The organism is Oceanobacillus rekensis (assembly GCF_002153375.1).
Lineage (GTDB): Bacteria > Bacillota > Bacilli > Bacillales > Amphibacillaceae > Oceanobacillus > Oceanobacillus rekensis.
In genome coordinates this window covers 346,028-403,698 of the sequence record NZ_MTBQ01000004.1, presented here as the reverse complement: position 1 = coordinate 403,698, position 57,671 = coordinate 346,028, and the positions used below count along the sequence as shown (strand labels likewise).

Sequence of the window (57,671 nt, the reverse complement as noted above, 5' to 3'; positions counted from 1 at the left end):
TGCCACTTTCAAGGTTTTCATTTCGATTGTAGTTGTAGAAGGTTATTCTTAAGGGTTGGTCTCCTATTTACACATAGGAACATAACAATTCTATTTTTGTCATCATTGAAGGTTTGGTCTTGTAGTTTATTTCATCACCATAACGCGTTATAACGGTTAAAGATAAGAAAACCTTATCAAGTGAATGATAAGGTTTTGATTACTATGTAGCCGTGCACCCACTGTCGATGCGACGTCCCTATGCGTTACTTAAGTTCATGGCTCGGCCTAGGCTTCCCTACGGCACACAGAAAATTCCACTTACTGCTGCTTCCTTCCGGACCTGACAGGGTTCATGGGTTCCTGTTGCGCAGGACCCGGGTGTCAACACCACTCCCTTAAGGCAGACCATAAAAACGCCGCACCTTGAGTGGGAATTCAACCTCGCTATAGCGGATTGCGAGTACAGGGCACCGCTACCTCCCCGCCTAGCACGGTATTTATTATTATAACGACATTCATAGGAAAATGCAATGGAAAATAACGGTTATTCTATTTCTTCCTTTTTCTTAATTCTCGGAAAAATTCTTTTAGTAGAGATGCACATTCATCTTTTAATATATCTTTTGTTACTTCTACTTGATGATTAAAGCGTGGTTCTTCAAGTAAGTTCATCAGTGTCCCTGCACAACCAGCCTTTGGATCTGGTGCACCATATACAACTCGCTTTATACGAGATTGAACAATAGCACCTGCACACATTGGGCATGGTTCAAGTGTCACATACAGTGTACAATCCTCCAGGCGCCAACTTCCTATTTTTGCATTGGCTTCCTGGATGGCAAACAGTTCTGCATGCGTTAATGTCGTTTGCAATGATTCACGCAGATTGAAGCCTCTAGCAATTATTTCATCTCCATGAACAATAACTGCGCCAATTGGCACTTCGTCAAGAATCCAGGCCCTTTTCGCCTCTTCTATCGCTGCTTGCATAAATTTTTCATCATTCACTCAAATCACAACACTTTTCTATAGTTTGAATTACCATTAAAAAGGTAATAAATATGCTAATGGAATTTATTTTTAAAAAAGGCATTTTAATTAATATTTTCTAAATTATAATCCTCTTAACCCGAGATAAAATACATCAGCATGAAGTGGCTCACCAGTCGCCTTAGGAAGCGCAAATTTTATTTCCCAGAGCGGTTGATGAAGAGGCTTATCTTACATCGCAGTTTATAGACTTTACGGCCATAGCATCAAATATTTTAGGTGGATGAGCAGTACCGATCCACTTTTTTTACAGTAAGATGAGAACCACAATCCCAATCTTTTAGAAAACAGCTTTTAGTAAAGGAGAATAGTAATGAATCAATCACTCTCAAATACAGCCGTTATATTTGTAGATATTATAAACGATTTTGATTTTGATGGCGGAAATGACCTATACCAGAATACGAAAGCCATCTTACCCAATCTCATCAAACTGAAAAACTATGCGAAGGAAAATGAACTTCCTATCATTTATGTTAATGATCATTATGGTTTATGGCAAGCTGACTTTCAGAAAATCATCGACAAGTGTAAAAACGAAAGAAGTAATGACATTATTGAAGCACTTGCACCTGATAATGATGATGACTACTTCCTAATTAAACCACAGCATTCTGCCTTTTTCCAGACACCTCTTCATTCATTGCTTATAGAATTGGGCAGAACTAATCTAATTATGGCAGGAATTGCAGGAGATATATGTATTCTTTTTTCTGCACAAGATGCCTATATGTACCAATTTAATCTTCATATTCCGGAAAATTGCATGGCATCTGAGCTAAAGGAAAATAATGATTATGCTCTACATTTGCTGCATTCAGTCATGGATGCAGATATTACACCAGTTTGAATCATATCTTACACTTCCTCCACATAAATTTGGTAAAAGAAACGAATAGAGGAGGAAGATTCTTTGCAAATTCATATTGTAAATCCGGCTGATACATTGTTTTCCATTGCAAATACATACAATACGAGTATTACCGCTATTGTTGATGCAAATGAACTAGAAGCTCCAGATTCCCTTGTCATCGGGCAAGCTCTAGTAATACCCATACTTGGCCAATTTTATTTTGTCCAACCAGGTGACAGTTTATATACGATCGCAAACCAATTTGGAATTTCGTATCAGGAATTAGCCCAAATTAATAATATCCCCATAGAATCAATACTCTCTGTGGGACAACGTCTTTATATTCCATCTTTACAAAAAAGTCCGATCACTTCCTATGCATATATAGAACCTTTTGGTGAGACCGTTTCAGAAACACTTGAAAATGCCGCCGCAAAAAATTCCCCCTATTTAACCTACCTTGCATTATTCAGCTACCAGGTCAATAGGGATGGGACATTAAATGAACCGCCAATGGGGAATCTTAGACAAATTGCAGATCGCAATAATACAGCACTTACCATGGTCGTAACCAATTTAGAAGAAGGTGGGTTCAGTGATGAGCTCGCACATATCATCCTTACTGTAAGGGCAGTTCAGAATACGTTATTGGATAACATCGTCAATACAGCTATTGCTGGAGATTTCAGAGATGTACATTTTGATTTTGAATTTCTCCTTTCAGAGGACAGAGAAGCGTATAATACTTTTCTTCGGAGAGTAAAAGAAAGATTATCACAGGAAAATATATTATTATCCACCGCTTTGGCTCCCAAGACAAGCGCAACACAGGCAGGACAATGGTATGAAGCACATGATTATGCTGCACACGGGGAAATTGTCGATTTTGTCGTATTAATGACTTATGAGTGGGGCTACAGTTACGGGCCCGCAATGGCTGTCTCACCTATTAATGAAGTAAGAAGGGTAATCGAATACGCTGTATCTGTCATCCCAACAAATAAAATATTAATGGGGCAAAATTTATACGGATATGATTGGACACTTCCCTTTGTTGAAGGTGGGCCCGCAGCACGTGCAGTAAGTCCACAGCAAGCAATTGAGATTGCATGGGAGAACAATGCCGAAATCAAGTATGACACAACGGCACAGGCACCATTCTTCATCTATACGGACGATGAAGGGTTACAGCATGAAGTATGGTTTGAAGATGCTAGATCAATTCAAGCTAAATTTGATTTGATTCGGGAATTTAACTTACTGGGAATCGCTTATTGGAAGCTCGGTCTAGCCTTTCCACAAAACTGGCTATTACTGAATGATCAATTTACAATTACAAAAATTGAGTAAATACACAAATACTAAGCAAAGCAAAAGGGACTCTCCAAGGAGTCCCTTTTCCTATTATTTATTTTAACAGATTTAATGATTCACGATTGAATGCTGGAATGTCATCTGGCTGTCGGCTTGTGACTAGCTGGTTCTGACAAACAACAACTTCCTTATCTACAACTTTTGCACCTGCATATTCCATATCCACCTGAATGGATTTATAACCTGTTGCATCACGGCCTTCCAATGCTTTTGCCGTAACTAACAGCTGTGGTCCATGGCAAATTGCGAATACTGGCTTTTTCTCATCCATGAAGTGTTTGGCAAATCGCACGAATCGATCATCTGCCCGCAGTTGATCCGGGGAAAATCCGCCCGGAATAAATAATGCATCGAAATCACTTGGATTAACATCATCGATTCCATAGTCAATAGTTACCGTTGCTTCTTTATTCTTGCCTGTAACCTCTTTACCCTTTTCCTTTTCGATGGTAACGATGTCATGGCCTGCTTCTTTGAATGCCTCTGCCGGACTCGTATATTCAACATCCTCAAACATATCCGTAATGACTGTTGCTATTTTCTTACCCATTTAAAATCCGCTCCTTTTCTGAGTTGATTCATAATGGGTCTTCCCATTTGGGACAAAACAAAACATTATTTATTCATGCCCATTAGCTCTCTTAATTCTTCTTCATTTTTAATTAAATCCTTGATTGTATATTCTTCCAACACCTTAAAAAAGGCATGTAACGCCTTATTTAAAGTATGTTTTAATGTACAAGCAGGTGATATTACACAATGATTGGTACCTTGATCAAAGCACTCCAATAAGGTGAAATCACTTTCCAAGCTTCGGACAAGCAAGCCAACATTAATTTCATCTGCTGGTTTAGCAAGACGGAGACCACCGTTTCTCCCTCTAATCGTTTCCACTAGCCCCATTTTATTTAACTCAAAAACGATTTTCCCCAGATGGTGCTGGGATATATGAAAGACTTCAGATATTTCTTTAATACTAGCAAGTTCATTATTCGGTTTGGTTCCCGTATATATTAAAACGCGCAGTGCGTAATCGGTATATTTTTTTAATTGCACATAATCACCTCAGAGGATAACTTCTTCACAATATTGTAACACAAAAGTTAGTTTTCGCTATTGATACAGTTCAAATAGATACTATATAATTAAACATGTATACAAAATACATCTTTAAATAATAATAGGGAGTGCTTGATATGGCAACGGAAACTACTATCGGTTTAAATCAGGATACAATTGAAATTATCAAAGCTACTGTACCAGTATTAGAAGAACATGGAACTGCAATAACAACTCGATTCTATCAACTTATGTTTAAAGATCACCCAGAATTGAAAAATATCTTCAACCAAACCAATCAACGAAAAGGCGACCAGCCAAAAGCACTGGCAAATACCGTGTATGCAGCTGCAGTGCATATTGAGAATTTGGAAGCGATTTTACCAGCAGTAAAGCAAATCTCACAAAAGCATAGAAGTTTGAATATCAAACCAGAACATTATCCAATCGTCGGAAAATATCTATTAATGGGGATAAAGGACGTTTTAGGTGATGCAGCAACAGATGATATTATTGACGCATGGGCAAAAGCATATGGAGTGATTGCTGATGTCTTCATTTCCCTCGAAAAAGAAATGTATGATGAAGTGAAAAATACTACTGGTGACTGGGTTGATTTCCGTGACTTTACGGTTGTTAAGAAAGAAGTGGAAAGTGATGTCATTACTTCATTCTATTTACAATCCGCAGATGGGAAAGCCTTTCCTTCCTACCAGCCTGGACAGTATATTACGGTGAAAGCTGAAATTCCTGGTGAATCGTATAATCACTTACGTCAATACAGCCTATCCTGTGCTCCTGGAGAAGAATATTATCGCCTCAGTGTTAAACGTGAAGATGCTACCTCAGAAAATCCAAAAGGAGTTGTATCCAGCTTCTTGCACCATCATATAGAGGAAGGTAGTGTTATACCAATCAGCGCACCATCTGGTGACTTCTATCTCGATCAAAGTGACACAAGACCGTTAATATTAATTAGTGGTGGTGTCGGGTTAACACCGATGATGAGTATGCTTGAAACAGTGACACAGAATCAACCAGAACGAGAGATTATTTATATCCATGCAGCAAGATCAGGGAAATTCCATGCCATGAAAGACCGTGTGGATGAAATTGCTTCTGCTGCAAAAAATGTTACAAGCTTAACCGTATATGATAGTCCTACTGAAGGAGAAACGTATGATAAAAAGGGTTATATTGATCAGGAGTGGCTATCAACTGTTCTTCCAACGAGTGACGCAGCATTTTATTTCTGTGGACCAAAAGGGTTCATGCGTGCAGCATACAAGCATTTGAAAGCATTAAATGTCGCAGATTCTGACATACACTTTGAAATCTTTGGACCTCCTGAAGATATTACACAATAAGATAGAAAAAGGAGCCGATCTCTATGATGGACTCCTTTTAATTCTCTTATTTGCCATTTCTGATATTGTTTGCCTCTGAAATAACTCCTTTAATTAACGCGTTAACCGTTTGTCTTTTAGCTAATCTTGGACTTTGCCCCGACCAAAGCGACATATAATCTCGATTATTTTGCGAAGAAGAGGCTTTTCTAATTCCCTTTGTTAATATGTTTTGTACGGGAAAATCTGGGAGAGATGCTTCATTTTGCAGCATCTCTGAAATGAATTTATTTTTGACTCCTCTTGCGTATTTTCCTGAGAATGAACGTGTTAAAACAGTTTGATCTTCGTGAGCATTGAGAATTTCCTCTTTATGTAGCTCATTAGCACCACTCTCCACACAAGTTAAAAAGGCTGTTCCCATCTGAACCCCCTTCGCACCTAAGCATATAGAGGCCGTTAATCCTCTTCCATCCATTATTCCTCCAGCGGAAACAACAGGAATACTTACATTGTCGGCAACTTGTGGAATCAGTGACATTAAACCAACCAAACTCTCTTGATACCCTTGGGTAAAATTGCCTCGATGTCCACCAGCCTCACTGCCTTGCACAACAATAATATCCATTCCTGCCTTTTCATTTTCCAATGCCTCTCTAACCGTAGTAGCCGTTCCCATTAGAATAATATGATGTTGTTTTAACTCATGAATCACTTCTCTTGGAGGAATACCAAATGTAAAGGAGCAAATCGGAACTTTTTCTTCAATTACCGTCTTAATTTGCTCATTAAATTCCTCTAATAGATGATTAAATGTCGGAATTTCCAAGCTATCAATTGGGTGCAAATTCAATTGCTCACGAATTGGCCGTAATATCTGATTAACGGATTTGACTTCTTGGTCAGTAACATCGAATTCATTTGGTACAAATAGGTTGATACCAAATGAATTTGATGTTAACTGTTTTATTTCTCTAATTTGTGTACGTATTTGAATTGGAGTCATATATCCTGCTCCAATCATTCCCAGACCTCCATAATTTGAGACTTCGGAAACTAGCTCTGTTGTAGTAATCCCACCTGCCATAGGCGCCTGTATAATCGGATACTTTATCTTTAAGAGTTCTGTAATTTCATTATTCAGCATAAATTACACCTCAGTTAATTAATAAATTAGTGTCTATTTTTTCTCCCATTGCCATATCCCTCTAATCTTCCCTTATCTAATACCTACGAAAATCATAATCAAACATACCGATTTTTTCCAAACTACGATAAATCTGCGCGGGCTTAATATATCTCTTTAAAGTTTGATGCAATGTTCTGCTAGTAAGGTCTTTCTTTCCACCACTTCCAAAATAAAAGGCCTGCCAAACATATTTAGAGCAATAATTTTTTTCGACATCTTGAAGGTCTCTTGTATAAGAATATGTGCTTGCGCTATCGATATTATCCTTGGCCCATTTTGCTGCATTTCTTGCCTCATCTGAATTATTTCCTCGTAAAATGGTTAATTTTTCGCCAATCTTATGCCTGCTTAAATAAGTTGGTATTCGATCTGCATGTCCCTTACTCCCCAATTTATTTACGTGGTATATTCGATAATCCTCACCAACAATCCCGGAGTGTCCAACGACTAATGAAGACAATGCAGTCTTGTGAGAATAGAGGACATCACCTGGAATCATTCGAATGGATGTACCCGGATAATAATGTGTACGATTGTTTAATTCTCTCATACTGGAATTCTCCTCTTCCTATTAATGCTACTAAGTATAAATAGAAAACTTAGTTGTCGCCAAGCTTTAAGTGACGACCTTAGTTCCACTTCTTAACTGCCAAAGAAAAAAACTTTGGCCCTGCCGCATGAGGGCAAAAACCAAAGTTCTATTGATTACTCTTCTAATGTTGAAGTATCCCCTGTTGGAAGTCCAAGTTCCCATGACTTCAAGAGACGGCGCATGATTTTACCGCTTCTCGTCTTCGGAATACTATCTTTTACTTCTATTTCACGTGGTGCTGCATGCGCACTGAGACCTGTTTTGACAAACTTGCGAATATCTTCTAGAAGCTCTTCTGTATTGTCATAGCCATCATTTAGTGTAATAAATGCCTTAATTATCTCTCCACGCTCTGGATCTGGTTTACCAATAACACCCGCTTCAGCAACTGCTGGATGTTCAATCAACTTACTCTCCACTTCAAATGGTCCTACACGTTCACCGGAAGTGTTAATCACATCATCCAACCGTCCCTGGAACCAGAAATAGCCATCCTCATCGCGATATGCACTGTCACCAGATACATACCAGCCATTGATAAAGTAACTATCATATTTACCCGGGTTATTCCATACTTGGCGCATCATTGCGGGCCATCCTTCTTTTATTGCCAGATTCCCCATTTGATTCGCTGGAATTTCATTTCCCTCATTATCCACGATGGATGCTTCCACACCTGGAATTGGTTTTCCCATTGATCCCGGACGAATTTCTAATGATGGAAGATTAACGATAAGCTGTGCGCCAGTTTCCGTCATCCACCATGTGTCGTGAATTCTTAAGTCAAATGCCTTTAATCCCCATGTAATAACCTCAGGGTTAAGTGGCTCACCAACACTTAAAAGATGTCTTAGTGAGGATAAATCATACTTCTTCACTGCATTATCTCCATGACTTACAAGCATCCTTAATGCAGTTGGAGCAGTATACCATACGGAAACCTTATTATTTTCCAATGTTTTATACCAATCATCTGGTGTAAACCTGCCACCACGGATGACATTCGTAACACCATGCAACCACGGAGCAAAAATACCATAACTTGTACCGGTCACCCAACCTGGATCGGCCGTACACCAATAGACGTCATCTTCCTTTAAATCCAATACCCATTCACCTGTTGCATAGTGCTGAATCATTGCATTATGCACATGCAAGATACCTTTTGGCTTTCCAGTGGAACCAGAGGTATAATGCAGGAGCATCCCATCTTCCAAATCTACCCATTCAATGGAAAAATCTGTCGATGCTGCTTTCATTTCTTTATCATAATCAATAAATTTCTCTGCATCCTTATCATTGTTCCCAACGAGAATAATCTTCTCCAGATTTGGCAATTCATCCTGTGGTATGCGATACAGTAAATCAGGTGTTGTAATCAGGAATTTGGCTTCACTATCCAACAGACGGTCCCTGACTGCCTGCTCCATAAATGCCTCAAATAACGGACCTGCTATGGCACCAGTTTTTAAAATACCAAAAAATGCCGCATAGAATTCTGGGCTTCTAGGCATAAAAAGAAATACACGGTCACCCTTATTTACTTCATACTTCTTAAGTATATTAGCAAACTTATTGCTCTCTATGCTTAATTGACCAAATGTGACGACTTCTTCTCGTTCAGGAGAAGAATACAGTAACGCAGCTTTATCCTTCTTTGCTGGATCAGCTGCATGCCGATCAACCGCCTCATAAGCCATATTTACCTTACCCGTTTTATTCCAGGTAAAGTTCTCCTTCACATCTTCCCATGAAAATTTCTCACGCATCTTTTCATAGTTTTGTAAATTATAATTGCCTTTACGAGCAGGTACTACTTGCATATCCATTTCATCACCTCACACCAAATTTGTAAACGATTACATTCTAATTACATGAAATTATTGAAACATTCGGTAACTACTTTTTATTTTAGAACATTCTGTGACATTTTGAAAGTATTTCGATCGATAATTATTTTTTGTTTTTTTAAATGGGGTAGATTGGCCGATTAGAATAGCTGTAAATTAGATGCGCTGTGACTACGATTCCAAAAAGAAAAACCATCCACTAGAGTATGAATGGTTTTCTCATTTATAATTGTTTTGCTTTTAATTCCTTACGTTTTTCCTGCTCAGAAATGATAAAGGCACATGTTGCATCTCCGGTTATATTTAAGGAAGTACGTAGCATGTCTAATAAACGATCAATACCAACAATCAGTGCGATCCCCTCTACAGGTAGTCCCACTTGTGCAAGTACCATTGCAAGCATAATTAAGCCAACCGATGGTACACCTGCCGTGCCAATACTTGCAAGCGTTGCTGTTAGTACGACCATTAGCATGTCCGTGAATTCTAATGGAATGGCATATACTTGGGATATGAATACTGTTGCAACAGCTTGCATAATGGCTGTCCCATCCATATTAATAGTTGCCCCAAGTGGCTGAACAAAGCTGCTGATTTCTTTCTTGACACCAAGGTTTTCTTGAGCGGTTTTCATGGAAAATGGTAATGTCGCATTAGAACTGGATGTACTAAAACCAACTGACATCGCAGGGAAAAAACCTTTATAAAACTTAAATGGGTTTGCCCTTCCAATCCACCAAATCGCTAAACTATAAATAACCAATCCGTGCACAATTAATCCAAGCACAACAGTAACCATGTACATCGCCATGGAACCTACTGCATCTAAACCTGCATCCCCAATAGCAGATGCAACAAGCGCGAATGCTCCATATGGTGCTGCTTTCATAACAAAGTTTACAATCCAATTAAATATTTCATTTGCTTGTTCGAAGAGCCGATAAATTCCTGCTGTTTTTTCTCCAAGTAAAGCCAAGGCAATCCCAATAAATATTGCAAATGCGATGATTTGAAGCATTTCTCCATCTGCCATGGACGCTATTGGATTTTCAGGAATAATATTCACAATTGTTTCCATAATTGGTGGTGCTTCACCTGGTTCAAATTCTTCCGTTGTTTCAAATACGCCTTCTTTTCCAGGCTCTAATAAATACCCGAGTCCTAGTCCGATTACAAGCGCACATGAAGTTGTAACAAGGAAAAATCCAACAGTATAGATACCAATTTTACCAAGTTTCGCTGGTTCTCCTAAACCGGCCGTACCTAGAGTAATCGATACGAATACAAGTGGAACAACAAGCATCATAATTAAGTTAAGAAATATTTGCCCAACTGGGTCTAATATATATGTATTAATCGTTGTAAATAGTTCTTGGGGAACAAAGGTGAAACCTATTCCAAAAATGACCCCCAATACAAGCGCAATTAAAATCTTTTTTGTTAGACTCATATAGTTTGTCCTCTCTGATGTCAATATTTGAATATGGTAAATCAAAGTGAATTTGTTGGAAGGAGATTAGTAATATATTGTGGTGACCCCGGCAGGATTCGAACCTGCGACACATGGTTTAGGAAACCAATGCTCTATCCCCTGAGCTACGGAGCCATATTTTTAGAGAGTACAAAGTTTATTATACTAAATTACTATTGATTTGGAAAGGAATTTCTTCTGTTCATATAGTAGATGGGACCATTCTGTGATAAAATAAAAGACATCTGTCCATTGACAGTGATTGGAGGAATAGCGATGAAAGAAGTACCCTTCATTGCAATTGAAGGTCCAATTGGCATTGGCAAAACATCCCTCGCAAAGAAGCTGTCCAGTCATTTTGATTTTCACTTATTAAAAGAAATCGTTGAGGAAAATCCATTTCTCGGAAAGTTTTATGATGATATTAATGAATGGAGTTTCCAAACTGAAATGTTTTTTCTGTGTAACAGATACAAACAATTGGAAGATATTGAGAAGGTATACCTGAAATCAAATAAAGCAGTAATTGCTGATTACCATATATCAAAGAATATGATTTTCGCAAAACGAACATTGCAGGCAGATAAGTTCGAAAAATACGAGCAAATATATCAAATACTTACAAAGGATATGCCTCTTCCTAACATGTTGATTTATTTAAATGCAAGTTTAGATACTATTTTGGAGCGAATTCGCATGCGTGGCAGGGACATTGAGCAGAACATTAAGTCTTCCTATCTGGAACAGCTTGCAAGCGATTATGAGGACTTTATGAATGCATTTGAAATTTTACACCCAGAAATACCTGTCATCCGGATTAATGGTGATACAACAGATTTTGTGAATTACCAGGATGATCTTGATCAAATTATTAAAACGGTAAATACCCATTTAACCAATATCACACTTAAATGATACAGCAGGAGGAGCACTACACATGAATCTAAGAGAAAAGTATCATATCCCAAACGACAGTGTAATAACAATCGCTGGTACTGTCGGGGTTGGGAAATCAACAATGACAAAGGCATTAGCAAATGCTTTAAACTTTAAAACATCATTTGAGAAAGTAGATAAAAATCCATATCTTGAAAACTTTTATGAAGACTTTGAACGTTGGAGCTTCCATCTTCAAGTCTATTTTCTTGCTGAACGCTTCAAGGAACAAAAGAAAATTTTCGAATATGGTGGAGGTTTTATTCAAGACAGGTCTATTTATGAAGATACAGGAATATTTGCAAAAATGCATTATGATAATGGGACAATGTCACCCACAGATTATGAAACCTATACAAGTTTATTTGATGCAATGGTTATGACACCATATTTCCCACATCCGGACCTGCTCATTTATCTGGAAGGGTCTTTTGACGAAATCATCAACAGAATCCAACAACGTGGTCGTGATATGGAAAAAAGTACTCCTATAACTTATTGGGAAGAAATGTATAAGCGTTATACAAACTGGATTGATAACTTCAATGCATGTCCAATATTACGGGTTAATATTTCTGACTATGATTTAATCAAAGAGGAAAACTCCATCCCGTTAATTTTGGAAAAAGTCGGCCACTCTTTACAACATTCCAGACGTTATACAAGGAAACAACTGACAAAATAATTTAAAACAGCATAACGGTAAAAGGAAAATGATGTTCTATTAAATAAACTGGAACATCATTTTCCTTTATTCACTTTTTTAACCTTCGTACGAAGCGGGAATAACAGGAAATGAATTAGGATGAGCACGAGAGAAATCCCGATAAGCCAGCCTGAGGGCAGATTGAGAAAAGCACCAATAATAATTATAGCGGGTGCAACTAATAAAGTTAACAGACTGTTCTTACCAGTCGATTCATAGTAGTTCTCCTTACCACAATAAGCACAGCTCATTTTTGGCCGAAATAAGTTTTTTAATGTGGAAAAGTAGCTCCACTGTTTATGACAGTACGCACAAGTTGGTGTTCCCATCTCAAAATCCCCTTCATTTACTTTTTCCAATTTCAATAGAGCGCTCACGTGCCCGATTGATACAAGATGTAACAATTCGCTGAAAATCATGGCTGGCCAACTCTATAAGTCCTGCCTCGGTTGTTCCTCCAGTACTTGTAATATTTTCCCTAAGCACTGCGGGTGTTTCCCCTGATTGCTGCAACATCTTTCCAGCACCGATGACCGTTTGCGCGATCAATACTGATGCCGTTTCTGCATCCAATCCCATTTCTATTGCCGCTTCCTCCATCGCCTCAACCATATAATAAATAAAAGCAGGTCCACTACCCGAAATCGCTGTAACGGTATGCATATCGCCTTCAGGGACAATTTTTGTCAGTCCAACGGTTTGAAACAATTGATTTGTTTCTTTTATATGCTCATCGGTCACGTACTTCCCAGGAGTTAGTGCTGTTGCAGAATGGCCAATCATAGCTGAAGTATTCGGCATCACACGCATAACTGGAATGTCTATTCCTACCGCTCGCTCAATTTCATCGGTAGATAAACCTGCAATTACGGAAATAATTAATTGATTATTGGTTAAATAGGGTCTTATGGATTCGATTGAAGGGATTGCATCCTTTGGTTTCATAGCTAATACAATGAGATCTGCCACTTTAGCAAGCTCTTCTTTATTCGTTCTGCATTGAACTTGATAACCTGCCTCCAAGTATTTCAGGCGGTCCAAATTACTTTTGTTAGTAACATAAATTTTTTCTTTTGAAATTAGTCCTGATTTGATAATTCCTGAAATCAACGCCTCAGCAAGAGAACCGGCTCCTAGAAAAGCTATTTTTTTATTCATATACTTCCTCCTAAACATAAAAAAACCAATGTCTCATCCTTTTAAAAGGACGGAATTAGTTTCCGCGGTGCCCCTATTTTGGCAAATGAGAATTATAATAATACTTTCTTAATTACATAAGTTAACGAAGACATTTGCCAAGTTACATCTATGCAGATAGAGGGGATGTTTTATACCTTTTTATCAATTAAGCATTGTTTACTAGCCTATCACGGTCATCTATGTATTCATTTGATTGACTGTACTATAAGCGTTTAGCTAATGTTTGTCAAGAAAGTATATAAGTGCAAAATCATTTGTTATACTAAATTATATCCTGCATGATGGAAGGGAAATAGAATAATGGAATCAAAAGAAATTCAGGCATTGAAGCAAGTCCGCAATGAACTAACCCGTTTTATGGCAACCAATAAGTTTGGGTTGGACGAGATGAATACAAAGCTAAATATTTTAAAAGAAGAATTTCAATATATTCATGAATATAATCCAATCGAGCATTTGAAGTCACGCATTAAATCTCCCGAAAGCATTCTTAAAAAAATGGCAAGAAAAAACTTGGATATCTCCATAGATTCCATTAGGCAAAATATTAAAGATATAGTTGGAATACGCGTTGTCTGTTCATTCATTTCCGATATTTATAAAATAAGCGATATGATACAAAAGCAAAAGGACATTAAAGTTATCGAAGTAAAGGACTACATAGCAAATCCAAAACCAAATGGTTATAAAAGTCTGCATCTTATTTTGTCTATTCCGGTATTTTTGTCCGATCGGGAAGATGAAGTATTTGTAGAGATTCAAATACGAACTATAGCAATGGATTTCTGGGCAAGCCTCGAGCATAAAATTTACTATAAATACAACGGGAAAATACCTGATAGTCTAACAATGGAAATAACGGAAGCAGCAACAGTAGCCAATAAATTGGATCTTAAAATGGAGAAATTAAATAAAGAAGTAAATCATATAAAAATAGAAAGTAGTATAGAAGATGAAGACTTTTTTTACTTGCAGGTTAATGAGGATAAAATCCATCTACCTAACAGCTTTTTGAAATCCTTTTTACATGAGAAGTGGGAGAGTGGGAGAAATAAATAACAAAAAAACCGCTTTAGCTCAGCGGTTTTTATTTATCTTCAATTGTTATATTTTAAGTTAAAAATGGAGGAGGTAGAGGGATTCGAACCCCCGCGCGGTTTGACCCGCCTGTTGGTTTTCAAGACCAATCCCTTCAGCCGGACTTGGGTATACCTCCGTTATAACGACAAGAGTAAATATAACATGACCCATTGTCGATTGTCAATTATTTTCCGACCTTTTTCGTCATTTTTTTATCTGGTAAAGAGTTGTAAAAGAGGAGATAAGATTGCCTCCTCTTTTACAATTTATTTTATAACTTCTTTCCCACCCATATAGCCACGAAGCACTTCAGGCACAATAACCGTACCATCTGCTTGCTGATAGTTTTCAAGGATGGCTGCAACGGTACGTCCAATTGCAAGGCCAGAACCATTCAATGTATGAACAAATTCTGGTTTCCCATTTGTATCTCTGCGGAAACGGATTCCCGCACGACGCGCCTGGAAATCCTCAAAATTAGAGCAAGAAGATATCTCGCGATATGTATCTTGACTTGGAATCCATACCTCGATATCATATTTTTTTGCTGCCGTAAATCCTAAGTCACCTGTACACATACTCATAACGCGATATGGCAGTTGTAACAGCTGCAATACTTTTTCTGCATTTCCTGTCAATGTTTCTAAAGCCTCATAAGATTCTTCAGGTTTTACAAAATTGACAAGTTCAACTTTGTTAAATTGATGCTGGCGAATTAATCCGCGTGTATCACGACCCGCAGATCCCGCTTCAGAACGGAAGCTAGCACTGTAGGCAACATACTTTTTCGGAAGTGCGTCACCAGTTAAAATTTCATCACGATGGTAATTCGTCACAGGAACTTCAGCTGTCGGCGCCATGAAATAGTCCCATTCTTCGAGTTTAAAGGCATCCTCTTCAAATTTTGGCAGTTGGCCGGTACCTGTCATGCTTGTGCGATTAACAATTGCTGGTGGAAGCATTTCTACATAACCATGCTCCTCCGCGTGAAGGTCCATCATAAAGTTTAATAATGCACGTTCTAATCTTGCCCCCAGTCCTTTATAAAAGACAAAGCGGCTTCCCGTTACCTTACCGGCACGTTCAAAGTCCAAAATATCAAGATTCGTGGCTATATCCCAGTGCGGCTGAATTTCAAAGGCAAATCCTGGTACATTTCCCCATTTACGCGCTTCGATATTATCATCTTCGTCTTCACCAACGGGAACACTTTCATGTGGAATATTCGGGATGGAAAGCATTATTTGTTGCAACTCTCCTTCAATATCTTTCAGCTCTTTATCAAGAACAGATATTTCATCACCTACTTGACGCATTTCCTTAATTGCCGGCTCAGCATCCTTTTTTTCCTTCTTTAATATAGATATTTGCTTCGTTGCTTCATTCCGTTTTGCCTTTAATTTCTCTGTTTCTGCAATCAGCTCCCGGCGTCTTTCATCAAGGCTACCAAATTTGTCCAAATCAGATAGGTCCTCACCACGATGCGCCAATTTCTCTTGCACTTCTTTAAGATTATTTCGTAAATACTTCATGTCCAGCATGAGAATTCCTCCTTTATTTTTACTTTTAGAAAACTCTGGCTTAACGCCGAACTTTAGTAGCGAAATCCTTAGTTGCACCTATACGGGTTTCCTAAAAATGGTTATACTTTCTTATCTGTACAAAAATAAAAAACCCCCGTCCCTAAAAAATAGGGACGAGAGTATATTTCCCGCGTTGCCACCCTTGTTGAAGATAAAAAATCTTCCGGCTCAAAGTTGGTAACGGTACATGGACCGGGTCTGCTTACTTTAGGGTTTTATCCCTTTTCCGCAAACCAGTTCAAGGATGGATTCACAAAACTCCCATACCGATTTCCACCAACCATCGGCTCTCTAGAAAAAGAAGAACTGTTACTGCTTCCTATCAATACTTTTACTTTTAATGTGTGTTCAAAGGTCCGGTAAAAATGACACATCGAGTTTTGCGCGAATCCTTTCTTTTCCGTTCCTTGGAAAAGAAAAACATTTTTCCCGCGTGCTAGATCGTTTTGCTCACGTATTAATTTTATACGTTCCGCTACTCAGGAGCTACGCCGCCTCGACTTCGACGCACAGGACGTTGCGAACTTAGCCGACCTCGGCCCTTTTGAACAACCTTTTTTAATTATTGTTATCATAATCAATTTGGTGTGAAGATGCAAGTATTCTTAACTGAATAGTCCCTTTATCCAATCTACGACAGTTGTGAATAGGTTAGCAAAGAAGTCTCCAATAGCGCCTAATGTAAGCATAAACCAATTTGACTTTTCAACTGCTTCATTCGTTACAAGATCCACCTGGCTTGAAGTGTCTCCGAAGATGTATCCATATTCTGCTTCGCCATCATAGACAAGTTCGGCCGTACCGATCACTTCACCTTTTTCGATTGGAGCAACAAGTTCACCATCTTCATTTAATTTATCTTCATCAATATGGTATTGTATGCTGTACATTTCTGCTTCATCTGCTTTAATCGGAATGTTAATAGCTTCATTTATAGAAACATTAATAGCAGATTCCTTACCTTTAGCTACAGGAATCGTTTCTTCTCCTTCAAGCTGGAAACCTGCAGGAAAAAGCTCTTCTGCTTGGAAATTGGAAAAACCATAATCTAGCAGCTTTTTTGTTTCCTCGAAACGTTCTTCTATTGTAGAAGTTTTCATCACAACAGAAATTAACCGGGTGTTATCCCTTTTCGCCGTTCCCGTAAAAGTGTAGCCTGCTAAATCTGTGTTTCCTGTTTTCAGACCATCCACACCTTCATAGTAAAATTGTTCTAAGTTGGCACCTTCATGTGGGAGCATGTAGTTCCAATTATTAATAGTTTGTCCATCAAATTGCGTTTGGGGAATCTTAGATATTTCCAATGCTTCCGGATAATCTGTTACAAGATGGTATGCAAGTAAGGCTGAAGATCTTGCAGATAATAGGTTAGTTGCCAGTGGATCTGTTCCTTCTGGGTAATTATCTCCCAAGTCCTTATTGTCAAGTCCGGTTGAATTAACAAATTTGAAATCTGTTAAGCCCATTTCCTCACCCTTTTGATTCATCAGCTTAACAAATTCACCTTCTGAACCGGCAATGAGCTCAGCTAACGCAATACTTGTTGCATTATCGGAATTTATCGCCATTGCATCATATAATTCTTGAACCGTATAATCCTTTTGCTGCCTTAAGCCAACTCCAGAAAAATCATTATTCGATGAGATACTATATGCATAATCACTAATCTGTGTTGTCGTATCCCAACCGATTTGCCCATTTTCAACTGCTTCCCACACTAGATACTCTGTCATCATCTTTGTCATACTTGCTGGTGGGAGTGCTTGATCTGGATTTTTTGCGTATAAAACTTTCCCTGTACCTGCATCGACCAATATTGCTGACTCAGCCTTTAATTCAAGTTCACCTGAAGCTTGTGCGGTGAATGGCTGTGTTATGAGTGACGTCATTAATACGAATGCTGTAAGTACCAATGAAACGACTTTTTTAAAATTATTATTCAACTTTATGTACCTCCAGAAGCTACTCTAGCTTTATCATTTATTTTTATTTTTCATGATGCCTAAATAGGCACCATATTATTTTACCATAGAAAAAAACAAAAAAACAGACGAGGATAGTCCCTCATCCATTTTTTTAACTGAGTAATTTGATTTATATTTATTGTACAGAGTAATTTGGTGCTTCCTTTGTAATTTGGACATCATGTGGATGGCTTTCGCGAAGTCCCGCTCCTGTGATACGGATGAAGCGAGAATCGTTGCGCAGCTTCTCAATTGTTTCTGCTCCACAATAACCCATTCCAGAACGCAGACCTCCAATAAGCTGGTGGAATGTATCAGCAAGTACGCCTTTATAGGCTACACGTCCTTCTATACCTTCTGGTACAAGCTTCCTATTATCGGAATCACTTTGGAAGTAGCGATCTTTGGACCCTGCCTTCATTGCACCAACAGATCCCATTCCACGGTAAACTTTATATTTCCTTCCCTGAAAGATTTCTGTTTCTCCAGGGCTTTCGGTTGTACCAGCAAACATACTACCAATCATGACAGCATGTGCTCCTGCTGCTAGTGCTTTTACAATGTCACCGGAATATTTTATTCCACCATCTGCAATGACCGGAACACCATATTCAGCTGCTGCTACTGCACAGTCATAAACAGCTGTAATTTGTGGTACACCAACTCCTGCAACGACACGCGTTGTACAAATTGATCCCGGGCCAATTCCGACCTTCACGACGGATGCTCCAGCTTCAATTAACGCTTTTGTTCCTTCAGCAGTAGCGACATTACCCGCGATAATTTCCAGGTCAGGAAAAGCATCTCGAATTGCTTTTAACTGCGTAAGCACACCTTTGGAGTGACCATGTGCCGTATCAATAACAATGGCATCGACTCCTGCTTCAACAAGTTTTTGAATTCGATTCATTGCATCACCCGTTATGCCAACTGCAGCTGCAACAAGTAATCGCCCTTGATCATCTTTAGCTGAATTCGGAAACTCAATTACTTTCTCAATATCTTTGATTGTAATAAGTCCTTTTAAAATATTACTTTCATCCACAAGTGGTAATTTCTCTATCTTGTATTGTTGGAGGAGTTTTTCAGCTTCCTCCAATGTCGTGCCAACTGGAGCTGTTACGAGATTATCACTTGTCATAACTTCTGAAATTAAGATTGAATAATCCTGAATAAAACGAAGATCACGATTGGTCAGAATACCAACGAGTTTTTGCTCCTCCGTATTATTAACAATCGGTACTCCTGAAATTCGGAATTTCCCCATCAGATGCTCTGCATCATATACTTGATGCTCTGGAGTAAGGAAAAATGGATTCGTTATAACACCACTTTCAGAGCGTTTCACACGATCTACTTGCTCCGCCTGTTCTTCAATCTTCATGTTTTTGTGAATAACCCCAAATCCACCTTGACGAGCCATTGCGATAGCCATTTCTGCTTCTGTAACGGTATCCATACCAGCACTGATAAATGGTGAATTTAACTTTAACTTTGCTGTTAACTGTGTACCCAGATTCACTGTGTTTGGTAACACCTCTGACTCAGCTGGAATTAATAATACATCATCAAACGTTAATCCTTCTTTGGCAAACTTATCTTCTCTCATTCCTTACTCCTCCTCCTTTTAAGCTATATAGCGTTATGTTTCCCTTAATAATTGCGATAGATTAAAATCTACAACTACCGTTACATGCCCGTTCTGAATAACTAGCGTGTTTTAGTTAAGTTGCAAACAACTATGAATGAAGTTAGACATTATCGTTCAAACTATATACGTATATCTATTTTTATATACATTACTCCAAACCCACTGCTTTTTCAACCCAATTTAGGGGAAAATGAAAAGAATCTAGATTCTAAATATTAAAACAGTTATGAGGTTAGAAAATTAATGGAGATAAAAGATTTTTATACGTATTTAAACGCTCAGCAAACAGCCCAAGAATTTTTGAATATCTGTTATGAACGAATGGAAGATGCTGCATCAAAAAGCTATCAGAATTGTCATACATTTATGTACTATTTAGATCATGGACTCCGTTTCTATGAAAATGGAAGAAGGGCTGATCAATTGGTACAACCTGTTTTGTATTTTTACGGCATGGTACATCTGTTGAAGGCATATCTATTAACCGAACGCCCCGACTATCCTGAGTCCACAACTTTACTTGCACATGGTGTGACAACAAGAAAGCGTAAGAAAAAAAATTATACTTTTATGAACGATGAGGTAAAAATTCAGCAACATGGGCTATTTCCTTACTTCTCCGAACATCTCTTTTCCTTTAAAAAATTTTCTTTTGAAAAAATTAGTATGGAAATGCTCTTTAGTACAATACCCGAAATGAATGACTTCTTCTCCCTTCAAAAGAATGAAAAGATGATGGATATTGGTAGAGCGGACTCAAGCATACTGCGATTTCCACTCCAATTACTAGATAACTATCATTTAACTGAACAGGCATTTATCAAGCGAATCGAAGGTTTCCTACCAACAATTAAAGATATAGAAATAGATAGTAACAGGATATCAATTCACCTGGAGGAATTAATCCCATCTTCTCCTGGGCCCTTTTTTATCCATATGTATAACAAAAAAATATATTTCCCTGCACATAGGAATGATTTTCTTCCAATTTCCGAAGTAATAACCCATTTTTTGATTTTATTCAATCTGAGCATGTTATGTCGTTATGAAGCAGAATGGTGGGGGGATTTGTTAGTATCAAGGCCTGACATAGACTATCCGTTTATTAATCATTTCCTAAAAATAACTTCAGAGAAAATTCCCGATATGATTGGAAAAAAACTCATGGATAAATACGGGGGAATATCTTAACACAAGCTGTTTTTTCCAGAAGTTTTCGAATGTGATTACTCGCCCCACTGAAAAAAATTATTATGTTAGTGAGAGATTCCACAGCGTAAGATAAGCTTCGGCAACCGCTCTGGGAAATACACTTCGCTTTCCACGGGCGGCTGCTGAGCCCCTTCATGCTGACCATTTCAGTGTCTCACCTATGCCTCTCTTCCCGTAGGAGTCTCCGTGTATTTCCCAGAGCTGGATAGAAGGTTGCTTTCAATTACTATCCTCGTAAATAGCAAAAATAGCATCTTACAGCTTTAACAGTCCGGGATGGCTCAGGGCGGTGACTCCTGCGGGAACAGCACGTGTCCGAAGACCAGAAGAGTGGTTTTCTCTTCGGGGCTGAGGCCGTGCCCTAAGGTCTGCATCCGCCCTGAGCTATCCCGGACGGTAGCAATCGCATATGTTTTCGGATATCAGCCAGCAGTTGCTACTATTTATGATTTTGTAGATAGGATCTAACAAACATATAACTTCGCTGCTTTATCTCAATTACGAAGATATAAAGGTTTAAATATAAAACAGGGAGCTCCTATAATGGCTAGCTCCCTGTTATTTCCTCGATATATAATTCAGGTATCTGTTCCAGTGCAATAACTTCCTCACTACCATGGATACGGATCAATGGTCTGGTAGGTTTATCCGGATCGATAAATACAATTTCCCCGCTTCTTTTATCAGACAAAATTACGTTTGCGCCAAACGCCAAGTTTGTGAAAAGTCCCAGGAAGCATTTTACAACTTTAGCATCAAATTTTAAATACTGCTCTTTCTGTATTTCCTCGAGCACTTTAAATGGTGACTGTTTTGCTTTGTACAGTCGTTCACTTGTCATCGCATGATACATGTCGGCAACAGCGATTACTTGAGCATATGTGTGAATTTTCTCCTTGGTGATACCAAGTGGGTAGCCATTACCATCCACGCGTTCATGATGCTGCAAGATAGCTAATTTCACTCCAGAAGTTATGGTAGGTAGATTTTCCACCATTCGATAGGAATAGGTTGGATGGTTTTTAATATCCTTCCAGTCGCTGGGTGTTAAGGGCTTAGCGCTAGTAATTATCTTTGAATCAATACGGGCCATTCCGCAATCACTCAGTAATCCAGCCAGTCCGATTTGCAACCATTCGCCTTTGGAAAACCCCAGTTTTTCCCCTAAAAGCGCTGAAATAAGAGAAACTGCCACACCATGATAAAAAATATAATCATTCTTCTCAACATGCTTATGAAGGGAATAGATTTCTTTTGAATTAATATTCCCTATACGTTCCAACAATGGAATAATAAACTTTCGAATGGATGCAATATCAATCGGCATACTATTTTTCCATTGTTTATAGTTTTTCTTATAAGAGGCTGTTGCCTCTAAGTAATGCTCTATAAATGAAAGTTCACTCGTACTCGCTGGACCAGGTTGTTTTACAGCCTGGTCTTTTTCATCTTTATGTACCTGTTCAGGTTTGAATTCATTGTCATCGGATAGTTTCGTCGATACTTCCACAGATTCAATCAGGAATTTTTTTAAAATTATTATATGTTTTTCATTCAAAATTGTATTTTTTGACATGATTAGACGATTGGACTTTCCCTTTACCTCATCAATCAACACACAGCCTGGGACCAATTGTGATGGTTTTACACGCATGTAATTCCCCCCATTGTTAAATAAGATAAGAAGATGACTCAGGAGTTGGGTGCATATCCGAAGTCATCTTCAAAAGTTGATCCTTAAACGAGCCAGCACCCATTAAGGATTTACTTATTCATCTTCTTCATCTGTAGGGCTATCTTCTGTAATCTCAGTCTCTTCAGCTGTACCCTGTTCAGTTTCTTGCTCATTCACTTTCTCTTCTAAGGACTGTTCCTCAATTTCTGCTTCTACTTCTTCTTCGTCCACTTTAGCAACGGTTGCTACTTCTTCCCCATCTTGTAGACGAATCAAATGTACACCTTTCGTATTACGGCCTGTTACGGAAATCCCCGATACTTGGATACGAATCAATACACCAGCTATTGTAATCAACATGAGGTCTTCATTACCCTTAACGGCTTTAACAGCGACAACATCACCGGTTTTTTCGTCGAGTTTACAAGTGAAAACACCTTTTCCTCCACGATTAATTCGACGGTATTCTGATTCATTTGTTTGTTTACCGAATCCTCTTTCAGTCACATGAAGGATTTTCGAATCTTCTTCAATAATTTCCATGGAAACAACGATGTCATCATCTCTCAATGAAATACCTTTCACACCAGCAGCAGTTCGGCCCATTGCACGAATTTGTGTTTCTTCAAAACGGATAAGATAGCCATTTTTTGTAGCAAGCATCATATCTTTATTTCCATCGGTTAACCGGACAGAAATAAGCTCATCATCTTCACGAAGTCCGACCGCAATTAATCCACCTTTACGGATGTTTGCAAACTTATCCAGTGACGTACGCTTAGTAATTCCATATTTCGTCGTGAAGAATAAGAATGAATCTTCATCATAATTACTTACAGAGATAACTGCATTGACCCATTCCCCTTTTTCAACTTGAAGCATATTAATAATTGGGATTCCTTTTGCAGTACGGCTAAATTCAGGAACTTCATATCCTTTAGCTTTATATACCTTTCCTTTGTTCGTAAAGAAAAGCATCGTATCATGGGTGGACGTCGATACAAGATGTTCCACAAAATCATCTTCATTTGTCCCCATACCTTGAATACCGCGGCCACCACGTTTTTGTGTGCGATAGGTTGATGCAGGTAGACGTTTAATATAACCCTGATGTGTCAGCGTTATAACGATGTTTTCTACAGGGATTAAATCCTCATCCTCAAAGAATCCTGCACCACCGGCAACAATCTCTGTACGGCGATCATCATTAAAGCGTTCTTTAACTTCTGTCAGTTCCTCGCGGATAATTTCCAATACTTTTTCATCATTGGCCAGAATCGCTTTTAGTTCGCTAATAAGTTGCATGAGCTCATTATATTCATTTTCAATTTTTTCACGCTCTAAACCTGTTAATCGTTGCAATCGCATATCTAAAATAGCTTGTGATTGTTTTTCTGAAAGGTTAAAACGTTCCATCAAGCCATTACGCGCAACATCTGTTGTTTCCGAATTACGGATCAGCGATATGACCTCATCCAAGTGATCTAAGGCGATACGTAACCCTTCTAAAATATGTGCACGTGCTTCTGCCTTCTTTAATTCAAAGGCAGTACGTCGTCTTATAACTACTTTTTGATGTTCTAAATAATGCTCTAAACATTGCTTAATCGTTAATACCTTTGGCTCTCCATTTACAAGTGCTAACGTATTAACACCGAAAGTAGTTTGCAAAGAAGTGAATTTATACAGGTTATTTAAAATGACATTGGCATTCGCATCGCGGCGGACTTCCATGACAATACGCATCCCAACACGGGACGATTCATCCCGTAAATCTGTAATTCCCTCGATTCTTTTGTCACGAACAAGCTCCGCTATTTTCTCAACTAATCTAGCTTTGTTTACCTGATAAGGCAATTCTGTAACAAGAATGGTCGACTTTCCATTTGCATGTTCCTCAATATCTACTTTTGCACGCATTGTAATGGAACCTTTTCCTGTTTCATATGCTTTGCGGATACCGCTTCTGCCTATAATGATTCCTGCTGTCGGAAAATCTGGCCCGGGAATATATTCTTCCATCAGTTCATCAATTGTTATTTCTGGGTCTCTACTAATCGCTAAAACAGCATCAATTGTTTCTCCTAAGTTATGTGGTGGGATATTGGTAGCCATCCCAACCGCAATTCCAGAAGTTCCGTTTACAAGTAGATTAGGGAACCTGGCAGGAAAAACTACGGGCTCCCGTTCAGAACCATCATAGTTATCCCTAAAGTCAACGGTATCTTTATTAAGGTCACGCACGAGCTCCATCGCGATTTTAGACATTCTAGCTTCCGTATAACGCATGGCTGCTGCTTGGTCGCCATCGACAGATCCGAAGTTTCCGTGACCATCTACAAGCATTTTTCGATAACTAAAATCTTGTGCCATTCGCACCATCGTTTCATAAACTGCTGAATCACCATGCGGATGATACTTACCTATAACTTCACCAACAATACGGGCAGATTTCTTATGTGCCTTATCCGAATGCATACCTAAATCATTCATCGCATATAAAATTCTTCGGTGTACCGGTTTCATACCGTCACGTACATCTGGTAAAGCTCTTGAAACGATAACACTCATAGAATAATCTAGAAAGGACGTACGCATCTCATTACTTATATTTACTTCTTGAACGTTTCGACGATTTTCCTCCGCCATTTTTATTTACCTCCCATTAGGAAAACAACTCAGGTGCTTCCCTAGAAGTAAGAGATTTACGAAAGAGTATAACCGCAAGCAATATGCTTATTAGATTTATAATCTTAAACGTTTACTTCTTACCTCTTACATCATTGTTCTGACTTTTATTATTAACTGGTCCAATCACTATACAGACACACTTATTTTGATGATTTGCTTTAAATATCTAAGTTTTTTACATACTTTGCATTTGCTTCAATATAGTTCCTTCTAGGTTCTACCTTGTCTCCCATTAACATATCAAACACCTGGTCAGCTTCAATTGCGTCCGATAATTCAACTTGGAGCAATGTACGACTTCCGGGATCCATTGTGGTTTCCCATAGTTGCTCCGCATCCATTTCACCAAGTCCTTTATAACGTTGAATTCCTGGCTTTGGAGTAGGTGGTAATCCCTCTAAAATTTTGTTTAATTCTTTTTCATCGTAAACATATTGCACTGTCTTGCCTTGTTTTACTTGGAATAATGGTGGCTGTGCAATATAAATGTAGCCATAATCAATTAAAGGACGCATATAACGGAAGAAAAATGTCAATAGTAATGTACGAATATGTGCACCATCAACATCCGCATCTGTCATAATAACCACTTTGTGATAACGGGCTTTTGTTATATCAAATTCTTCACCAATACCTGTACCAAGTGCAGTAATCATAGAACGAATTTCAACGTTCGATAATATTCGGTCAAGTCGCGCCTTCTCTACGTTTAAAATTTTACCACGTAATGGAAGAATGGCTTGGAAATGCCTGTCACGTCCTGATTTTGCAGATCCACCTGCAGAGTTACCCTCAACGATATATAATTCACTAATCGTTGCATCTTTAGATGAACAGTCAGCTAATTTCCCCGGTAAGTTAGAAATTTCCAAGGCGCTCTTTCTTCGTGTTAACTCCCTCGCTTTTTTAGCAGCAAGGCGTGCACGGGATGCCATTAAACCTTTTTCGACAATAATTTTGGCGATAGATGGATTTTCATAGAGAAACTTAGAAAATGTCTCACTGAATACGGAGTCAGTTATTGTTCTGACTTCACTATTTCCAAGTTTTGTTTTTGTTTGCCCTTCAAATTGTGGATCAGGATGTTTTATTGACACGATAGCGGTCATGCCCTCACGAACATCATCACCTGAAAGATTTGTATCATTTTCTTTGATCAAATTATTTTTCCGGGCATAATCGTTAATTACACGGGTAAGCCCACTTCTGAATCCAACTTCATGTGCTCCACCTTCGTAGGTGTGGATATTGTTTGCAAAGGAATATAAATTGCTCGCAAATCCATCGTTATATTGAATCGCAACTTCTACAGCTATTTCTTGCTCTTCTCCCTCTGCATAGAAAGGTTCATGTAATACTTCTTTGGTTTTATTTATATACTCAACGTATGAACTAATCCCACCTTCATAGTAGTAAGAGATTGGCTCTTTATCTTCACGTTTATCTTCAATCGTGATAGTCAAGCCTTTATTTAAGAAGGCTAACTCACGTACACGCTGCTCTAATGTATCAAAGTCGTACTCAATCGTTTCTGTGAAGATTTCCGTGTCTGGTTTAAAGTGTACAACCGTTCCAGTAGTATCTGTTTCACCAACCACTTCGATTTCTCCAAGTGGTACCCCTTTAGCAAAGCCTAGAAAGTGAATTTTATTATCAAGGTGCACATGTACTTCCAGATTACTTGATAATGCGTTAACGACAGATGACCCTACACCATGTAATCCACCAGAAACTTTATAACCACCACCACCAAACTTACCACCGGCATGGAGAACTGTCATAATGACTTCGAGCGCAGGACGTCCTGTTTTTTTCTGAATACCAACAGGGATTCCACGTCCATTATCTTTTACGGTAATACTATTATCTTTTTCGATGATTAATTGGATATGATCACAATATCCTGCAAGTGCTTCATCAATACTGTTATCTACAATTTCCCATACAAGATGGTGTAATCCCCTTGCACTAGTAGAACCGATATACATCCCCGGTCTTTTCCGTACTGCTTCTAAGCCTTCCAGCACTTGAATCTGGTCGGCACCATATGCTTGATTTTCTGTTGTTTTGTCTTCCATTGACATATTCTCACACTCATTTCTTCTGAATTACAGGTATATTAACTATTGCTGATTTCTTCCGAATAATCATCCAATCTATCAATTGTTGACATCATGCTTGATCTCTTCTTTAGTGTGGAAACAGATAATGTACTGTAATAAATAAAGTCGTTTGTTAACACGACTGCTTTTGCATCTTTTTTCGGACCGATCACTTTCTTTTCCCGTTTCGATGCTGTCATCATTTCATCATTGATTACTGAGGAAGAAACCAGGTTACAATCAATGATTGCAATAATCTGTTCCGAATGAATCACATTTTCATTTCCAATATGAATAAACATTATGTCACTCCTAGTTATGAGTTTAACTGTCAACTTTTCCATTGGTAATTCGGAACAGTTCTGCATGTTTTAATGTAGCGTGATTAATTCCATCCACACTCGTTGTGGAGACAAACGTTTGTACACGTCCTTGAATGGTGTTCAATAAGTGGGATTGTCTAAAATCATCCAATTCACTTAGAACATCGTCCAAAAGCAGGATTGGATATTCACCTACTTCCTGATTTATAAGTTCAATTTCAGCCAATTTAATCGATAATGCTGTTGTTCGCTGTTGCCCTTGAGAACCATATGTCTGAACATCCTTGCCATTTACCAAGAAGAGGAGATCGTCTCTATGTGGACCAATCAATGTTGTTCCACGCTCTACTTCTTTTTCTTTAATCTCATGGAATTTATCTTTATATATATTTCCTATTTTTTCCTTGTTTTCCAATTCTGATACTTCTATTGTTGAATGATAGCGAATTTCTAGTTCTTCCAGTTCTCTGCTGATACCATGATGTACAGGACGGGCCCATTTACGTAGCAATTCCAAAAAAATAAATCGTCTTTCAAGTAATGTTGCGGCGTGTTCCGTTAATTGCTCTGTGAGTACATCGAGCATCGTGAAATCTGGATGATCCTTTCGCTGCATTTGTTTTAGCAAAAAATTTCGCTGTTTTAACACTTTTTGATATTGTGCCAAATGATAAATATAACGTGGTTGAATTTGGCCGAGCTCCATATCTATAAAGCGTCTTCTAATTTGAGGCGGTCCTTTTACAAGAGTTAAATCTTCAGGAGCGAACATGACAACATTAATAGCCCCTATATAATCACTTAACCGCCTTTGCTCAAGTCTATTTAGCTTGGCCTTTTTCCCTTTAGAAGAAATGGTGATCTCAAGTGGAATAGATTGCTTTCGCCTGCTTATTCTACCTTCTATTTTAGCATAATCTTTGTCCCATTGGATAAGTTCCTTTTCCCTTGTTGTTCGATGGGATTTCGTAAAGCCCAGTACATAAATAGCCTCCATTAAATTGGTTTTCCCCTGGGCATTTTCGCCGATAATTACATTCACTTTATCATCAAAGGTCATATCCAACGTTTCATAGTTGCGGTAATTTTTTAACCTAAGCTGTTCAATGTGCATGCAAACTAATCCTCTTTAATTACAATATAAGAACCAGTGCCTTCAACCTCAACCACGTCTTTTGGATAAAGTTTCCTACCGCGCCGATGCTCCAATTGGCCATTTACTAATACTCCTACATCCGTAAGAAAGGCTTTGACCATTCCACCAGACTCCAGTATATTAAGTAATTTTATAAATTGGCCCAATGTAATATACTCCGTATTTATTTCTACTTGTTCATACATATTATCACCAAATTCTTTATTATTTTATATCAACGTTCTTTAAATGCCCTATATAGCTATTTTACTAAAGATTTCGATGAAAGGGAAGGTAAGACCCTCAATTCATCTAAAAACGCTTAAATTACCCCTTATTTTAAGTATATAAAGAAAAAAAGCCCTAAATAGAGCTTTTTTTCATTCAGATTGTAAAAGGTTTGACAGTAATTAATTCACCGGCATAAGCAGACTCGTTCAGCCATCAGTAAGTTCTGACCGGGAGAATTAATTGTAAAATTGAATTCTCGTTAAGTGGGCGAATAATGAATGGACGCATTGCCCCTGTAAATTCGATTATTACGTCATCGTATTCGATGGCTTTTAGTGCATCAATCATATATTTGGAGCTGAATGATATTTTCAGTTCCTCACCTTCTATAACATCAACAGCAATTTCTTCTACTACATTTCCAACCTCTGGAGAATTACTGGAAATTTCGATAATGGTATCACCTTGCGTAGTTAGTTTAACGACATTATTACGTTCTTCCTTAGCAAGAAGGGATGCACGATCAATTGTATGAAGCAATTCCTTTGTCTTTACTTGGATTTTCGTTTTACTTTGTTCAGGAATAAGACGGGATGTTTCTGGATAATTCCCATCAAGTAAACGAGAAAGGAAATTCAGATATTTAGTGCGGAACAAGATCTGATTGTTCGTAACACTAATCTCCACCTTTTCTTCCGTATCATCGAGAATTTTATATAGCTCATTTAAACTTTTTCCTGGAACAACGACCTGCTGAAATTCGATAGTTGCATCTGCTATAGGGATTTCTCTTTTAGCTAAACGATGGCTGTCTGTTGCAGTAAAAGATAATACATTAGTTGCTAGTTTTAAATTAACCCCTGTTAGGATAGGGCGTGTTTCCATCGTTGAAACGGCAAATACGGTTTGCTTAATCATGTTTTTTAACAAGTCAATTGGCATTTCGAAACTATTTTCGGTTTGCAAGTCGGGCAGATGTGGATATTCATCAGCATCCAGACCATTTAAATTAAATTCTGCTTTCCCCGACCGAATCGTTACTTTCAGATTGGAATCGACCTCAATCTCCACCGTCTTTTCCGGTAATTTACGAACAATGTCAGGAAAATACTTTGCCTGTAGGACGATTGTTCCTTCTTCAATTTGCTCGACATGTATATTACCGTCTTCTTCTGCAGGTATATAGGATTCGATGGAAATATCAGAATCACTTCCTGTCAATGTTATTCCATGTTGTTTTGCTTCGATTTTCATTCCTGTAAGTATTGGAATAACAGTTCTGGACGATATTGCTTTCATAACATCCTGTACACCTGCAATTAAACGATCTCGTTGAATTATAAATTTCATCAAAATATCCTCCTAATGGAAGTTCTTTTTATTAATTATATTTATAAATATATAGTAATAGTAGTAATAGGCACTGTGATTATGTGGATAAGTGGAAAATCTTTATATGAGCCTAAGTTTTCCACATGTGCATAATTTGTTCATAACTATGTAAAGTTATGAACACTATTAACATGTGGAAAACTAAATAAAAGATTTAATTGATTCAAAAAGGATTAGGATAATTACGTAAATAGATTAGAATGACTTCAATGTTTCCTTAATATCTTCTATATCACGATTTAAATCGGAATCTTGCTCCAATAATTTAGAAATTTTTTCATGTGCATGTATAACCGTTGTATGATCACGGCCACCAAATTCCTCACCAATTTTAGGTAATGATAGGTCTGTTAGCTCTCTAGATAAGTACATGGCGATTTGTCTAGGGTATGCAATTGATTTTGTACGTTTTTTCGCTACAAAATCTTCCAATCGAATATTATATCTTTCCCCGATAATTTCCTGGATACCCTGAATCGTAATAACCTTAGGTTTGCTGCTTGGAATAATATCCTTTAATGCATCGGCAGCAAGTGATGCATCAATATCCTGATTGACAAGTGAAGAATATGCAACAACGCGAATCAATGCACCTTCAAGCTCGCGAATATTTGTATTAATTTGATTTGCTATATAAAGCATGACTTCATTCGGAATATCAAGTCCCTCAGCCTTTGCCTTTTTATTTAAAATAGCAATTCTAGTTTCTAAATCAGGCGGTGTAATATCGGTAATCAGTCCCCATTCAAAACGTGAACGCAGACGATCCTCCAATGTAGGGATTTCCTTTGGTGGGCGATCACTGGAGATGATAATTTGCTTACTTTCCTCATGTAAAGCATTAAAGGTATGGAAAAATTCTTCCTGAGTTGATTCTTTTCCAGCAATAAATTGAATATCATCAATTAATAGGACATCAATAGTTCGATATTTATTTCTAAAATTATTTGATTTATTTTCCATAATGGCATTAATAAATTCATTGGTGAATTTTTCGGAAGTGATATAAACCACTTTTGCTTTTGGATTATGATCCCGTACATAATGGCCAATAGCGTGCATGAGATGTGTTTTACCGAGCCCGACACCACCATAGATAAAGAGTGGATTATAGGCCTTAGCTGGTGCTTCAGCTACAGCCAATGATGCAGCATGGGCGAATCGATTCCCTGCACCAATGACAAAAGTATCAAATGTATATTTGGAATTTAACATGGATTTCGGTATATCTGCTGAACCCATACCCACTTTTGACTTTGTTACCGGTTTAAGATCTTCCACTTCTATTGTGGAATCAGGAATAATAAATTTTGTTTTTAATTTGGAGCCTGTTACTTCATCAAGAATTTCAGAAATGAGTTCGGTATACTGATTTTCGAGCCAATCTCTGGCAAATTCATTTGGAGCAGAAATGATTAACTGATCCTTCTCAAGAGATTCTGCCTTCGTATTTTTTAACCAAGTATCAAAGCTGGGCTTGCTGATTCTTTCTTCAATTTTCTCCAATGTAGCAACCCATAGTTCTTCGATGTTTTCCAAATCGATATCACTCCTTTCAGGGATATTACTTAATAATAAGGACATGCCGTTTATAGTCAGCTTCTCCGTTTTATAATCATGAAAAAGCCTCTCTCAATCTTAAATAAGATGGAAAGGCATATCCTATATATGCTCCTATACAATATGAAATATCTATCTTTGTATCTTTTTGTAGAAACATGGCTGTGGATAGATAAAGACAATTCATAAAAGAGATGAAAGATGTTATAAACCTTATCAACAAATCTGTGGATAAGGTTATTAGGAGCTATGTGAACAAATATCCACACCTTATCCACAGATTGTGAATAAGTGTTTTGTTCTTTTTGGATTTCCACAGGTTAAAACATTAATATAGTATCAAATAAAACGTAATAAAGCAACGTTTTTAAGATGGTTATCCACATATCCCACTGCTTGTGCATTGAAAGTATCCACACCACTATATTTTGTGATTAACCTGTAATACCAACTTGTGGATAGAAAAAATATTAACATTTTTAATTAACTGGGTATGTGGATAATTTGTTTTTAAAACAGTGTTGACAGATGGTAGTAATTTTTCGTATAATATCAAGGACTGTCTATGGATTAGTTATTATTTAAAATTTAGATATCGAAAAGGGTTCCCTTGGGGAGGTGCAAGATACATGAAAAGAACGTTTCAACCAAATAATCGTAAACGTAAAAAAGTACACGGTTTCCGTAAGCGTATGAGTACTAAAAATGGACGTAATGTTTTAGCACGTCGTCGTCGTAAAGGAAGAAAAGTATTATCTGCATAGACCACTGAAATATCAGTGGTTTTTTTCTGCAATTTAAGAATATGGAAATAATAGAAGCAGTAAATTTTCTGCTTCTTTACATAGATACAGTTACAGGTCCTGCAGGTGAAAAGAAGTAATAAAGGTGATAGAGATGAAAAAAGAATTTCGTATTAAAAAGAATGAAGAGTTTCAATCCACATTTAAACATGGGAAATCTTTTGCTAACCGGCAGCTTGTTATTTATTATTTAAAGAAGGAAGATCAAGAGCATTTTCGTATAGGCCTATCTGTCGGGAAAAAGATTGGAAATGCGGTAACAAGAAATAGAATTAAACGATATTTGCGCCAGGCTTTTCAGGATCTGGAAGACCGTATCCGGTATCCGTATGATATTGTCATCATTGCCAGGAATCCAACAAAGGATATGGGATATGAAGAATTCAAAAAGAGTTTGATACATTTATTATATAAAGAAAAATTACTAAAGAAATAAAGGAAATCTTAGTTTAAAATAGAATCTTAGTTATAAGTACGGTAAACTATCCTATATAGTATGAATGGGTTTGTTAGGAGGAAATAATTTGCGTAAAAAGTATTTATTGCTTATAACCTTAATTGGTTTGCTGGCAATACTTTCTGGTTGTACAGAGATTGACCAACCGATTACACCAGAAAGTGAAGGAATATGGAACACGATATTTGTTTACCCGCTATCATGGCTAATTATAAAAATAGCTGAGTTCTTTAATAATAGTTACGGGTTATCCATTATTATTGTGACGATTCTTGCTCGATTAATATTAATGCCATTGAATATTAAACAAATAAAAAGTTCAAAAGCAATGCAAGAGATTCAACCTAAACTTAAGGAAGTTCAGAATAAATATAGTTCAAAAGATGCGAATACACAGCAGAAGCTGCAACAAGAAACAATGGAATTATTCCAAAAAAATGGTGTGAATCCGCTTGCGGGCTGTTTGCCAATATTTGTTCAGATGCCAATATTGATAGCGATGTACCATGCGATTATGCGTACAGATGAAATTAATTCATACAGTTTTCTTTGGTTTGAACTTGGTTCACCGGATCCATACTTTATTTTACCGATATTGACTGCTACATTTACATTCCTGCAGCAGAAATTGATGATGTCAACGAATACTTCAATGAAAAATAATCCGCAAATGGCAATTCAGATGCAGGTTATGTTATATGTAATGCCGATTATGATTGGTGTATTTGCCTTATTCTTCCCGGCTGCATTGGCATTATATTGGGTAACAGGGAACATCTTTATGGTTGTTCAGACACTACTCATTAATAAACCAATGATGACGAACAAGTAATGGAGGAGACAATCGTGAAAGAAATAACTGCTAGTGGACAAACAGTTGAAGAAGCGGTTCAATCAGCATTAGAGCAGTTAAACACCAAGAAGGACCAAGTAGAGATCGATGTGATAGATGAAGGTAAAAAGGGTTTCTTTGGTATATTTGGTTCAAAACGTGCCATTGTTAAAGTAGTACTCGCAAAAAACCCTATTAAAGAAGCGGAAAAATTCATTAAAGATGTAACAAGTAACATGAATTTGACTGTTGAAATTGCTACTTCTGTTACTGGAAATCATGTGACTTATGAATTGGATGGGGAGAATATTGCAATCATTATTGGTAAACGTGGACAAACCTTAAATGCTCTGCAATATTTAACACATTTGGCAATTAATAAGGATAATAAGGAGTATTATACGGTAACATTGGATGCGGAAGGTTACCGGGGCCGTAGAAAAGAGACACTTGAATCGCTGGCACTTAAAATGGCTGACAAAGCGAAACGGATGAATAAGAAAGTTGCGTTAGAGCCTATGCCTGCATTTGAGCGTAAGATTATTCATAGTACGCTACAGAAAAAAGGCGATATTTCGACTTATTCTGATGGTGTTGAACCACATCGCCACATTGTTATTAAACCTTAAAATCTTAGTTAGATATAATAATATTGAGATCCTAGGCATTCCTAGGGTCTTTTTTTCTTTGGTTTTTTTAGAAAATTAGGGCTTCGGTTATCTAAGTTACTTGTTCCGGTACATCAGTGTTCTCTAACACTTAACATTAATTAAAGAGTATTGTATGAAAAATGGCCAATATGCACATATTATGATTAAATCCTTTAATTCAAATTCAAAAAAGGGGTTAAAATGTGCGAAATTTCTCAGGAAATATCTTTAGTGGAGAGGTAGATGAATTTAAGGATTCATTTTACCTTACTCAAGTTAAAAACCTCCAAACAGCATCTAATTTGTCGGAAAGTAAATTAATGCAGCTCAATCATTATTTAACCAATCAAAAAGATTCCTGTATGATAACGGTTAATGACCAAATTCCAATACTCTTACAGGAACAAGAAATAGCAGAATTACTTGTTGATCTTGCAGGTATTATGGATACTTTAAAAAAATCATAATGAAAGGAGGTATGTTCCTTGGATAAGAAAATAGATGAAAAAGCAAAGACTGTTGCTGATAAAACATATCAGTACTCTGATTACTACAGCAATGACCAACTCTCTAAAGGGATGGCTATATCACATGAACAAGTATCAGATACGTATATGGAAGGTACGATTGATCGGATGGAAGGTAAAAATGACCGTGATGATCATGCAAATAGTGAAGAAATTCCAAGAAAGCTATAAAAAATTACCTCAGGAAAAGCGTGGATATCCACGCTTTTTTGCTTGCTTTAAGATTGGGACTACGGTTACTCGCTCCATCGAGAGAATTGTTTCTATTGCACAAAATTTTTAAACTACGACGTAAGATAAACTTCGGTGACCGCTTTGGTTAACACACTGCGCGCATCCTAAGGCATAGGTGAGCCCCTTCAAGCTTACGAATTTCAGGGGCTCACCTATGCCTCTCTTCCTGTAGGAGTTATCAATTATTTCCCAGAGCTAATTAGAAGTTTACTAACTATTAACTACAAAAAATCTCATGACACAGCCAGTCCGGATGAGGCCGTTCCCTAAGGTGCGCATCCACCCAGAGCGATCCCAGGACGGTGGCAAAAGCACACGTATCTGTAAATCAGACAGCAGTTATGTCACTTTTTATGATTTTGTGGATAGAATCTAAATACATAGTGGTTAGTTCGCAGTTTATCTCAACTACGAGGATTATAAAGCAAAGAAAATTTTAAAAAAATAGCCAAATGAAAATAATTATCCACATGTTGATAATTATTAAAAAAGGTTTATAATAAAAAAGTCGTGTGGATAAGTATATTTTTGCTTAAAAATATGTTATTCTATTTTGTTAGTGAGATTAAAATTATAATAATGTTAATTTATATAGATGAAGTAATAAAAATGTTGGAGGTGACGGAGATGGAGACAGATACAATTACTGCGATATCAACCCCGATTGGTGAAGGTGCAATAGCCATCGTGAGGTTGAGTGGTCCACAGGCAATTTCTCTAACAACTGAGATATTTAAAGGCAAGAACTTAAACGATGTTGATTCACATACCATTCATTACGGAAAGATTATTGAACCGGAGACAAAGGAAATTGCTGAGGAAGTAATGGTTTCCGTAATGCGTGCGCCAAAAACATTTACTCGTGAAGATGTTGTCGAAATAAATTGCCATGGCGGAATGGTTGCAGTAAATAGAGTACTTGAAATTATTTTAGCTAAAGGGGCACGTTTGGCTGAACCAGGTGAATTTACAAAACGTGCATTTTTACATGGGCGAATCGATTTATCACAAGCCGAAGCTGTTATGGATTTAATTCGGGCTAAGTCAGATAAAGCAATGTCAGTTGCATTAAAACAGATGGATGGACGTTTGTCTGGTCTGATCCAGAAATTAAGACAGGAATTACTGGAAACAGTTGCACATGTAGAGGTTAATATTGATTATCCAGAATATGATGATGTGGAAGAGATGTCACATAATATGATGCGGGAGAAAACAAAAGAAGTTCATGCAGAAATCATTGAACTGCTAGGTGTTGCCAAACAAGGGAAAATTTTACGTGAAGGACTTGCCACAGCAATTATAGGAAGACCGAATGTAGGGAAATCTTCGTTAATGAATACACTCGTACAGGAAAATAAAGCAATTGTTACTGAAATTCCTGGAACGACACGCGATATTATTGAAGAATACGTGAATGTTCGAGGTGTTCCACTTCGGTTGGTTGATACAGCAGGGATTCGTGAGACGGAGGATATTGTCGAACGAATTGGTGTAGAGCGCTCTAGAAAAGTATTGAAGGAATCCGACTTGATATTATTTGTGTTAAACTATAATGATGAACTTATTGATGAAGATATAATGCTTTTTGATGCAATCGATGGACTTGAATATATCGTCATCATCAATAAAACCGATTTGGATCAAAAGCTTGATATGGATAAAGTGCGGAAACTTGCAGGAAATAAACCAATCGTTACTACATCCTTAATAGAAGAAGAAGGCATAGACGAACTGGAAAAGGCAATTGCTGACACATTTTTTGCAGGAGAGATTGATACAGGCGATATGACATATGTCTCCAATATTAGACATATTCAATTACTGAAACAAGCAAAACAGGGACTTGAAGATGCGATGGAAGGAATCGAACTTGGAATGCCGTTAGATATCGTTCAAATAGATGTAACCCGAACATGGGAATTTTTAGGTGAAATTATAGGAGATACTGCGAGTGACAGTTTAATTGATCAGTTGTTCTCACAGTTCTGTCTAGGAAAATAAATTATTTTAATGCGTGTTCAAAAAGCTGCTGATTAGAAATAAGCATGATTGTGATATAAGTTGCTTATGATTTGGTTACTATTTTGAATAACCTCTTAAAAAAGAAAGGATGAAAAATAATGACATTTGATGCTGGTAAATATGATGTAATTGTTATTGGTGCCGGTCATGCTGGTGTAGAGGCTGGTTTTGCTGCTGCACGAATGGGTGCTAAAACACTAATGCTTACACTAAATCTAGATATGATTGCTTTTATGCCATGTAATCCATCAATTGGCGGTCCTGCAAAGGGAATCGTTGTACGTGAAATTGATGCCCTAGGTGGGATAATGGGTAAAGTAATCGATAAAAGTTATATACAAATGAGGATGTTAAATACAGGGAAGGGCCCAGCTGTACAAGCATTGCGTGCCCAAGCTGATAAACCGGTATATATGAAAGAAATGAAAAGGTTAATGGAAAACGAAGAAAATTTGACTATCCGTCAAGGGATGGTTGATGAACTAATCATTGAAGATGGTATATGTAAAGGTGTTGTAACGGAATCTAAAGCAGCTTACTATGCTGATGCGGTTATCGTAACAACTGGTACATTTATGCGTGGTAAAGTATTGATGGGTCATTTGGAATATGAAAGTGGCCCAAATAATCAACGTGTATCGGTCAATCTTTCCAAAAATCTAGAGGATTTAGGTTTTGAAATAACGCGTTTTAAAACAGGAACACCGCCACGTGTGAACAGTCATTCTGTTGACTATTCAAAAACAGAAATACAACCTGGAGATGAGAATCCCAAGTATTTTTCCCATGATACAGCAGAACAAATGGTTGAACAGCTACCATGTTGGTTAACTTATACAAATGAATTTACACATGGGGTTATTAATAATAATTTAGGACTTTCCGCGATGTATTCTGGTGCAAAACGTGGCACGGGTGCACGTTATTGTCCATCCATTGAGGATAAAATTGTTCGTTTTAACGACAAGCCTCGTCATCAAATATTCCTTGAACCAGAAGGAAGAGACACGGAAGAAGTATATGTTCAAGGCTTATCAACATCACTACCTGAGTCTGTTCAGCATGAGATGCTTAAAACAATTCCAGGTCTGGAAAATGCACAAATTATGCGTCCAGGATATGCGATTGAATATGATGTTATCGTTCCGACTCAACTTTGGCCAACATTAGAAACGAAAAAAATCCCTGGTCTATATACAGCTGGGCAAATCAACGGAACTTCGGGTTATGAAGAAGCTGCAGGCCAAGGAATGATGGCAGGAATCAATGCTGCTGCTAAAATTATTGGAAAAGATCCAGTTATTCTAGATCGATCTCAAGCTTATATCGGCGTTATGATTGATGACCTTGTAACAAAAGGTACAAATGATCCATATCGCTTGTTGACTTCACGTGCAGAATATAGACTGCTATTGCGTCATGACAACGCCGATATGCGTCTCACTGAGTTGGGGTACGACCTTGGAATTGTTTCAGATGACCGTTATAATAAATTTGTTGAGAAAAAACAATTTGTAGAAGGAGAGAAAAAACGTCTGCGCAAAATTGTTATCAAACCAACAGATGAGGTAAATGAAGTAATGGAAGAGGCCGGAGCTACACGTTTAAAAGAAGCGATTAAAGCCTATGATTTATTAAAACGTCCTGAACTTAGCTATGATATAGTTGATCGGATGATTGAAAGCAATTCTGAAATTGATTCTGAAGTGAAAGAACAAGTAGGAATTCAGATTAAATATGAAGGGTATATTAAAAAGGCTAACGAACAAGTGGATCGTATGTTGAAAATGGAAGATAAAAAAGTACCTGCAGATATTGATTACGACGATATACACGGTCTTGCAACAGAAGCAGTGGAAAAACTGAAGAAAGTTCGTCCGTTGTCAGTGGGGCAGGCTTCTAGAATCTCCGGTGTTAACCCCGCGGATATATCTATATTGCTTGTTTACATTCAACATGGGAGCATTGCCCGGATCGCTAATTAAAAAATAAACGTTAAAATTTGAGATAGCGGCGTATTTATATATGATACGCCGCTATATTTCAATTATTAAAGAAGGAGACATTAATCAATGAATCCAGAACAATTTATATCCGCATTAAAAGAATATGGGATTGAATTAAATGATACACAACGCGAACAATTTTCCATTTACTTCAAGACGTTAGTTGAGTGGAATGAGAAAATTAATTTAACTGCAATTACTGAAGAAAAAGAAGTTTATTTAAAACACTTTTTTGACTGTATTACCGCATCCTTTTACTATGATATGAATAAGGAACTCCAAATTTGTGATATTGGGGCTGGTGCAGGATTTCCGAGCATTCCTTTAAAAATATGCTTTCCACAATTAAAAGTAACAATTGTCGATTCCCTTCAAAAACGTATTGGTTTTCTCAATCATTTAGCAGAACAACTTAAACTGACAAATGTGGCTTTTTATCATGATCGCGCAGAGAACTTTGGAAAAAATAGCCAGTTCCGAGAGACATTTGATATTGTAACAGCAAGAGCTGTAGCCCGAATGTCGGTACTTAGTGAGTTATGTCTTCCGCTTGTTAAGAAAGACGGGGTCTTCATTGCGATGAAAGGAGCCCAGGCAAAGGAAGAGCTGAATGATGGTGAAAATGCGATTGAATTAATGGGTGGCGAAACTTCTGCTGTTCACACATTTCAACTTCCACAAGAAGAAAGTGAGCGTTCCATTATTATTATAAATAAAAAAAGAAAAACACCTAAAAAGTATCCAAGAAAAGCAGGACTACCAAATAAGGAGCCTATTATATAAAAAAATTGTCTTGCAATAAATAAATAGCAAAGGGAAAAACTATTCTTTTCTTTTTCATGCTCAAATATGGTAAAATAGATATACTCATATACTTTCTACGCACAGCAGCAATGCTGTGGCGTTTTTCTTAGGAAACTCTTTTTACTTCTATATTATTAAACTGACAAACATTTCAAATTGTTTCACGTGAAACAATTTTTATACATAGATAGAAAGCAATATTATGCTGTTAAATAAAGAAGGTGGTGTCAAGTAGTGGTACATCCTTTTAATCGGTTATTTGGTATGGGAGACAAGGGGAATGCTGCACCGGAGGAAGTAGGTTATACCCCGGATGAAGTGATTCAACTTGAAGTAGATAAAATCCAACCAAACCGTTTTCAGCCAAGAACGATTTTTAATGAAGATAAAATTAAGGAATTGGCTCAAACAATAAATACACATGGTATGATTCAACCTATAGTGGTTAGGAAAATTGATGAAGAAAACTTTGAGCTGATTGCTGGTGAACGCAGGTGGCGGGCTGTTCAATTCTTGGAATGGGATAAGATATCTGCAATTATACGAGATATGTCTGATTCGGAGACTGCTTCTGTTGCATTGATTGAAAACTTACAACGTGAAGAATTAACGGTCATTGAAGAAGCAATGGCATATGCTAAACTTCTGGAATTGCATTCATTGACACAGGAGGCTCTAGCACAAAGGTTAGGTAAAAACCAGTCAACAATTGCTAACAAACTTCGGTTATTGAAACTACCTGAGGAAGTACAGTCAGCCTTATTAAATAAGCTGATCACGGAACGACATGCACGAGCATTAATTAAATTAAAGGACACCGAAAAGCAACTATTGGTCTTGCAAGCAATTTTGGATAATGATCTTAATGTAAAACAGACTGAAGAACGAATTGCAAACATAAATGAGCCGAAAGAGCCAAAAAGAAAAAGCCCTAAATTAAAGGGAGTAAATAAAGATATTCGTATCGCTATGAATACAATTCGACAGTCTCTTAGTATGGTATCAGATACCGGTGTAGCGGTGGAGTCCGATGAAAAAGAACATGATGATTATTATCAAATTACGATAAAAATACCAAAAAAGAAATAATATTAATTATACATTTTGTCGCTTACCCATCTTTGATCGAGATGGGTATTTCTATATAATCAGAATTATAGTAGGGCGTTACATTAGTTATTAAGTGATTTAAATGAAAATTCTACAAATCTAGTAAAATTAATAGTCTCTTTAGTGAAAAAAATGATAGTATAGTATTTATATATTGTATGTTCTAAAGAGGATAAAAAGGATCGAGAAGTTTGAAACAACTAAAATTCCCGGCATCGGAACGTTTTGCAATTAATACGTGAGAAACGGGTTTGCACATGTTGTAATTACTTCTACGTTACCTACAAATACTTTCGGTGGGACTGCCGTTTTAGTAGGAGATCTACTTTCGCTAACTAGAACATCGTCGTGTATTCTTTATCGAACTTTTTGAACATCCTTTTATATAGTTAGGTAGGTGTCAACATGGGAAAAATAATGTCCATCGCAAATCAAAAAGGTGGTGTAGGAAAAACAACTTCATCTGTAAATCTCAGTGCATGTCTTTCGACTTTAGGAAATCGAGTGTTGCTCGTTGATACAGATCCACAGGGTAATGCTACTAGTGGGGTTGGGGTTAACAAAGCAGATGTCAGTAACTGTATTTATAATGTACTGGTAGAGGATTTACCTGCTGAAGAGGTTGTAGTTCCGACAAATGTAAACAACCTAGATATCATACCTGCAACCATCCAACTAGCTGGTGCTGAAATCGAGTTAGTACCAATTATTTCAAGAGAAATACGACTAAAAAAAGCACTTGAAAGTTTAAAAGAACAGTATGATTATATTATTATAGATTGCCCACCATCACTAGGATTATTAACAATTAATGCGCTTACTGCGTCCGACACGGTAATGATCCCTGTCCAATGTGAATATTATGCATTGGAAGGACTTAGTCAATTACTAAATACGATTCGACTCGTTCAAAAACATTTAAACAAAGATCTTATGATTGAAGGCGTACTGTTAACAATGCTGGACGCAAGAACTAATTTGGGAATTCAAGTAATAGAGGAAGTTAAAAAATATTTTCAAGATAAAGTCTATAAAACAATCATACCAAGGAATGTACGATTGGGAGAGGCGCCAAGTCATGGATTACCTATTATTGTTTATGATTCGAAGTCCAGAGGTGCAGAAGTTTATCTTGAATTAGCGAAGGAAGTGATAGCTAATGGCGAAAGGGTTAGGTAAAGGGTTGAATGCTTTTTTTCCTGATATTGAAAAACAAGAGGAAGATGTATCCGTTCAAGAAATTGCTATCACAGAATGTAGACCAAACCCATATCAACCAAGAAAAACGTTTCATGCGGATGCTATAGAGGAATTGAAAGAGTCAATATTGGAATATGGTATCATTCAACCATTAATCGCAAGGAAAAGTATTAAAGGATACGAAATAGTAGTTGGTGAAAGACGATTCCGTGCAGCTAAGGAAGCTGGGCTAAAAACAATTCCAGTCGTAGTTAAAGATTTAACTGATGAAAGAATGATGGAAATTGCACTATTGGAAAACCTGCAACGAGAAGATTTAACACCGATTGAAGAAGCGCATGCATATGCTAATTTAATGAGTGAATTAAAAATTACTCAGGAGGAATTGTCCAAACGACTAGGGAAAAGTAGGTCACATATTGCTAATATCGTTCGTTTACTTTCCCTCCCAGAACAAGTTGTAGCCTATATTAATAATGGAGAATTATCGATGGGGCATGGACGTGCATTACTAGGTTTAAAGGATAAGGATAAAATAATACCAATGGTTCATAAAATTCGTCAGGAAAAACTCAATGTACGACAAGTAGAAAAGCTAATCATTGAACTAAATGAGAGGCCAGTCAAGAAAAAAGAAAAACCAAAAAAAGATGTTTTTATTACAGAAAGAGAGTCAGCTTTAAGGGAACGATTAGGTACAGCAGTTAATATTCACCAAGGGAAACGAAAAGGTAAAATTGAAATTGAGTTTTATAATGAAGATGATCTTAACAGGATCATTGAGTTTTTAGATAAATAACCATCTAATCCTAGGGACTGACAAAACATTAGTCAGTCTTTTGCTTTATTTTATGTTTTTTTAACGGTGACTCCTACGGGAAAAGCACGTGTCCGAAGTCCCCGCAGAGTGGTTTTCTCTTCGGAGGGCTGAGGCCGTACCCTAACTGCGCATCAGCCCAGAGTGATCTCGGACGGCGGGAACACATAGCTTTTTTGAAGGCAACCAACAGTTACTTCGCAGTTTATATCAAATGCGAATTTAATAATGCAAAAAAATGAATCAAAAATATTTTTGTAAAGGTAATTGTTTAATAATTTAGGAACAAAAGCTGAGGTTACTAAGCACCTTATGAAAATGTTCCACGTGAAACATTTTTAACGAATACATATGCTGGAGAGATAGCGATGATTTTATTTGGAACATTAATTAATGGACTTTTAATAATTATAGGTAGTATCCTTGGGGTTTTTTTTACAAAGATTCCTGAAAGATATAAAGAAACGGTTATGCAAGGGATTGGTCTAGCGGTTATCTTGATTGGTTTGCAAATGGCGTTTGCGACAGAGCATATTATTGTAGTTCTCCTAAGTCTGTTATCAGGTGCGATTATTGGGGAATTGATTCATTTGGAAGAGGGATTGAATAGACTGGGGCAATGGATAGGGAGTAAGTTTACTTCTTCATCCAGTGACTTTAGTATTGCACAAGGATTTATAACAGCAACACTCATTTTCTGTATTGGTGCAATGGCCATCATTGGTGCTTTAGATAGTGGTATACGGGGTGATCATGAAGTATTGATAACAAAAGGGGTTATAGATGGTTTCACTGCACTTGTTCTTACAACCACTTTAGGTTTTGGTGTGATTTTATCGGTTATACCCGTAGTTCTATACCAAGGTTTGATTGCTTTATTGGCTACACAAATTGAAAAGTGGATTCCAGAGGCTTTTTTGAATGGGATGATTGTCGAGGTTACTGCGGTTGGAGGATTGCTCATTGTTGCCATTGGTCTAAATTTGTTGAAAATAACACAGATAAGAGTCGGCAATCTATTACCGGCTATCGTCACGGTTGGATTCGTTTATTATTTTTATCAGCTGATTGTCTAAAGGATTCACACGAAATACACCTGTTGCTTTCTAAAAAAAACAACGGGTGTATTTTTGTATGTAAAGGTGTATCAAACAGTCCGCTTATTTTCTTGGCCTTTCTTTGAAATAATTACAGAAGGGGATAACGGATAGGTTAAACGCTGATCAATTGTATCTAAAATGTCAGAAATTTGTTTTGCCATATCGATGACAATGGACAACCTGGTGTTCTGCAAAATAGAATGTTCCATAAACCCACTAATATTAACTACACCAGTAATACTGATATCACCTATTGCAGGTAGGGACTTATTTAAGGCTGACCCTGGCTGTAACGCACCTTTTTCAATGATGATATGTCCAATGGAAGTGTTGCGTCCGAGACAGGCATCTATTGCGATAATAAAAGGGTTTCTATGATTGTCTTTTATCGTATGGATTGCTTCATGTAAGTTTACTGCATGCACTGGTTCACTAAGTGTTCCATATATATGCATATGTTTTGGTTTTGTTTCTTGAAAGAAAGTGCCGGCCAATGGACCAAGAGCATCTCCTGTAGAACGGTCAGTTCCTATACAGAGTATGACATATTCACGAGGGATGTCAGGGAACCAGGATAGGACCCTTTCACACATGGATGCAGAAAGGTCGGAGTCCGTATAGGGCATTCGAAAATAATCAGTAGATTTATCAAATCGTTTATTTAGATTCATAGCTTATCCTCCAGAAACATATTGGTATAGTATACGGTTTTTTCAAACGAACTATACATGCGAATATTGAAAATATTGGGGGAAACAGAATGTGGGGATCCGGTTTTAAGTGGATGTTTCTAATAATTGGTACAACGATTGGTGCTGGATATGCTTCAGGTAGAGAACTATGGCAATTTTTTGGACATGAAAGTGGACTGGCTATATTATTATTTGCTTTATTTTTCTCGATTTGCTGTACGGTAATCATGAATATAGGGTATAAGTTAAAAACACCAAATTATTTACCAGTACTTGAAGAAATTGTGGGGAAAAAATTAACCGGCGTGTTTGATATTATGATTTTATTGTATTTGTTTACGACCACTATTATAATGATCGCAGGCAGTGGGGCGACAGGCCAGGCGTTTAATTTTCCCTATTGGTGGGGAATAGGTATTATAGTAGTAGCACTGGTTTTACTATTTAGTAATGGAGTCGATGGGCTATTAAGTATTAACCAATTCATTCTGCCAATCTTACTTGGGGGGTTAGTATATATTCTGATAATGTTTACTATTGATCAGGAATTGGCCTTATTTTCCCATTGGCATGAGCAAAGAAACTGGTTGGCAGCATTCCCATTTACAGCATTAAATATATTGCCACTTGTAGCTGTTCTTGGGGCGGTTGGAAACAAAATTGAATCCCAAAAGGAAATTATGATTGCCTGCTGGGGAAGTGGTATTTGTCTTGGTGTTATTTCTTATATATATAATAATAGTCTGATCCAAATTGCAGATGAAATCCTTGTATATGAGATTCCTTTATTCGCGATTTTAAAGCATTATCCATTTGAGATTCTTGTCTTTATGTCTATTCTCTTGTGGTTCGCTATTTTCACTACAGCAGCTTCTGGGATGCTTGGAATTGTGACAAGGTTACAGGAATACTTTCAAAAACCAATGTATGTTTTGGTAATTGTAATTTTGATATTAATGATTCCTTTAACAACATTTGGATTCTCAACATTGGTTAGCTTTATTTATCCTATCTATGGGATACTTAATTTGTATATATTGGCCAGATTATTATTATTTCCACTATGGAATAAGCTGGACAAATGGAAATAATAGAATTCTGGAGGATTGAAATGGAAGTAATAAATAAACAACTATCAGCATTATGGACATATATAACAGGTCCAGATCTTTGGATAAGTATATTACTTGGATTGTTTAGAATTATTGTTATTATTTTGCTTGCAATGATTATTGTTAAGGTCATAAGAACACTTATCGATAAAACATTTACGGAAAGGACGAAAGGTCCCATCCGAATTTCACAACGACGGGAGAAAACACTTAAAAAGCTAATTAAAAGTGTTGTTGCCTATGTTGTATACTTTATGGCCATTGTCATGGTCTTAGGCGTGTTTAACTTTGATATCGCTCCATTACTTGCTGGTGCAGGGGTATTAGGTTTAGCCATCGGTTTTGGTGCACAGAACCTAGTTAGGGATGTCATATCTGGATTCTTTATCATTTTTGAAGACCAATTCTCTGTTGGAGACTATGTGGCTGTTGCTGGTGTGGAAGGAACGGTAGAAGAGATCGGACTCAGGACAACTCAAGTGTTAAGCTGGACAGGTGAAATGAATATCATTCCGAATGGCAATGTGACACAAGTAACCAATTATTCACTTCACAATGGGCTATCGATCGTTGATATTAATATTCCATATGAAAGTAACGTTGCAGATGCAGAAAAGGTTATTAATGAAGTAGCAGCAACATTACCAGAAAAATACGAATTTATTGTAGGTGTTCCAGAGATAATCGGTGTACAGAACTTAGAAGTATCACATTTTGTAATCCGTGTTATTGCGGATACATTACCAGGTTTCCAATGGGCGGGGGAAAGAAATATTCGAAAAGAAATGCAAGATAAACTATACAAATCGGGCATTCAGATCCCAGCACCACGGCTTGTTATGTATTCCAATGATGAAAAAGAAAAACTAATGAATGAAAATAGAGACCGCGGGCTTTAATTTTTGCTATAATTGAAATAAAAAAGGAGAGCCCGAAATGGAGAAAGAATTTGGATTGAATGATGTTGTACTAATGAAAAAACCCCATCCATGTGGGGAGAATCGCTGGAAGATTATTCGCATGGGTATGGATATTCGTATAAAATGCCTAGGCTGTGGACATAGTGTCATGATTCCACGTAGAGACTTCACAAAAAAAATCAAAAAGATTATAGAAAAAGCAGAGGAATAAAATTAAGGTAGCAACCGGATTATCTTTGTCTAGTAAGGCTTATAAAAAAACTTTTAAATTAGTTAAAATTGGCTATAATACCTTTAAAATAGTATTATAGAAACATAAGAAATATTAAAAATGAAAATTAATTGGGTTACAAGCAAAAATAGGCATCTTATATATGCCTATTTTTGCTTTTTACTTGCTTGTCTTTTTACTTACGACTATCTATAATTGAAGTAACGATCGCGTTCATATGAATGGAATCCTTAAGGAGTGAAAGTTAAATGGCATTAACAGCAGGAATCGTTGGACTTCCAAATGTGGGGAAATCTACATTATTTAATGCAATTACACAGGCTGGAGCAGAGGCAGCGAACTATCCGTTTGCGACAATCGATCCGAATGTAGGAATTGTGGAAGTTCCTGACGAACGCTTAAATAAATTAACAGAATTAGTAAAACCGAAAAAAACAGTACCAACGGCTTTTGAGTTTACGGATATTGCTGGTATTGTAAAGGGCGCTAGTAAAGGAGAAGGTTTGGGAAATCAATTCCTTTCACATATCCGCCAGGTGGATGCAATATGTCAAGTGGTCCGTTGTTTTGTGGATGAGAATATTACCCATGTTTCTGGCAAGGTCGATCCAATTGATGATATTGAAATTATTAACTTAGAGTTGATTTTGGCAGATTTAGAAACGGTAAATAAACGGATCGTACGGATTGAAAAACTTGCAAGGCAAAAAGATAAAGATGCAGTAGCTGAACATGATATACTTGTGAAAATCAAAGACGGACTTGAAGCAGAAAAACCAGTACGAGCTTTGGAATTTACAGATGACCAGCAGAAGGTTGTTAAGGGACTTCACTTATTAACAAGTAAACCAATGTTATACGTTGCGAATGTTAGTGAAGATGAAGTTGCAGACCCCGATTCGAATGAAAATGTGCAAAAGGTAAAAGATTTTGCTGCGAAAGAAAATGCAGAAGTAATTGTTATTTGTGCAAAGATTGAAGAAGAAATTTCCGAACTCGACCCAGAGGAAAAAGAAATGTTTCTTGAAGACTTAGGTATTACTGAAGCTGGTCTTGATAAGCTAATTAAAGCTTCTTATAGTCTGTTAGGTTTGGCAACATATTTTACTGCAGGAGTTCAGGAAGTGCGAGCTTGGACATTTCGTGAAGGAATTAAAGCACCACAGGCAGCTGCAATAATTCACACGGACTTTGAAAGAGGATTTATCCGCGCAGAAACAGTGTCCTATACGGATCTTGTTGAAGGAGGATCCATGATGCATGCACGGGAAAAAGGGAAAGTTCGGCTGGAAGGAAAGGAATATATCGTTCAGGATGGGGACGTCATTCATTTCCGATTTAATGTATAAATATTAGTAAAAGACTGCAGAATGGTTAGTCGGAGTAGTAAAAAGTATAATAACGTATAATTAGGATCTCTCGAATACTTGTCAAATGAAATGAAATTTGGTATAATTCATCATTGTGAGTAATTAAATTATGATTATTCCTTGCTTCTGCTTAATATAACTTATAAAGTTTGTTGACAGGTAGGAGCCGCTAAGACCAAAAGGAGGTGTAACGGATGAGAAAATACGAAATTATGTATATCGTCCGCCCAGACATTGAAGAAGAGGCTCTAACTGCTTTAGTAGAGCGTTTCAACAAGATCTTAACAGATAATGGAGCGGAGATTGCAAAAGTAGATGAAAAAGGCAAGAAACGCCTTGCATATGAAATCAATGACTATCGTGATGGATATTATATTCTAATAAACTTCAGCAGTGGTGATGAAGCAATCAATGAATTTGATCGCCTAGCTAAGTTCTCTGATGATATAATTCGTCATATTGTAATTCGAGATGAACAATAATAAGGAGTGGTTCTGATGTTAAATCGTGTCGTATTGGTAGGCAGGTTAACGAAGGATCCCGATTTACGTTATACACCAAATGGCGTTGCCGTTGCTAACTTTACTATTGCAGTGAACAGACCTTTTACAAATCAGCAGGGTGAGCGTGAAACAGACTTCATTAATGGTGTTGTTTGGCGCAGACAGGCTGAAAATCTTGCTAACTATATGAAAAAGGGAAGCTTGATTGGCGTTGATGGTCGTATTCAAACGCGTAGATATGAAGGACAAGATGGTAAGACAGTATTTGTGACCGAAGTTCTTGCCGAAAGCATACAATTTTTGGAAACAAAAGGTTCTTCTTCTGGTGGACAGGATCCATCCGGATTCCAGCAAAACAAAAATCAGAACCAATTTCAGAATCAAAATCAGAATCAGAATCAGAACCAGCAAAACCAGAACCAGCAAAACCAGAACCAAAATCAAGACGATCCATTTAAAAATAATGGAGAGCCTATCGATATATCAGATGATGATTTACCATTCTAGAATTAAAAAGGAGGGGTATTAATGGCAGCTCGTCGCGGACGCGCAAAGCGTCGTAAAGTGTGTTATTTCACTGCAAATGGAATTACACATATCGATTATAAAGATGTAGATTTGCTTAGACGTTTCATTTCTGAACGCGGAAAAATTCTTCCACGTCGTGTAACTGGAACTTCTGCAAAATACCAACGTAAACTTACAATTGCAATTAAACGTGCTCGTTTAATGGCATTACTTCCATTTGTATCTGAGTAATAAAAAAACCTCAAAATCTTGATTAGATTTTGAGGTTTTTCATTTGTTAAAAGATAACTTGCTAATCATTATCTCGCTCTGCGTTTTGGATAAATGGAGATCATCTTTATTAGCATTCCAATAGTATATAAAAAAGCAATGAAGAGAAAAATATCGCTCATATCAATGATTAATGTAATGATTGTATAAAGTAAGAGTGGAATCGTCGTCGTAAATGCGCTTAATTTCCATAGTGTGGGGAAGCGTAATTTACGTTGCATCAGAGAAGCAATCGTCTTTCCAATATATGCAATAAGAGAGAGACTGATTAAAGCTATAATAGTCAATGGAAGATAATAAAACATAAAGAAGTATATGAGTTGAAAAATAATATTAAGTTCTGCTCCAAATCCGCTCGTCGCAGTTAACCTATCTATTAATTCAGGAATACAGACGATAGCCAAGAGAATGAACATATAGATGAGAGCAACATCCATCCCGATCCGATTCAAGCGAAACATAGCTTCTTTATTTGGTAGTTTGATACTATTTAGAAAAACTTGTAGATGTGTCATGATTTTCATCCTTATTTATGTGTGATTACTTTCATTATAATAGAAAAGCTAAAAGAATGCGTCTATCGTCGTTAAGGCTTTTTCTAAAAGGTTGAAACTATGGTTACTCGCACCACCATAATTTATTGTCGCAAATATTATTTAAAGACTCGTCGTAGAGTTGAATCCATCTGTCAATTTATGACAGCTTTTTACAAAAAGGAGCTTCATTAATCCGTTTCAACTGGCGAGATTCTTGACTTTTTATTACCCGGGAAATAAATAATACAACATTATTCGACAAGCCTTTCTGTAAAAATCATGTTATCATATGATAATACGTAAAAAGTAATCTTATTTTCTATTCGTAGCTTAGATGGGGTGCAATAAATGAATCAATCAAAAAAAATAACTGATGGAGCGGTATCGTTGGCAATATTTATGGGATTAATGCTTATTGCTATTTTTGTTCCTATAATATCGATAGTCGGCTTAATCTTATTGCCGGTTCCATTTGTTTTCTTTACTTCCCGATATGGGTTTAAGTCATCATTGTTAATGTTCGCAGTAGCATTGTTGTTAACTACACTGTTTGCTGTCTTTTTATTACCGTTCACAATATTAATGGGATTGGGTGGTTTGGCCGTCGGGAGTGCCATCCATAAAGGATTATCAGCTTATGAAACATGGGCAAGAGGAACACTGGGATTTGTAATTGGTCTTTTATTTGTTTTTGTTTTTAGTCAATTACTATTTTCCATCAATTTGGTTGAAGAATTTGAAATGATTGTGTCAGAATCCATGGAAATGAGTTCATCGTTTATGGAACAATTCGGGGTTGCTGAGCAAACGGAAGGACTAGAGGAACTGCTGCAGTTGCAAATAGACCTTTTAATTGATCTGTTACCTGTGGGCGTGGCTCTAACTGCTATCGTGCTTGCATTTCTTTCGCAATGGATTGGGTATAAATTTATAAATCGCATCGAAAAGAAACAGCTCAGGTTCCCACCATTTCGTAATTTGAGATTCCCATCATCATTGATATGGGTTTACTTCTTTGCATTGCTTTTGTCATTCTTTAATCTTGATCCATCAGGTATTTACTTCATGGCAGTACAGAATATTCTTGTACTTACTGGTCTACTAATGGCGCTACAAGGATTTTCATTTATATTCTTTTACGCCCATCATAAGAAGATATCAAAGTTTATTCCGATTCTAATTATTGTCCTTACAATACTATTTCCGACATTTTTACTTTATTTCGTTAGAATCTTAGGTATAATTGATATAGGCTTTAGGCTAAGAGATCGCCTGGGAAGTGAAAAGAAATAGATAGGTGACAAGAGATTATAGGAGCTGAACGCAATGCCAGACATACAAAAGAAACCAACACTAAGTAGTCATTTGTGGGTAATTTATTTATTATCCCTTATTTTGCTTGGTGTTATATGGTACTTTCAATGGATATTGGGCCTGATTATGACTGTCGTCTTGGCTGTTTCCTTTTATTACAGTATTAGGACAGAAAGAGCACTTCTTCAGGAAGCAGAGCAATATATATCCACGATTTCCCATCGAATTAAGAAGGTTGGGGAAGAAGCATTATTGGAAATGCCATTTGGAATTATTCTGTATAATGAAGATTATAATATTGAGTGGGCTAATCCATATATGAATAAATTCAATGAGGAAAATGAATCGCTTGTCGGGAATTCACTTAATAAGCTATCTGAGAATCTGATTCCGATGATTAAAGAGAATAAGGACAATGTCTGGTTTGAATTGGATGATTATAAGTTTCAAACAGTTGTTCGAAAAGAAGAACGATTGCTTTATTTAATGGACAGAACCGATCAGGAAGAATTGCAACAAATGTATTATAATGAACAAACGGTTTTGGCAATTATTTTCTTAGATAATTATGAAGAAATCACTCAAAACATGGATGATACTGTAAAGAGCCAATTGAACTCAAAAGTTACTACAGTTCTAAATCAATGGTCCAGTCACTATGGTCTATATTTGAAACGGACATCACAAGAAAGATTCTTGGCTGTTGGAACGAAGGAAATCCTTCAAAAGCTCGAAAAAGTTAAATTTGATATTTTAGATGAAGTACGCGAGATGAATGGTGTAGATAATAACCCAGTTACCTTAAGCATTGGTGTAGGGGTAGGAGCTATCAATCTACCCGAACTCGGAGAATTAGCACAATCGAGCCTCGACTTGGCGTTGGGACGCGGTGGTGACCAGGTTGCTATTAAGGAAGATCAGGGTAAAGTACGTTTTTATGGCGGTAAAACAAATCCAATGGAAAAACGAACGCGTGTCAGGGCTAGAGTAATATCCCATGCATTGAAAGAATTGGTAAAGGCAAGCGACAACGTTATTATTATGGGACATAAGTCGCCAGACATGGATTCACTTGGTGCGGCGATTGGTGTTTTAAATATAGCTAAAATTAATAATGTTAGTGGCCATATCATCTTTGATCCAAATGATTTGGATACAGGGGTATACCGTCTAGTTGATGCCATTAAAGCAGACGCGGAATTATGGAGTTATTTCATCGAACCAGATGAGGCGGAGGAAATGATAACTGGCAGAAGCTTACTCGTTATTGTAGATACCCATAAACCATCTATGGTGGCGGTTGAAAGTTTGCTTAATAAGTCGGAATACAAGGTAGTTATTGATCATCATCGCAGAGGCGAAGAATTTATCGACAATCCAACATTGGTTTATATGGAGCCATATGCTTCTTCCACTGCAGAGCTCGTAACAGAACTACTGGAATACCAGCCAAAAGGAACAAAGCTGAAAATGTTGGAAGCTACGGCATTACTGGCAGGCATCATTGTCGATACGAAAGGTTTTACATTGCGAACCGGATCCAGAACTTTTGATGCTGCCTCCTATTTGCGTTCCAAGGGTGCTGATACGGTCTTAGTACAGAGATTTATGAAGGAAGACTTAGAACTATATATCAAGCGAAGTAAAATAATTGAAGGTGCCCGGATTTATCGGGATCATATCGCAATAGCAAAAGCAGAAACAGGGGTAGCATATAGCCCTGTATTAATCGCACAAACAGCAGATACATTGCTAACAATGACCGGGATTACCGCTTCATTTGTCCTATCTGAAAGAAGTGATGGGAGAATTGGTATCAGTGCCAGGTCACTTGGTGATGTAAATGTTCAGGTTATTATGGAAAAAATGGGCGGTGGTGGTCATTTAACCAATGCTGCTACACAAATAGAGGATACAACCATTGATGATTCAGAAGCATTCCTAGTAGACATATTAAATGAGTATTATGAGGGGAGAGAATCGGAATGAAGGTAATTTTTCTTAAAGATGTAAAAGGTAAAGCAAAAAAAGGTGAGGTAAAAAATGTACCTGATGGATATGCACGCAACTATCTATTAAAAAATAAACTTGCAGAGGAAGCAACTGCAGGGAGTTTGAAAGCATTAGAAGCTCAAAATCGAAAGAGTAATCAAATGGAGCAACAAGAAAAAGAAGATGCTATGAATCTTAAAGATACTTTGGCAGAATTAACGATTGAAATTAAAGCAAAATCGGGAGAAAATGGTCGTCTTTTCGGATCCATTACAAGCAAGCAAATTGCTGAAGCACTAAACAAACAGCATGGATATAAAGTGGATAAGCGAAAAATAGAGCTTGAACAGCCAATTCGGGCATTGGGATATACAACGTTACCGGTTAAGCTTCATCCAGAGGTTTCTGGATCTGTAAAAGTACATGTAAGTGAACAGTAAACAGTTATGATAAAAGAATAAAATGACCTAGGAATCGGCTTAATGCCGATTTCTTCTATATTGACAGTTGATTTGTATAATTTGGTAGAAATGGATAAAGAGGAAATCATGTACCTCTTAAACTTAGGGGGGAGAGAATGATGAGCCAAACGTTGAATGATCGTACACCACCACAAAATATAGAAGCCGAACAGTCGGTAATTGGCGCTATATTTCTAGAACCGCAAGCTTTTTCGACAGCATCTGAATTACTCGTACCTGAAGATTTTTATCGTGCAAGTCACCAGAGAATTTTTGCTGCAATGATAAGTCTTTCCGATAAAGGTGAGCCAATTGACGTTGTTACCGTTACAACCCACTTAAATAATAAGAGACAGCTGGAAGAGGCTGGCGGTGTAACCTATTTATCACAGGTAGCGGAAAGTGTTCCAACAGCAGCTAATATTGAGTACTACAGTAAAATAGTAGAAGAAAAGGCGATACTCCGGCGATTGATTCGTACAGCAACAGATATCGTCACATCCACCTTTGAAAAAGAAGATGAAGTTGAAGATGTACTGAATGATGCTGAGAAAAATATTCTCGAAGTATCCGGTCGAAAAAACACGGGTTCCTTTAAAAACATTAAAGATGTTTTAATTGATGTTTATGACAATATTGAGCAGCTTCACCAGCAAAGTGGAGATGTTACAGGGGTCCCAACCGGTTTTCATGATTTAGACCGAATTACTTCCGGTTTTCAGCCGAATGATTTAATTATTATTGCTGCACGGCCATCAGTTGGTAAGACAGCATTTGCCTTAAATGTTGCCCAGAATGTAGCGGTTAAGACAGAACAAAATGTGGCCATCTTTAGTCTTGAAATGGGTGCAGAGCAGCTTGTTCAACGGATGCTCTGCGCGGAAGGAAATATAGATTCACAGCGGCTCCGTAATGGACAACTACTTGCAGACGACTGGGGAAAACTAACCATGGCAATGGGTTCTTTATCCAATGCAGGTATTTATATTGACGACTCTCCAGGGATTCGCGTTAGTGAGATTCGTTCCAAGTGTCGGCGTTTAAAACAAGAACATGGGCTTGGTATGATTTTAATTGATTATTTGCAGCTTATACAGGGTAGTGGGAGTTCTGGGGAAAACCGCCAACAGGAAGTATCGGAAATTTCCCGAGCCTTAAAAGCACTAGCAAGAGAGTTAAAAGTTCCGTTGATAGCATTATCACAGCTTTCCCGTGGTGTAGAATCACGCCAGGATAAACGACCGATGATGTCTGATATCCGTGAATCCGGAAGTATTGAGCAGGATGCCGACATTGTAGGATTCTTATACCGTGACGATTACTATGATAAGGAAACAGAGAAACAAAACATTATCGAGATTATTATCGCCAAGCAGCGTAACGGCCCAACTGGGACGGTTGAGCTTGCATTTGTGAAAGAATACAACAAGTTTGTTGATCTGGATCACCGCTACCAAGAGGGTGACGTACCCCCTGCGATGATGCAGGCATAGCAATCAAATAAAAAGCAGCCATTGGCTGCTTTTTATATTTGGCCCTTTTACTAATATTTAGGACTGCGGTACTCGTCCTGCCAAAGGGAATTGCCTTTTAAGTATTGATAGAGATGAGATAAACTACGAACTAAATAAGAAACTTCGGCAACTCTCTGCGAAATATACTTCGCGCACCTTAGGGCAGCAACAACACCTATCTTTGGGAAACAGCCAGCAGTTAGTTCGCATTTTATATATTTTGTGACACTAGCAACAATTCCTTTCGATAGGTTAAACAATGCGGAGTCCCGTTTTATTGAAAATCCCCTTTTTCCAATAATTAGTTCGTATTTTGAAGGAATAATGAGCAATTGTATGTTATTTCAATTTACGGAGGATACAAGCAAATTTGCCAGTATTTACTTCCAAAAACAGCTATTTTTAAGGTTTGTAATAAGTACTTATTAAGTTTAAACTTAATAAGTTGATGGAAAACTGTGCGGTTTTAAGGATTTAACATAAATGAATCGATAATAGATTCATTTTTTTCCCGTGTTTACAAGATGATAGAATGGTAGTACGACTTTACGACCATTTACATATTTTGTCTATAATAGGAAAAAACGAACTATAAGAGGTGAAAAATATGCCAATAATTGAAACAAAAAACTTATCAAAGGTTTTTGGTAAGAATACAAAACAGACTTTAAAACTGATGGATAAAGGCTTAACCAAAGAGGAAATCCTAAAGGAAACTGGGAATACCGTTGGGGTAAATCGGGCTAGTTTTTCAGTGGAAGAAGGAGAAATATTTGTCATCATGGGACTGTCCGGTAGTGGGAAATCCACTTTAGTACGGTTACTGAATCGCCTTATTGAACCTACTGAAGGAAGTATTTTAATTGATGGGGAAGACTTGGCGACGATGGATAAAAAATCGTTGCGAAAAGCGCGTAGGGAAAAGATGAGTATGGTTTTCCAGCAATTTGCTCTATTTCCACACCGAACTATTGTAGAAAATGCAGAGTATGGTTTAGAAATTCAAAACGTACCAAAAGAAGAACGCAAGAAAAAGGCTGAAGAAGCTTTGAAATTGGTTGGACTTGGTGACTATATGCACCAGAAGCCAGGACAATTATCTGGTGGGATGCAGCAGCGTGTTGGCTTAGCCCGTGCATTAGCCAATGACCCGAAAGTACTACTGATGGATGAAGCATTCTCTGCATTGGATCCATTGATTCGAAAAGAAATGCAGGACGAGCTGATTGATTTACAATCTTCTATGAAGAAGACCATTATATTTATCACTCATGACTTAGATGAGGCACTGCGTTTAGGCGATCATATTGCCCTGATGAAAGATGGGGTTGTTGTCCAGATTGGAACACCTGAAGAAATTTTAGTGAATCCAGCAAATGATTATGTGGAAAAATTTGTGGAGGATGTAGACAGATCCAAGATATTAACGGCACATCATATTATGAAACGACCGGA

General features: G+C 37.3%; 54 protein-coding genes, 2 tRNA genes, 1 other RNA gene and 1 other annotated feature (1 of these 58 cut by a window edge). Of the genes, 32 read left to right on the top strand and 25 right to left on the bottom strand.

Annotated elements, in window-relative coordinates; all coding sequences use genetic code 11:
- Positions 1 to 210 precede the first annotated feature (210 nt).
- An RNA gene (gene ffs, locus BV906_RS12720) (signal recognition particle sRNA large type) lies at positions 211 to 476 on the bottom strand.
- A gap of 55 nt (positions 477 to 531) precedes the next feature.
- Positions 532 to 990, bottom strand: coding sequence for a tRNA adenosine(34) deaminase TadA (gene tadA, locus BV906_RS12715; RefSeq protein WP_281254139.1), 459 nt, complete (start codon positions 988 to 990; stop codon positions 532 to 534).
- Between the two features lie 355 nt (positions 991 to 1,345).
- On the opposite strand from tadA, the gene BV906_RS12710 reads away from it, so the two are divergent.
- Together BV906_RS12710 and BV906_RS12705 are read left to right on the top strand one after the other, a co-directional pair.
- The gene (locus BV906_RS12710; protein ID WP_087973982.1) at positions 1,346 to 1,882 is read left to right on the top strand and encodes a cysteine hydrolase family protein; all 537 of its coding nucleotides are present in this window, start codon (positions 1,346 to 1,348) and stop codon (positions 1,880 to 1,882) included.
- Positions 1,883 to 1,945: 63 nt separating this feature from the next.
- Positions 1,946 to 3,235, top strand: a complete 1,290-nt coding sequence (locus BV906_RS12705) for a glycoside hydrolase family 18 protein (RefSeq protein WP_087973980.1) — start codon at positions 1,946 to 1,948, stop codon at positions 3,233 to 3,235.
- 58 nt (positions 3,236 to 3,293) lie between these two features.
- On the opposite strand, the gene BV906_RS12700 is transcribed toward BV906_RS12705, so the two are convergent.
- Positions 3,294 to 3,809 (bottom strand): type 1 glutamine amidotransferase domain-containing protein, encoded by a 516-nt coding sequence (locus tag BV906_RS12700; protein ID WP_087973979.1) that lies wholly within the window; start codon positions 3,807 to 3,809, stop codon positions 3,294 to 3,296.
- Positions 3,810 to 3,874: 65 nt separating this feature from the next.
- Positions 3,875 to 4,315: an Rrf2 family transcriptional regulator gene (locus tag BV906_RS12695; protein WP_087973977.1), complete on the bottom strand. Its 441-nt coding sequence runs from the start codon at positions 4,313 to 4,315 to the stop codon at positions 3,875 to 3,877.
- Between the two features lie 140 nt (positions 4,316 to 4,455).
- Between BV906_RS12695 and hmpA the strand changes: the two genes are divergently transcribed.
- Positions 4,456 to 5,685, top strand: a complete 1,230-nt coding sequence (gene hmpA, locus BV906_RS12690) for an NO-inducible flavohemoprotein (RefSeq protein WP_087973975.1) — start codon at positions 4,456 to 4,458, stop codon at positions 5,683 to 5,685.
- A gap of 46 nt (positions 5,686 to 5,731) precedes the next feature.
- On the opposite strand, the gene BV906_RS12685 is transcribed toward hmpA, so the two are convergent.
- From BV906_RS12685 to BV906_RS12665, 5 genes are all read right to left on the bottom strand, one after another.
- Positions 5,732 to 6,811 carry an NAD(P)H-dependent flavin oxidoreductase gene (locus BV906_RS12685; RefSeq protein WP_087973973.1) on the bottom strand — a complete coding sequence of 360 codons (1,080 nt, stop codon included), beginning with the start codon at positions 6,809 to 6,811 and terminating at the stop codon, positions 5,732 to 5,734.
- A 76-nt stretch (positions 6,812 to 6,887) separates the two neighbouring features.
- Positions 6,888 to 7,403 (bottom strand): hypothetical protein, encoded by a 516-nt coding sequence (locus tag BV906_RS12680; protein ID WP_087973971.1) that lies wholly within the window; start codon positions 7,401 to 7,403, stop codon positions 6,888 to 6,890.
- Positions 7,404 to 7,558: 155 nt separating this feature from the next.
- A complete protein-coding gene (acsA, locus tag BV906_RS12675; RefSeq protein WP_087973969.1) occupies positions 7,559 to 9,274 on the bottom strand; it encodes an acetate--CoA ligase in 1,716 nt (571 codons plus the stop codon).
- A gap of 244 nt (positions 9,275 to 9,518) precedes the next feature.
- A complete protein-coding gene (locus tag BV906_RS12670; RefSeq protein ID WP_087973968.1) occupies positions 9,519 to 10,745 on the bottom strand; it encodes a dicarboxylate/amino acid:cation symporter in 1,227 nt (408 codons plus the stop codon).
- A gap of 80 nt (positions 10,746 to 10,825) precedes the next feature.
- Positions 10,826 to 10,901, bottom strand: a tRNA-Arg gene (locus BV906_RS12665).
- Between the two features lie 141 nt (positions 10,902 to 11,042).
- Here BV906_RS12665 and BV906_RS12660 point away from each other — a divergent pair.
- Positions 11,043 to 11,681, top strand: a complete 639-nt coding sequence (locus tag BV906_RS12660) for a deoxynucleoside kinase (RefSeq protein WP_087973967.1) — start codon at positions 11,043 to 11,045, stop codon at positions 11,679 to 11,681.
- A gap of 22 nt (positions 11,682 to 11,703) precedes the next feature.
- Positions 11,704 to 12,387: a deoxynucleoside kinase gene (locus BV906_RS12655; protein WP_087973966.1), complete on the top strand. Its 684-nt coding sequence runs from the start codon at positions 11,704 to 11,706 to the stop codon at positions 12,385 to 12,387.
- A 56-nt stretch (positions 12,388 to 12,443) separates the two neighbouring features.
- Here the strand turns inward: BV906_RS12655 and BV906_RS12650 are convergent, their stop codons facing one another.
- Together BV906_RS12650 and proC are read right to left on the bottom strand one after the other, a co-directional pair.
- Complete coding sequence (locus BV906_RS12650) at positions 12,444 to 12,737, bottom strand: TIGR04104 family putative zinc finger protein (RefSeq protein ID WP_176330341.1); 294 nt, start codon at positions 12,735 to 12,737, stop codon at positions 12,444 to 12,446.
- A 13-nt stretch (positions 12,738 to 12,750) separates the two neighbouring features.
- The gene (proC, locus tag BV906_RS12645) at positions 12,751 to 13,566 is read right to left on the bottom strand and encodes a pyrroline-5-carboxylate reductase (protein WP_087973964.1); all 816 of its coding nucleotides are present in this window, start codon (positions 13,564 to 13,566) and stop codon (positions 12,751 to 12,753) included.
- 342 nt (positions 13,567 to 13,908) lie between these two features.
- Between proC and BV906_RS12640 the strand changes: the two genes are divergently transcribed.
- Positions 13,909 to 14,667 carry a GTP pyrophosphokinase gene (locus tag BV906_RS12640; RefSeq protein ID WP_087973962.1) on the top strand — a complete coding sequence of 253 codons (759 nt, stop codon included), beginning with the start codon at positions 13,909 to 13,911 and terminating at the stop codon, positions 14,665 to 14,667.
- A gap of 64 nt (positions 14,668 to 14,731) precedes the next feature.
- Here the strand turns inward: BV906_RS12640 and BV906_RS12635 are convergent.
- From BV906_RS12635 to guaB, 4 genes are all read right to left on the bottom strand, one after another.
- Positions 14,732 to 14,824: transfer RNA gene (locus BV906_RS12635), tRNA-Ser, on the bottom strand.
- Positions 14,825 to 14,954: 130 nt separating this feature from the next.
- Entirely contained in the window at positions 14,955 to 16,229 is a 1,275-nt protein-coding gene (gene serS, locus BV906_RS12630; protein WP_087973960.1) for a serine--tRNA ligase, read from the bottom strand.
- Positions 16,230 to 16,377: 148 nt separating this feature from the next.
- Positions 16,378 to 16,606 (bottom strand) — a binding site (T-box leader).
- 270 nt (positions 16,607 to 16,876) lie between these two features.
- Positions 16,877 to 18,214, bottom strand: a complete 1,338-nt coding sequence (locus BV906_RS12625; protein WP_245844089.1) for a serine hydrolase — start codon at positions 18,212 to 18,214, stop codon at positions 16,877 to 16,879.
- Between the two features lie 157 nt (positions 18,215 to 18,371).
- Positions 18,372 to 19,844, bottom strand: coding sequence for an IMP dehydrogenase (gene guaB, locus BV906_RS12620; protein WP_087973956.1), 1,473 nt, complete (start codon positions 19,842 to 19,844; stop codon positions 18,372 to 18,374).
- 285 nt (positions 19,845 to 20,129) lie between these two features.
- On the opposite strand from guaB, the gene BV906_RS12615 reads away from it, so the two are divergent.
- A complete protein-coding gene (locus BV906_RS12615; protein ID WP_087973954.1) occupies positions 20,130 to 21,077 on the top strand; it encodes a YaaC family protein in 948 nt (315 codons plus the stop codon).
- A gap of 568 nt (positions 21,078 to 21,645) precedes the next feature.
- Here BV906_RS12615 and BV906_RS12610 read toward each other — a convergent pair.
- From BV906_RS12610 to dnaA, 8 genes are all read right to left on the bottom strand, one after another.
- Complete coding sequence (locus tag BV906_RS12610) at positions 21,646 to 22,752, bottom strand: HD-GYP domain-containing protein (RefSeq protein ID WP_087973953.1); 1,107 nt, start codon at positions 22,750 to 22,752, stop codon at positions 21,646 to 21,648.
- 114 nt (positions 22,753 to 22,866) lie between these two features.
- Positions 22,867 to 25,422: a DNA gyrase subunit A gene (gyrA, locus tag BV906_RS12605; RefSeq protein WP_087973951.1), complete on the bottom strand. Its 2,556-nt coding sequence runs from the start codon at positions 25,420 to 25,422 to the stop codon at positions 22,867 to 22,869.
- Positions 25,423 to 25,622: 200 nt separating this feature from the next.
- Entirely contained in the window at positions 25,623 to 27,548 is a 1,926-nt protein-coding gene (gene gyrB, locus BV906_RS12600; RefSeq protein WP_087973950.1) for a DNA topoisomerase (ATP-hydrolyzing) subunit B, read from the bottom strand.
- A 35-nt stretch (positions 27,549 to 27,583) separates the two neighbouring features.
- On the bottom strand, positions 27,584 to 27,868 hold the full coding sequence (gene remB, locus BV906_RS12595) for an extracellular matrix regulator RemB (protein WP_087973948.1): 285 nt from the start codon (positions 27,866 to 27,868) through the stop codon (positions 27,584 to 27,586).
- Between the two features lie 22 nt (positions 27,869 to 27,890).
- A complete protein-coding gene (gene recF / locus BV906_RS12590) occupies positions 27,891 to 29,003 on the bottom strand; it encodes a DNA replication/repair protein RecF (RefSeq protein WP_087973946.1) in 1,113 nt (370 codons plus the stop codon).
- Positions 29,004 to 29,008: 5 nt separating this feature from the next.
- Positions 29,009 to 29,230: a S4 domain-containing protein YaaA gene (yaaA, locus tag BV906_RS12585; protein WP_087973944.1), complete on the bottom strand. Its 222-nt coding sequence runs from the start codon at positions 29,228 to 29,230 to the stop codon at positions 29,009 to 29,011.
- A gap of 238 nt (positions 29,231 to 29,468) precedes the next feature.
- On the bottom strand, positions 29,469 to 30,605 hold the full coding sequence (gene dnaN / locus BV906_RS12580) for a DNA polymerase III subunit beta (protein ID WP_087973942.1): 1,137 nt from the start codon (positions 30,603 to 30,605) through the stop codon (positions 29,469 to 29,471).
- Positions 30,606 to 30,842: 237 nt separating this feature from the next.
- Entirely contained in the window at positions 30,843 to 32,186 is a 1,344-nt protein-coding gene (dnaA, locus tag BV906_RS12575) for a chromosomal replication initiator protein DnaA (protein WP_087973941.1), read from the bottom strand.
- 650 nt (positions 32,187 to 32,836) lie between these two features.
- Between dnaA and rpmH the strand changes: the two genes are divergently transcribed.
- From rpmH to BV906_RS12510, 13 genes are all read left to right on the top strand, one after another.
- Entirely contained in the window at positions 32,837 to 32,971 is a 135-nt protein-coding gene (gene rpmH, locus BV906_RS12570) for a 50S ribosomal protein L34 (protein ID WP_087973939.1), read from the top strand.
- A 133-nt stretch (positions 32,972 to 33,104) separates the two neighbouring features.
- A complete protein-coding gene (gene rnpA / locus BV906_RS12565) occupies positions 33,105 to 33,446 on the top strand; it encodes a ribonuclease P protein component (protein WP_087973937.1) in 342 nt (113 codons plus the stop codon).
- A gap of 88 nt (positions 33,447 to 33,534) precedes the next feature.
- Positions 33,535 to 34,299 (top strand): YidC family membrane integrase SpoIIIJ, encoded by a 765-nt coding sequence (gene spoIIIJ, locus BV906_RS12560; protein WP_087973935.1) that lies wholly within the window; start codon positions 33,535 to 33,537, stop codon positions 34,297 to 34,299.
- Positions 34,300 to 34,313: 14 nt separating this feature from the next.
- The gene (gene jag, locus BV906_RS12555; protein WP_087973933.1) at positions 34,314 to 34,928 is read left to right on the top strand and encodes an RNA-binding cell elongation regulator Jag/EloR; all 615 of its coding nucleotides are present in this window, start codon (positions 34,314 to 34,316) and stop codon (positions 34,926 to 34,928) included.
- A gap of 224 nt (positions 34,929 to 35,152) precedes the next feature.
- A complete protein-coding gene (locus BV906_RS12550; protein ID WP_087973931.1) occupies positions 35,153 to 35,416 on the top strand; it encodes a hypothetical protein in 264 nt (87 codons plus the stop codon).
- 18 nt (positions 35,417 to 35,434) lie between these two features.
- A complete protein-coding gene (locus tag BV906_RS12545) occupies positions 35,435 to 35,647 on the top strand; it encodes a YozQ family protein (RefSeq protein WP_087973929.1) in 213 nt (70 codons plus the stop codon).
- Positions 35,648 to 36,337: 690 nt separating this feature from the next.
- The gene (gene mnmE / locus BV906_RS12540) at positions 36,338 to 37,714 is read left to right on the top strand and encodes a tRNA uridine-5-carboxymethylaminomethyl(34) synthesis GTPase MnmE (RefSeq protein ID WP_087973927.1); all 1,377 of its coding nucleotides are present in this window, start codon (positions 36,338 to 36,340) and stop codon (positions 37,712 to 37,714) included.
- A 119-nt stretch (positions 37,715 to 37,833) separates the two neighbouring features.
- Positions 37,834 to 39,720 carry a tRNA uridine-5-carboxymethylaminomethyl(34) synthesis enzyme MnmG gene (mnmG, locus tag BV906_RS12535; protein WP_087973925.1) on the top strand — a complete coding sequence of 629 codons (1,887 nt, stop codon included), beginning with the start codon at positions 37,834 to 37,836 and terminating at the stop codon, positions 39,718 to 39,720.
- An 87-nt stretch (positions 39,721 to 39,807) separates the two neighbouring features.
- Positions 39,808 to 40,524 (top strand): 16S rRNA (guanine(527)-N(7))-methyltransferase RsmG, encoded by a 717-nt coding sequence (gene rsmG, locus BV906_RS12530; protein WP_087973923.1) that lies wholly within the window; start codon positions 39,808 to 39,810, stop codon positions 40,522 to 40,524.
- Between the two features lie 255 nt (positions 40,525 to 40,779).
- Positions 40,780 to 41,634 (top strand): nucleoid occlusion protein, encoded by an 855-nt coding sequence (gene noc / locus BV906_RS12525; RefSeq protein ID WP_087973921.1) that lies wholly within the window; start codon positions 40,780 to 40,782, stop codon positions 41,632 to 41,634.
- 426 nt (positions 41,635 to 42,060) lie between these two features.
- Positions 42,061 to 42,834 (top strand): ParA family protein, encoded by a 774-nt coding sequence (locus BV906_RS12520; protein WP_087973919.1) that lies wholly within the window; start codon positions 42,061 to 42,063, stop codon positions 42,832 to 42,834.
- Positions 42,815 to 43,654 carry a ParB/RepB/Spo0J family partition protein gene (locus BV906_RS12515; protein WP_087973917.1) on the top strand — a complete coding sequence of 280 codons (840 nt, stop codon included), beginning with the start codon at positions 42,815 to 42,817 and terminating at the stop codon, positions 43,652 to 43,654. Before BV906_RS12520 ends, BV906_RS12515 begins: the two co-directional genes overlap by 20 nt.
- 386 nt (positions 43,655 to 44,040) lie before the next feature.
- Positions 44,041 to 44,748: a DUF554 domain-containing protein gene (locus tag BV906_RS12510; RefSeq protein ID WP_087973915.1), complete on the top strand. Its 708-nt coding sequence runs from the start codon at positions 44,041 to 44,043 to the stop codon at positions 44,746 to 44,748.
- A gap of 71 nt (positions 44,749 to 44,819) precedes the next feature.
- Here BV906_RS12510 and yyaC read toward each other — a convergent pair whose 3' ends face one another.
- Complete coding sequence (gene yyaC / locus BV906_RS12505) at positions 44,820 to 45,443, bottom strand: spore protease YyaC (RefSeq protein WP_087973913.1); 624 nt, start codon at positions 45,441 to 45,443, stop codon at positions 44,820 to 44,822.
- Positions 45,444 to 45,532: 89 nt separating this feature from the next.
- Between yyaC and BV906_RS12500 the strand changes: the two genes are divergently transcribed.
- From BV906_RS12500 to rpsR, 7 genes are all read left to right on the top strand, one after another.
- Complete coding sequence (locus tag BV906_RS12500) at positions 45,533 to 46,555, top strand: YkvI family membrane protein (RefSeq protein ID WP_087973912.1); 1,023 nt, start codon at positions 45,533 to 45,535, stop codon at positions 46,553 to 46,555.
- A 20-nt stretch (positions 46,556 to 46,575) separates the two neighbouring features.
- On the top strand, positions 46,576 to 47,475 hold the full coding sequence (locus tag BV906_RS12495; RefSeq protein WP_087973910.1) for a mechanosensitive ion channel family protein: 900 nt from the start codon (positions 46,576 to 46,578) through the stop codon (positions 47,473 to 47,475).
- A gap of 37 nt (positions 47,476 to 47,512) precedes the next feature.
- A complete protein-coding gene (locus BV906_RS12490) occupies positions 47,513 to 47,707 on the top strand; it encodes a DUF951 domain-containing protein (protein ID WP_087973909.1) in 195 nt (64 codons plus the stop codon).
- 269 nt (positions 47,708 to 47,976) lie between these two features.
- Positions 47,977 to 49,077 (top strand): redox-regulated ATPase YchF, encoded by a 1,101-nt coding sequence (gene ychF / locus BV906_RS12485; RefSeq protein ID WP_087973907.1) that lies wholly within the window; start codon positions 47,977 to 47,979, stop codon positions 49,075 to 49,077.
- Positions 49,078 to 49,292: 215 nt separating this feature from the next.
- The gene (rpsF, locus tag BV906_RS12480; protein WP_087973905.1) at positions 49,293 to 49,580 is read left to right on the top strand and encodes a 30S ribosomal protein S6; all 288 of its coding nucleotides are present in this window, start codon (positions 49,293 to 49,295) and stop codon (positions 49,578 to 49,580) included.
- Positions 49,581 to 49,595: 15 nt separating this feature from the next.
- Positions 49,596 to 50,108, top strand: coding sequence for a single-stranded DNA-binding protein (gene ssb, locus BV906_RS12475; RefSeq protein ID WP_087973904.1), 513 nt, complete (start codon positions 49,596 to 49,598; stop codon positions 50,106 to 50,108).
- A 21-nt stretch (positions 50,109 to 50,129) separates the two neighbouring features.
- Complete coding sequence (rpsR, locus tag BV906_RS12470) at positions 50,130 to 50,360, top strand: 30S ribosomal protein S18 (RefSeq protein WP_087973902.1); 231 nt, start codon at positions 50,130 to 50,132, stop codon at positions 50,358 to 50,360.
- A gap of 68 nt (positions 50,361 to 50,428) precedes the next feature.
- Here the strand turns inward: rpsR and BV906_RS12465 are convergent, their stop codons facing one another.
- Complete coding sequence (locus BV906_RS12465; protein ID WP_087973900.1) at positions 50,429 to 50,914, bottom strand: DUF1189 family protein; 486 nt, start codon at positions 50,912 to 50,914, stop codon at positions 50,429 to 50,431.
- Positions 50,915 to 51,283: 369 nt separating this feature from the next.
- Here BV906_RS12465 and BV906_RS12460 point away from each other — a divergent pair, with 369 nt between their 5' ends.
- The 5 genes from BV906_RS12460 to BV906_RS12440 form a co-directional block, all read left to right on the top strand.
- Positions 51,284 to 52,228: a YybS family protein gene (locus BV906_RS12460; RefSeq protein ID WP_087973898.1), complete on the top strand. Its 945-nt coding sequence runs from the start codon at positions 51,284 to 51,286 to the stop codon at positions 52,226 to 52,228.
- Positions 52,229 to 52,261: 33 nt separating this feature from the next.
- The gene (locus BV906_RS12455) at positions 52,262 to 54,238 is read left to right on the top strand and encodes a DHH family phosphoesterase (protein WP_087973897.1); all 1,977 of its coding nucleotides are present in this window, start codon (positions 52,262 to 52,264) and stop codon (positions 54,236 to 54,238) included.
- Positions 54,235 to 54,681, top strand: coding sequence for a 50S ribosomal protein L9 (rplI, locus tag BV906_RS12450; RefSeq protein ID WP_087973895.1), 447 nt, complete (start codon positions 54,235 to 54,237; stop codon positions 54,679 to 54,681). Before BV906_RS12455 ends, rplI begins: the two co-directional genes overlap by 4 nt.
- A 140-nt stretch (positions 54,682 to 54,821) precedes the next feature.
- On the top strand, positions 54,822 to 56,195 hold the full coding sequence (gene dnaB / locus BV906_RS12445) for a replicative DNA helicase (RefSeq protein WP_087974083.1): 1,374 nt from the start codon (positions 54,822 to 54,824) through the stop codon (positions 56,193 to 56,195).
- A 628-nt stretch (positions 56,196 to 56,823) separates the two neighbouring features.
- Positions 56,824 to 57,671, top strand: the 5' portion of a protein-coding gene (locus tag BV906_RS12440; RefSeq protein ID WP_087973894.1) for a quaternary amine ABC transporter ATP-binding protein. 352 nt of this gene lie beyond the right edge of the window; 848 of the gene's 1,200 nt are visible here — the first part of the coding sequence; it begins with the start codon at positions 56,824 to 56,826; its stop codon lies off the right edge, out of view.

Excerpts from the sequence above, each read along its gene's own strand:
- mnmE (WP_087973927.1), top strand. The coding sequence starts at position 36,338 with ATGGAGACAGATACAATTACTGCGATATCAACCCCGATTGGTGAAGGT.
- BV906_RS12680 (WP_087973971.1), bottom strand. The coding sequence starts at position 7,403 with ATGAGAGAATTAAACAATCGTACACATTATTATCCGGGTACATCCATT.
- BV906_RS12520 (WP_087973919.1), top strand. The coding sequence starts at position 42,061 with ATGGGAAAAATAATGTCCATCGCAAATCAAAAAGGTGGTGTAGGAAAA.
- BV906_RS12615 (WP_087973954.1), top strand. The coding sequence starts at position 20,130 with ATGGAGATAAAAGATTTTTATACGTATTTAAACGCTCAGCAAACAGCC.
- serS (WP_087973960.1), bottom strand. The coding sequence starts at position 16,229 with ATGCTGGACATGAAGTATTTACGAAATAATCTTAAAGAAGTGCAAGAG.
- rplI (WP_087973895.1), top strand. The coding sequence starts at position 54,235 with ATGAAGGTAATTTTTCTTAAAGATGTAAAAGGTAAAGCAAAAAAAGGT.
- BV906_RS12685 (WP_087973973.1), bottom strand. The coding sequence starts at position 6,811 with ATGCTGAATAATGAAATTACAGAACTCTTAAAGATAAAGTATCCGATT.
- BV906_RS12455 (WP_087973897.1), top strand. The coding sequence starts at position 52,262 with ATGCCAGACATACAAAAGAAACCAACACTAAGTAGTCATTTGTGGGTA.
- BV906_RS12610 (WP_087973953.1), bottom strand. The coding sequence starts at position 22,752 with ATGCGTGTAAAACCATCACAATTGGTCCCAGGCTGTGTGTTGATTGAT.
- BV906_RS12710 (WP_087973982.1), top strand. The coding sequence starts at position 1,346 with ATGAATCAATCACTCTCAAATACAGCCGTTATATTTGTAGATATTATA.
- dnaB (WP_087974083.1), top strand. The coding sequence starts at position 54,822 with ATGAGCCAAACGTTGAATGATCGTACACCACCACAAAATATAGAAGCC.
- BV906_RS12660 (WP_087973967.1), top strand. The coding sequence starts at position 11,043 with ATGAAAGAAGTACCCTTCATTGCAATTGAAGGTCCAATTGGCATTGGC.
- rpsF (WP_087973905.1), top strand. The coding sequence starts at position 49,293 with ATGAGAAAATACGAAATTATGTATATCGTCCGCCCAGACATTGAAGAA.
- hmpA (WP_087973975.1), top strand. The coding sequence starts at position 4,456 with ATGGCAACGGAAACTACTATCGGTTTAAATCAGGATACAATTGAAATT.
- gyrB (WP_087973950.1), bottom strand. The coding sequence starts at position 27,548 with ATGTCAATGGAAGACAAAACAACAGAAAATCAAGCATATGGTGCCGAC.
- acsA (WP_087973969.1), bottom strand. The coding sequence starts at position 9,274 with ATGGATATGCAAGTAGTACCTGCTCGTAAAGGCAATTATAATTTACAA.
- remB (WP_087973948.1), bottom strand. The coding sequence starts at position 27,868 with ATGTTTATTCATATTGGAAATGAAAATGTGATTCATTCGGAACAGATT.
- BV906_RS12460 (WP_087973898.1), top strand. The coding sequence starts at position 51,284 with ATGAATCAATCAAAAAAAATAACTGATGGAGCGGTATCGTTGGCAATA.
- BV906_RS12670 (WP_087973968.1), bottom strand. The coding sequence starts at position 10,745 with ATGAGTCTAACAAAAAAGATTTTAATTGCGCTTGTATTGGGGGTCATT.
- BV906_RS12495 (WP_087973910.1), top strand. The coding sequence starts at position 46,576 with ATGGAAGTAATAAATAAACAACTATCAGCATTATGGACATATATAACA.
- recF (WP_087973946.1), bottom strand. The coding sequence starts at position 29,003 with ATGCACATTGAACAGCTTAGGTTAAAAAATTACCGCAACTATGAAACG.
- BV906_RS12490 (WP_087973909.1), top strand. The coding sequence starts at position 47,513 with ATGGAGAAAGAATTTGGATTGAATGATGTTGTACTAATGAAAAAACCC.
- BV906_RS12655 (WP_087973966.1), top strand. The coding sequence starts at position 11,704 with ATGAATCTAAGAGAAAAGTATCATATCCCAAACGACAGTGTAATAACA.
- BV906_RS12650 (WP_176330341.1), bottom strand. The coding sequence starts at position 12,737 with ATGGGAACACCAACTTGTGCGTACTGTCATAAACAGTGGAGCTACTTT.
- mnmG (WP_087973925.1), top strand. The coding sequence starts at position 37,834 with ATGACATTTGATGCTGGTAAATATGATGTAATTGTTATTGGTGCCGGT.
- proC (WP_087973964.1), bottom strand. The coding sequence starts at position 13,566 with ATGAATAAAAAAATAGCTTTTCTAGGAGCCGGTTCTCTTGCTGAGGCG.
- BV906_RS12500 (WP_087973912.1), top strand. The coding sequence starts at position 45,533 with ATGTGGGGATCCGGTTTTAAGTGGATGTTTCTAATAATTGGTACAACG.
- BV906_RS12640 (WP_087973962.1), top strand. The coding sequence starts at position 13,909 with ATGGAATCAAAAGAAATTCAGGCATTGAAGCAAGTCCGCAATGAACTA.
- ychF (WP_087973907.1), top strand. The coding sequence starts at position 47,977 with ATGGCATTAACAGCAGGAATCGTTGGACTTCCAAATGTGGGGAAATCT.
- yaaA (WP_087973944.1), bottom strand. The coding sequence starts at position 29,230 with ATGTATGAACAAGTAGAAATAAATACGGAGTATATTACATTGGGCCAA.
- guaB (WP_087973956.1), bottom strand. The coding sequence starts at position 19,844 with ATGAGAGAAGATAAGTTTGCCAAAGAAGGATTAACGTTTGATGATGTA.
- rsmG (WP_087973923.1), top strand. The coding sequence starts at position 39,808 with ATGAATCCAGAACAATTTATATCCGCATTAAAAGAATATGGGATTGAA.
- BV906_RS12700 (WP_087973979.1), bottom strand. The coding sequence starts at position 3,809 with ATGGGTAAGAAAATAGCAACAGTCATTACGGATATGTTTGAGGATGTT.
- BV906_RS12465 (WP_087973900.1), bottom strand. The coding sequence starts at position 50,914 with ATGACACATCTACAAGTTTTTCTAAATAGTATCAAACTACCAAATAAA.
- BV906_RS12515 (WP_087973917.1), top strand. The coding sequence starts at position 42,815 with ATGGCGAAAGGGTTAGGTAAAGGGTTGAATGCTTTTTTTCCTGATATT.
- yyaC (WP_087973913.1), bottom strand. The coding sequence starts at position 45,443 with ATGAATCTAAATAAACGATTTGATAAATCTACTGATTATTTTCGAATG.
- BV906_RS12510 (WP_087973915.1), top strand. The coding sequence starts at position 44,041 with ATGATTTTATTTGGAACATTAATTAATGGACTTTTAATAATTATAGGT.
- rnpA (WP_087973937.1), top strand. The coding sequence starts at position 33,105 with ATGAAAAAAGAATTTCGTATTAAAAAGAATGAAGAGTTTCAATCCACA.
- rpmH (WP_087973939.1), top strand. The coding sequence starts at position 32,837 with ATGAAAAGAACGTTTCAACCAAATAATCGTAAACGTAAAAAAGTACAC.
- gyrA (WP_087973951.1), bottom strand. The coding sequence starts at position 25,422 with ATGGCGGAGGAAAATCGTCGAAACGTTCAAGAAGTAAATATAAGTAAT.
- ssb (WP_087973904.1), top strand. The coding sequence starts at position 49,596 with ATGTTAAATCGTGTCGTATTGGTAGGCAGGTTAACGAAGGATCCCGAT.
- rpsR (WP_087973902.1), top strand. The coding sequence starts at position 50,130 with ATGGCAGCTCGTCGCGGACGCGCAAAGCGTCGTAAAGTGTGTTATTTC.
- dnaN (WP_087973942.1), bottom strand. The coding sequence starts at position 30,605 with ATGAAATTTATAATTCAACGAGATCGTTTAATTGCAGGTGTACAGGAT.